Source organism: Actinocorallia sp. A-T 12471, from assembly GCF_033875155.1.
In the GTDB taxonomy this organism is placed as follows: domain Bacteria; phylum Actinomycetota; class Actinomycetes; order Streptosporangiales; family Streptosporangiaceae; genus Actinocorallia.
Window position 1 is genome coordinate 1 of record NZ_JAWZTE010000009.1, and the last position, 57,671, is coordinate 57,671.

42 protein-coding genes (1 of these 42 running past the window's edge) are annotated in these 57,671 nt (G+C 72.5%); 26 read left to right on the top strand and 16 right to left on the bottom strand.

Annotation, left to right across the window (positions count from 1 at the left end):
- Positions 1–464: 464 nt before the first annotated feature.
- Positions 465–1,211: a TetR/AcrR family transcriptional regulator gene (locus R9X44_RS23385; protein ID WP_319816396.1), complete on the bottom strand. Its 747-nt coding sequence runs from the start codon at positions 1,209–1,211 to the stop codon at positions 465–467.
- A 701-nt stretch (positions 1,212–1,912) separates the two neighbouring features.
- Between R9X44_RS23385 and R9X44_RS23390 the strand changes: the two genes are divergently transcribed.
- Positions 1,913–3,172, top strand: a complete 1,260-nt coding sequence (locus R9X44_RS23390) for an MFS transporter (RefSeq protein ID WP_319816397.1) — start codon at positions 1,913–1,915, stop codon at positions 3,170–3,172.
- A 1,525-nt stretch (positions 3,173–4,697) separates the two neighbouring features.
- Here R9X44_RS23390 and R9X44_RS23395 read toward each other — a convergent pair.
- From R9X44_RS23395 to R9X44_RS23410, 4 genes are read right to left on the bottom strand one after another with little or no spacing between them, the layout of a single operon-like run.
- Positions 4,698–5,900 carry a cytochrome P450 gene (locus R9X44_RS23395; RefSeq protein ID WP_319816398.1) on the bottom strand — a complete coding sequence of 401 codons (1,203 nt, stop codon included), beginning with the start codon at positions 5,898–5,900 and terminating at the stop codon, positions 4,698–4,700.
- Positions 5,897–6,517: a DUF6285 domain-containing protein gene (locus R9X44_RS23400; RefSeq protein WP_319816399.1), complete on the bottom strand. Its 621-nt coding sequence runs from the start codon at positions 6,515–6,517 to the stop codon at positions 5,897–5,899. The genes R9X44_RS23395 and R9X44_RS23400 overlap by 4 nt, the downstream gene beginning before the upstream one ends.
- A complete protein-coding gene (locus R9X44_RS23405; protein WP_319816400.1) occupies positions 6,517–7,524 on the bottom strand; it encodes a phosphotransferase family protein in 1,008 nt (335 codons plus the stop codon). The genes R9X44_RS23400 and R9X44_RS23405 overlap by 1 nt, the downstream gene beginning before the upstream one ends.
- On the bottom strand, positions 7,521–9,242 hold the full coding sequence (locus R9X44_RS23410) for a class I adenylate-forming enzyme family protein (protein WP_319816401.1): 1,722 nt from the start codon (positions 9,240–9,242) through the stop codon (positions 7,521–7,523). Before R9X44_RS23410 ends, R9X44_RS23405 begins: the two co-directional genes overlap by 4 nt.
- 185 nt (positions 9,243–9,427) lie before the next feature.
- Between R9X44_RS23410 and R9X44_RS23415 the strand changes: the two genes are divergently transcribed.
- Positions 9,428–10,654: an oxygenase MpaB family protein gene (locus R9X44_RS23415; protein WP_319816402.1), complete on the top strand. Its 1,227-nt coding sequence runs from the start codon at positions 9,428–9,430 to the stop codon at positions 10,652–10,654.
- 2,154 nt (positions 10,655–12,808) lie between these two features.
- Here R9X44_RS23415 and R9X44_RS23420 read toward each other — a convergent pair.
- The 5 genes from R9X44_RS23420 to R9X44_RS23440 are packed head-to-tail and all read right to left on the bottom strand — an operon-like array spanning position 12,809 to position 16,753.
- Positions 12,809–13,348 (bottom strand): GrpB family protein, encoded by a 540-nt coding sequence (locus tag R9X44_RS23420; RefSeq protein WP_319816403.1) that lies wholly within the window; start codon positions 13,346–13,348, stop codon positions 12,809–12,811.
- 31 nt (positions 13,349–13,379) lie between these two features.
- Positions 13,380–14,162 (bottom strand): ABC transporter permease, encoded by a 783-nt coding sequence (locus tag R9X44_RS23425; RefSeq protein WP_319816404.1) that lies wholly within the window; start codon positions 14,160–14,162, stop codon positions 13,380–13,382.
- Complete coding sequence (locus R9X44_RS23430) at positions 14,159–14,929, bottom strand: ABC transporter permease (protein WP_319816405.1); 771 nt, start codon at positions 14,927–14,929, stop codon at positions 14,159–14,161. The genes R9X44_RS23425 and R9X44_RS23430 overlap by 4 nt, the downstream gene beginning before the upstream one ends.
- Complete coding sequence (locus R9X44_RS23435) at positions 14,926–15,696, bottom strand: ABC transporter ATP-binding protein (RefSeq protein WP_319816406.1); 771 nt, start codon at positions 15,694–15,696, stop codon at positions 14,926–14,928. The genes R9X44_RS23430 and R9X44_RS23435 overlap by 4 nt, the downstream gene beginning before the upstream one ends.
- Positions 15,689–16,753: an ABC transporter substrate-binding protein gene (locus tag R9X44_RS23440; protein WP_319816407.1), complete on the bottom strand. Its 1,065-nt coding sequence runs from the start codon at positions 16,751–16,753 to the stop codon at positions 15,689–15,691. Before R9X44_RS23440 ends, R9X44_RS23435 begins: the two co-directional genes overlap by 8 nt.
- A gap of 256 nt (positions 16,754–17,009) precedes the next feature.
- Between R9X44_RS23440 and R9X44_RS23445 the strand changes: the two genes are divergently transcribed.
- Positions 17,010–18,407 carry an FAD-dependent oxidoreductase gene (locus R9X44_RS23445; protein ID WP_319816408.1) on the top strand — a complete coding sequence of 466 codons (1,398 nt, stop codon included), beginning with the start codon at positions 17,010–17,012 and terminating at the stop codon, positions 18,405–18,407.
- On the opposite strand, the gene R9X44_RS23450 is transcribed toward R9X44_RS23445, so the two are convergent.
- The 4 genes from R9X44_RS23450 to R9X44_RS23465 all read right to left on the bottom strand — a co-directional run bounded on the left by R9X44_RS23450 (position 18,394) and on the right by R9X44_RS23465 (position 23,954).
- A complete protein-coding gene (locus tag R9X44_RS23450) occupies positions 18,394–19,215 on the bottom strand; it encodes an NAD(P)-binding domain-containing protein (RefSeq protein ID WP_319816409.1) in 822 nt (273 codons plus the stop codon). The genes R9X44_RS23445 and R9X44_RS23450 overlap by 14 nt on opposite strands.
- Positions 19,216–19,270: 55 nt before the next feature.
- Complete coding sequence (locus R9X44_RS23455) at positions 19,271–20,425, bottom strand: esterase-like activity of phytase family protein (protein WP_319816410.1); 1,155 nt, start codon at positions 20,423–20,425, stop codon at positions 19,271–19,273.
- Between the two features lie 63 nt (positions 20,426–20,488).
- On the bottom strand, positions 20,489–21,280 hold the full coding sequence (locus R9X44_RS23460) for an enoyl-CoA hydratase-related protein (protein ID WP_319816411.1): 792 nt from the start codon (positions 21,278–21,280) through the stop codon (positions 20,489–20,491).
- Positions 21,281–21,374: 94 nt separating this feature from the next.
- Positions 21,375–23,954 (bottom strand): serine/threonine-protein kinase, encoded by a 2,580-nt coding sequence (locus R9X44_RS23465; RefSeq protein ID WP_319816412.1) that lies wholly within the window; start codon positions 23,952–23,954, stop codon positions 21,375–21,377.
- A gap of 616 nt (positions 23,955–24,570) precedes the next feature.
- Here R9X44_RS23465 and R9X44_RS23470 point away from each other — a divergent pair.
- Positions 24,571–25,158, top strand: a complete 588-nt coding sequence (locus R9X44_RS23470) for a hypothetical protein (RefSeq protein WP_319816413.1) — start codon at positions 24,571–24,573, stop codon at positions 25,156–25,158.
- A 144-nt stretch (positions 25,159–25,302) separates the two neighbouring features.
- On the opposite strand, the gene R9X44_RS23475 is transcribed toward R9X44_RS23470, so the two are convergent.
- Both R9X44_RS23475 and R9X44_RS23480 read right to left on the bottom strand, forming a co-directional pair.
- Positions 25,303–26,196 (bottom strand): exonuclease domain-containing protein, encoded by an 894-nt coding sequence (locus tag R9X44_RS23475; RefSeq protein WP_319816414.1) that lies wholly within the window; start codon positions 26,194–26,196, stop codon positions 25,303–25,305.
- Positions 26,197–26,208: 12 nt separating this feature from the next.
- Positions 26,209–27,537: a benzoate/H(+) symporter BenE family transporter gene (locus R9X44_RS23480; protein ID WP_319816415.1), complete on the bottom strand. Its 1,329-nt coding sequence runs from the start codon at positions 27,535–27,537 to the stop codon at positions 26,209–26,211.
- Between the two features lie 75 nt (positions 27,538–27,612).
- On the opposite strand from R9X44_RS23480, the gene R9X44_RS23485 reads away from it, so the two are divergent.
- The 22 genes from R9X44_RS23485 to R9X44_RS23590 form a co-directional block, all read left to right on the top strand.
- Complete coding sequence (locus tag R9X44_RS23485) at positions 27,613–28,170, top strand: helix-turn-helix domain-containing protein (RefSeq protein ID WP_319816416.1); 558 nt, start codon at positions 27,613–27,615, stop codon at positions 28,168–28,170.
- Positions 28,171–28,467: 297 nt separating this feature from the next.
- Positions 28,468–28,758 carry a BMC domain-containing protein gene (locus tag R9X44_RS23490; RefSeq protein ID WP_319816417.1) on the top strand — a complete coding sequence of 97 codons (291 nt, stop codon included), beginning with the start codon at positions 28,468–28,470 and terminating at the stop codon, positions 28,756–28,758.
- Between the two features lie 20 nt (positions 28,759–28,778).
- A complete protein-coding gene (locus tag R9X44_RS23495) occupies positions 28,779–29,090 on the top strand; it encodes a BMC domain-containing protein (protein WP_319816418.1) in 312 nt (103 codons plus the stop codon).
- Between the two features lie 11 nt (positions 29,091–29,101).
- Positions 29,102–29,356: a EutN/CcmL family microcompartment protein gene (locus tag R9X44_RS23500; protein ID WP_319816419.1), complete on the top strand. Its 255-nt coding sequence runs from the start codon at positions 29,102–29,104 to the stop codon at positions 29,354–29,356.
- The gene (locus R9X44_RS23505; protein WP_319816420.1) at positions 29,353–30,837 is read left to right on the top strand and encodes a 2-hydroxymuconic semialdehyde dehydrogenase; all 1,485 of its coding nucleotides are present in this window, start codon (positions 29,353–29,355) and stop codon (positions 30,835–30,837) included. Before R9X44_RS23500 ends, R9X44_RS23505 begins: the two co-directional genes overlap by 4 nt.
- Entirely contained in the window at positions 30,834–31,622 is a 789-nt protein-coding gene (locus tag R9X44_RS23510; protein ID WP_319816421.1) for a 2-keto-4-pentenoate hydratase, read from the top strand. The genes R9X44_RS23505 and R9X44_RS23510 overlap by 4 nt, the downstream gene beginning before the upstream one ends.
- A complete protein-coding gene (locus R9X44_RS23515) occupies positions 31,619–32,041 on the top strand; it encodes a RidA family protein (protein WP_319816422.1) in 423 nt (140 codons plus the stop codon). Before R9X44_RS23510 ends, R9X44_RS23515 begins: the two co-directional genes overlap by 4 nt.
- 50 nt (positions 32,042–32,091) lie before the next feature.
- Positions 32,092–33,459, top strand: coding sequence for a M24 family metallopeptidase (locus tag R9X44_RS23520; protein WP_319816423.1), 1,368 nt, complete (start codon positions 32,092–32,094; stop codon positions 33,457–33,459).
- Positions 33,460–33,478: 19 nt separating this feature from the next.
- A complete protein-coding gene (locus R9X44_RS23525) occupies positions 33,479–35,248 on the top strand; it encodes a hydantoinase B/oxoprolinase family protein (RefSeq protein ID WP_319816424.1) in 1,770 nt (589 codons plus the stop codon).
- On the top strand, positions 35,245–37,353 hold the full coding sequence (locus tag R9X44_RS23530) for a hydantoinase/oxoprolinase family protein (protein ID WP_319816425.1): 2,109 nt from the start codon (positions 35,245–35,247) through the stop codon (positions 37,351–37,353). The genes R9X44_RS23525 and R9X44_RS23530 overlap by 4 nt, the downstream gene beginning before the upstream one ends.
- A gap of 93 nt (positions 37,354–37,446) precedes the next feature.
- Entirely contained in the window at positions 37,447–38,187 is a 741-nt protein-coding gene (locus tag R9X44_RS23535) for an IclR family transcriptional regulator (RefSeq protein WP_319816426.1), read from the top strand.
- Between the two features lie 71 nt (positions 38,188–38,258).
- Complete coding sequence (locus R9X44_RS23540; RefSeq protein ID WP_319816427.1) at positions 38,259–39,242, top strand: hypothetical protein; 984 nt, start codon at positions 38,259–38,261, stop codon at positions 39,240–39,242.
- Entirely contained in the window at positions 39,239–40,075 is an 837-nt protein-coding gene (locus tag R9X44_RS23545) for a hypothetical protein (protein ID WP_319816428.1), read from the top strand. The genes R9X44_RS23540 and R9X44_RS23545 overlap by 4 nt, the downstream gene beginning before the upstream one ends.
- 138 nt (positions 40,076–40,213) lie before the next feature.
- Positions 40,214–41,692: a hypothetical protein gene (locus R9X44_RS23550; RefSeq protein WP_319816429.1), complete on the top strand. Its 1,479-nt coding sequence runs from the start codon at positions 40,214–40,216 to the stop codon at positions 41,690–41,692.
- A gap of 264 nt (positions 41,693–41,956) precedes the next feature.
- Complete coding sequence (locus R9X44_RS23555; protein ID WP_319816430.1) at positions 41,957–42,859, top strand: MEDS domain-containing protein; 903 nt, start codon at positions 41,957–41,959, stop codon at positions 42,857–42,859.
- A 188-nt stretch (positions 42,860–43,047) separates the two neighbouring features.
- A complete protein-coding gene (locus R9X44_RS23560) occupies positions 43,048–43,848 on the top strand; it encodes a class I SAM-dependent methyltransferase (protein ID WP_319816431.1) in 801 nt (266 codons plus the stop codon).
- Positions 43,849–43,942: 94 nt separating this feature from the next.
- A complete protein-coding gene (locus R9X44_RS23565; RefSeq protein ID WP_319816432.1) occupies positions 43,943–44,845 on the top strand; it encodes a DUF5996 family protein in 903 nt (300 codons plus the stop codon).
- Positions 44,846–45,069: 224 nt separating this feature from the next.
- Entirely contained in the window at positions 45,070–45,930 is an 861-nt protein-coding gene (locus R9X44_RS23570) for a DUF4132 domain-containing protein (protein ID WP_319816433.1), read from the top strand.
- Positions 45,927–50,768: a DNA-binding protein gene (locus tag R9X44_RS23575; RefSeq protein ID WP_319816434.1), complete on the top strand. Its 4,842-nt coding sequence runs from the start codon at positions 45,927–45,929 to the stop codon at positions 50,766–50,768. Before R9X44_RS23570 ends, R9X44_RS23575 begins: the two co-directional genes overlap by 4 nt.
- A 193-nt stretch (positions 50,769–50,961) precedes the next feature.
- A complete protein-coding gene (locus R9X44_RS23580; protein WP_319816435.1) occupies positions 50,962–51,822 on the top strand; it encodes a DUF4132 domain-containing protein in 861 nt (286 codons plus the stop codon).
- The gene (locus R9X44_RS23585) at positions 51,819–56,618 is read left to right on the top strand and encodes a DNA-binding protein (RefSeq protein WP_319816436.1); all 4,800 of its coding nucleotides are present in this window, start codon (positions 51,819–51,821) and stop codon (positions 56,616–56,618) included. Before R9X44_RS23580 ends, R9X44_RS23585 begins: the two co-directional genes overlap by 4 nt.
- Positions 56,619–56,643: 25 nt before the next feature.
- Positions 56,644–57,671: the 5' portion of an ATP-binding protein gene (locus R9X44_RS23590; protein ID WP_319816437.1), read on the top strand. The gene runs 115 nt beyond the window's last position; only the first 1,028 of its 1,143 coding nucleotides appear in the window; its start codon is at positions 56,644–56,646; the stop codon falls past the right edge of the window.

A 57,671-nucleotide genomic window follows, 5' to 3' on the forward strand; every position in this document is an offset into this window, starting at 1 on the left:
GTCACGAACTCACCCCGGGCCCGGCTACGTCACAGCCTCGGTGTCTGATCTTTCCCCGGCAGCGCGGACGTGTTCGGTGTTACGTGGTCAGCGCCTCGACGCCTCGCGTCACGAATCACCCGGCCCGGCTACGTCACAGGCTCGGCGGCACGACGTCACGAGCGCGGTGCCTCAGCGTCGTGGCCTGTGCGCGAGGTTCTGAGGACGTACAGAGGGTGTGCCTCGGTGGCCATGTCCACGTCCACGGCTTGGGCTGGGGCCTCGCGGGTGGGCTGGAGGCCGGATGCCGGGCGTGGGGGCGGGAATCACGCGTTCGTGCGGGCGGTCCTGGGTGTTCGTACGTTGCGAAATGGGTGCTGCGCAAGGTGGGGGCTGCGCGGGGTGGGGGCGGGGGCTGCGCAGGGTGCGGGTCTGCAGGTCGTTCGGTGGGGGGTGGGGTGGTGGTCGTGGGGGATTGGGGTGGGTTAGGGGAGGTTTAGGGCCTGGGACCAGAGGGTGGTGAGGAGGGCGGCGGTTTGGGCGGGGGGGATGGGGGTGGCGGGCGGGTCGAAGGCGTAGGTGAGGTAGCAGTGGCGGTCGGCCATCGCGGCGAGGGCGCGGGCGGTCGAGGAGACGTCGGAGATGGGGGGAATGTGGCCCAGGGCGACGCCCTTGGCGAGCTGGCGGGCCATGGTGCCCTCGATGACGCGGGTGAGGCGGCGGCGGGCGTCGGCGAGCGGCGGCTCGATCTGGGAGACCTCCTCCCAGACGCGGGCGAACGCCGCGTTCTCCGCGTAGTCGCCGACGTAACTGTCCAGCAGTCGGGCCAGACCCTCGCGGCCCTCCTCGACGTGCCAGACGAGTTCGCTGTTCTGGAGCAGGCTCACCACATAGGCGTCCACAAGGGCGAGCATGATGTCGCCCCGGTCGCGGAAGTACTGGTAGTAGGTGCCCTGGCTCACCTTGGCGCGCTCGCAGATGTGCGCGACCGAGACCCGGCCGTACCCGTTCTTCTCGAACAGGACGCGCGCGGCCTCCATCAGGCGCAGCCGGGTCGCTGCGCCGCGCGGGCCGAGCTTCACCTCGCGTCCGTCCTGCCGCCGCGCGGGCGCTGACGCCGATCCGGCGAGGTACTGCACGTCCAGCGGCGCGTCCGGATAGTGGACGTCCATAGCGGCGTCGGCCTGCTTGGCGCGGCCGAGCGCCGTGTTCCTGTCGGCTGCTGCTGGCACACCTGCTCCCGTAGTCATCGACGCGCGCCCAGTATAGGTCCGCGCCCCACCCCGCCCCCGCACCCAAAGCCCACCCCAGCGCGCAAACCCCAAGGCCGGGCCTTCCGCCCCGCTCCCAACGGGCGACCCCCAGGCTGGACCTGCCCTTCTCTCCTTCCTCCGGGATACCCCCCGGTCGTCCGGGACGAAGCAGCCCGCGTGGACGCGGCACTCCTCCCCGCCGGGATAGCCCCGGCGGATGCGTCCCCGTGGACCTTGCCTGTTGACCGTGGGCGGATCCGCACTAGCATCTGAGTATGATGTCAGATTAGGATACCAGAACTCATCAGCCGCCAAGTCAAACGACACAGGCCCCAACGACACCGCCGCTGACGTGCCCGGTCACCCACCCCTTCAGGACCCACGGAAAGCACCCAATGCGAACGAACGATCCGGCCATCCCCGCTGAGGAACCCCGTCCCGACCCCGTCCCCTCGGATCCCGCCCCGCCCGACTCAGCCCCTACCTCGCCACCCCTGAACACCTCGTCCAACCCAAAAGCCCCGCCCACTTCGTCCGCTAAATCCTCCTCGGAAGCCTCGGAAGCCTCGGAAGCCTCGGAAGCCTCGGGCGGGCCGGGTAGGCCAGGCGCGCTGGGTAAGCCGGGTAAGCCGGGCGGGAGGGGGCGGCGGTTCGGGGTATGGGGTGCGCGGCCCCTTGTCGTGCTCGCCTCCATCAACGTGGTCGACAACATCGACCGCGCGGCGTTCGTGACGCTCGCCCCCGACATCCGCAGGTCGTTCGGCCTCTCCCAGGCCGCGATGACGGGCATCGCGGGGATCAGCTCGATCCTCGTGGTGCTCGCCGCGCTGCCGATCGCCGTCCTGGCCGACCGGGGGAGCAGGCTCCGGATCGCGGGGCTCGCCGCCGCCTTCTGGTCGGTGCTCACGCTGCTCACCGGCCTCGCCGCGACCGCGGTGCAGCTCACCGCCGCGCGGATCGTGTCGGGCCTCGGGCAGGCGGCGATCGAGCCGGTCCACGGAAGCCTGCTGACCGACTACTACGCGCCGGAGCAGCGCGGCCGCGCGTTCAGCCTGCACCAGTTCGGGCTGCCGCTCGCGGGCATCCTCGGCCCTGCCGTCGCGGGCGCGATCGGGGCCGTCGCCGGCTGGCGGTGGGCGTTCCTCGCGGTCGCTCCGGTCGGCCTTGTGTTCGCGCTGATGGTGCGCGGGCTCCGGGAACCCGCCCGGGGCTCCGCCGGGGCGGCCGTGACGACAGCGCAGGTCCCGGCCGTGCGGGTGCCTTGGCGTGAGGGGATGCGGACCCTGCTGGCGATCCCGTCGCTGCGCAACATCTATCTCGCGATCGGCATGCTCGGGTTCGGACTCGTCGGCGCGCCGGTGATCATCAGCGACCATCTGCAGTCCGCGCTCGGGCTCGACAGTCTCGCGCGGGGCGCGGTCCTGGCGTTCGGCGGCCTCGGCATGCTCGTCGGACTCGTCCTCGGCGGGACCGCGGCCGACCGGCTGTACCGGCGCGACCCGTCGCTGTCGCTGTACGTCGCGGGCGCGGGCCTCGCGGCGTTCACCGTGCTCGGCGCGGTCGCGCTGCACGTGCCCTGGACCTGGCTGGTGCTCGTGCTGCTGACCGCGTCACAGCTCGGCTCGGGCCTCGTCGTCGCCCCGATCCGCCAGGTGGTCGCCGGCGTGAGCCCTGCGCACCTCTCCGCGCTCGCCTTCGCCATGCTCGGCATCTTCATCCTCCTGTTCGGCGGCTTCCTCGGCGGCGTCCTCCTAGGCGCACTTGCCGACGCCTACGGCGCCCCCCTGGCCCTGACCGCCCTGACCCTCCCCGGAACCGCCGCCGCCCTCCTGGTAGCCCGCGCCGCCCACCACACAACCCAAGACCTAACCCCCAACCCCCCACGCCCCCAACCCCCCACGCCCCCAACCCCCCACGCCCCCAACCCCCCACGCCCCTAACCCCCCACGCCCCTGACGCCCCCAGCCCCCGCGCCCCTAACTCCCCACGCCCCTAGCCCCCGCGCCCCGAACTCCCTACGTCCCTGACGCCCCCAGCCGCCGCGCCCCAAACTCCCCGCGCCCCTGACCTTTCCGCGCCCCTAACCCCCCACGCCCCTGACCCCCACGCCTCCGACCCCCACGCCTCCGACCCCCCACGGCCCTGATCCCTCAGCCCCTGACCCTCCCAGCTCCGTAACCCTCCCACCCCAATCCCACTCCATGACGCCTCCCCGTCCGCGCTCACACGCAGCCCACCCCCTCCCCACCTGAGTCCGCGCGTCTCCCGACGGCTTCCCGTCCCAAGCCCGCGCATCCTCCCGACGGCTTCCCACCCCACGCCCGCACAACCTCCTGACCCTTCTCCACCTCGAGCCCGCGCGAAGTCCTGACACTTCCACTCTCATCCCGGCGGTCTCCCAATGCCTTCCCCGCTCCGCACCCACACGGAGCCCCGACCCCTCTCCACTCTCGACCCGCGCGATCTCCTGACCCCTTCCAGCTCCACGCTCACAAGGAGTCCTGAAGCCTCCTCACCCCGAGTCCGCACGGAGCCCTCACATCTCTGACAGCCGCCCCACCGCCCCACCGCCTCACCGCCTCACCGCCTCACCGCCTCACCGCCTCACCGCCTCACCGACCGAGCCTCCCTGACCGCGCCGCCCACCGCCCCACCGACCGCGCCGACCGGCCGACCGGCCGACCGCGCCGCCCACCGCCCCCACCGACTGGCCGACCGCGCCTGCCGCCCCCACCGACCGCGCCACCCCTGCCGCCCCCATCGACCCTGCTGATCCCACCGGACCCTCAGCGCGAACTACCCCAAGACCCACCCGTGCAGGGCGCCGAGCCTGTCTACGTTCCCGACGCCACCTCCTTGAGCACGCGCGGGTTCCGACGCACCCCGCCCAGAGCCTGCCGGCTTCCAGTGCACCCCGCCCTGAGCCCGCCCGGTTCCAACGCGATCCGCCCTGAGCCCACTCGGGTTCCAACGCTTCCTACCCGGAGTGCCCGGGTTCCGACGCAACCCGTTAAGAGCCCCGGGTTTCAACGCGCCCCGCCCAGAGCCCACTCGGGTTCCAACGCTCCCCACCCGGAGTGCCCGGATTCCGACGCAACCCGTTAAGAGCCCGCCCGCGTTTCAACGCGGTCCGCCCTGAGCGCCGCCCAGGTTCCAACGCAACCCGTCCAGAGCCCACACGGGTTCCTGACGTCTCGGCCCTCGAGCCCGCACAAGCTTCCTGCTGCCTCCGCTCGGGTCCGCGCGGGCTTCCTGACGCCGTCCCGACCCGCGCTCGCGCGGGGTCCTGGCGTGCGTCCGCCCCGGACCGATTCGGGGCACCTGGTGCCGTTTTGTTCCGAGTCTGCGTGGCTCGTGATGTTGTGGCGTTTGGGTAGGTGTGGGGGGCTGGTGGTGTTTTGGGCAGGGGTGGGATGGGGATCAGGCCGTGCCCCGGTGGGGACGGCCTGATCGGTGGGGGTGGGGTCAGGGGGTGTGTTGGAGGCGGAGTTCGGTGATGTCGCGGAAGGCGGGGAGGCTCATGCGGTGGGTCGGTGGGTGGGCGGGGTCGAGGGACCAGCGGTCGAGGTGGGGGAGCAGGGCGGTCAGGGCGACGCGCAGTTCGATACGGGCGAGCCAGGCGCCGAGGCAGACGTGCGGGCCGGTGCCGAAGGCCAGGTGGCCTGCGGGGTCGCGGCGGACGTCGAAGCGGTCGGGGTCGGGGAAGGCCGACGGGTCGCGGTTGGCCGAACCGAACAGCAGCATCACCCGGTCGCCCGCGCTGATCCGTACGCCGTGCCGCTCGATGTCCTGGGTCGCGGTGCGACAGAAACCCTGGATTGGGGACTCGAACCGGAGGATCTCCTCGACCGCGGCGGGGATGAGCGACGGGTCCTCAAGCAGCGCGCGCCGCTGGTCGGGGTGGCGCAGCAGCAGCACGACGCTGTGCGCGAGCGCCGACGACGTGGTGATGTTGCCCGCGATCATCAGCAGGCCGCAGAAGTTGATGATCTCGTCGTCGCTGAGCGCGCCGCCCTCGTGCGCGGCCGCCATCCGCCCGATGAGGTCCTCGCGCGGCCTTGCACGGCGTTCGGCGACAGCCTGGGAGAAACAGTCGACGGCCTCGGCGGCGGCCCGCTCGGCGGCGGTGATGAGCTCGGGATCCGGCACGTCGACCCACATGACGGCGTTGAGCACGTTGCTCCACCGCTGGTAGGTCTCCCAGTGGTCGGGGTCGAGCCCGAGGTAGCCCGCGATCACGCGGGTCGGCAGCGGGTCGGCGAACCGGCGGACGAAGTCGAACTCAGGGCGGGTCTCGGTGCGGGCGACAAGGGCCGCGACGAGTTCGCCGACGACTGCGCCTACCTGATCTTCCAACACGGAGATGCCGCGCGGGGTGAACTGGCGGCTGAGGACGCGCCGGAGCCGCCCGTGGTCGGGGTCGTCGGTGCCGACGAGTGAGCCGGTGCCGCCGCCGGGGCTGAACGCGACGCCGTCGGCGGAGGAGAACAGCCGTGGCTCGCGCAGCGCCCAGGCGACGTCCGCGTGCCGGGACAGCAGCCACAGCTTCGGCCGGTCGAGCCGGTGGACCGGCGCTTCCGCCCGCAGCCGCGCGTAGTACGGGTAGGGGTCGCGCTGGAAGGCCGGGTCGAGGATGTCGACGAGGCAGGGGTCGGCGCGCAGGGTCATGGCTTGTCCTCTCGTGGGGTGGGCTCGGGGCGGTCGGCCGCGCTGAGATATCCGGGGTTGGTCAGGGCGAGCCTGCGGACGGTGAAGCCGTGCAAGGCGGCCAACAGCGACGCGTCGGACGCGTCCAGCACGCCGTCCCTGACGCTTCGCGCAAGCGCCCGCACCAGCTCCTCATCGCGCTCATCGGCACTCTCATGGGCAAGGCCGTGGTCGTGGCCGCGCACGCCGTGGCCGCTGTCGTTGTCGGCGTCATGACCGTGACCGCCGAGGCGATCGCGGGTGTGGTCGTGGCAGCGGTCCCCGTTGCCGTCGCAGATCCCGTCGCTGTCGCCGTCGCCGTCGAGGGCGGGGGCGGGGGCCGGGGCCGGGGCGGAGGCGGGGGCGGGGGTGCCGTTGGGGTCGAGGGTGGGGGCTGGGGGTAGCAGCGCGGTGAAGGCCGCGCGGTCCAGGTCGTGGTGGGAGGGACCGGCGCGTAGTTCGCGCTCGACGGAGCGCAGCACGTTGGCGGCGACCCTGGCGTGGAACCTGTCCGCGCCGTCGAGGGCGGCGAGCGCCGGACCCTCGAGCCACTCGGCGACGGCCTGGACGAGCCCGGGGGTGCTCGGGATGTTCTGCATCAGCGGGGTCCTTCCGACGGTGCGGCCGCGCCGAGGTCCTCACGCAGCAGCAGGACGAGGTCGTACTCGGCCTCGCCGAGCCTTCGGCCGATGGCGGCGAGTTCGACGCTGCGCACGTCGCCGCGCAGGTGCACGGCGACCTGGGCGAGGCAGGTGACCGCCCAGCGCAGGGTCGCGAACACCTCCCAGAAACGCAGGTCGGCGGGGTCGACGAGTGCGCCGCCCGCCCTGACGTAGGCGTCGACGAGTGCCGCGCGGTCGCCGAAGCCGCCGGCCGGGCGGTCGTCCGCGCCGAACCGCCAGGCGCGGGCGCAGAACCACCCGAGGTCCTCCAGCGCCTGCCCGGTGTGGGCGAGTTCCCAGTCGAGGACGGCGACGAGGCCCTCGGGCCCGACCATGAGGTTGCCGGTGCGCAGGTCGCCGTGCACGAGGACGGGCGGGGTCGGGGCCGGGAGCCGGTCGGCGAGCCAGCGCAGGGCGAGTTCCAGGACGGGGGAGTCGACGTCGTGGGCGCGCAGCGCGGCGGTGAGGGCGGCGAGGGCCTTGGCGGGTGTTTGCGCCGGACCGAGGAACGCCACGTCGGCTGCTGGCACGGCGTGGGTTCCTGCGAGTGCCGCGCCGACCTGCTCGACAAGCGCCTCCCGCGCGGCGGAGTACGCCTCGTCGCGCAGCAGACGGCGTGGGATGGTCTCGCCTTCGAGGTAGGCCATGACGAGGAAGGGCGGCCCGTCGCCGGTGGACTCGGCGAGCACCTCGGCCACCGGCACCCCGGCGGCGTGGGCCGCGCGCAGCACCCTCGCCTCGACGGCAAGGGAGCTGTGCGAGACGCCAGGTCTGTCACGGCGGACGATGACCCGGGACTTGCCTGACGGGCCGTCTGTCGTGGCAAGCCAGGTCTCCATGGAAGCGCCACCGGAGAGGCGGTGCAGGTCGAGCACCGATACCGGCCCGTCCCACGCGGCGGTGAGGCAGTCGGCGAGCTGGACGCCGAGGGCTTGCGCGCTCATCGGACCCCCTCCTCAACGGGTCCGTGGAGCGCGGAGCGCAGGATGTCCTTGCGGAGCTTGCCCGTGGCGGTGCGGGGCAGCGGCTCGGGGTGCAGCAGCACAACACAGGGCACTTTGAAGGCGGCGAGCCGTGCCGCCGCGTGCTCCCGGACGGACTCGGCGAGCCCGCCCCCCGCGAGCTCGCTCCCGCCCTGCAGTAGCGGCCGGACGAAGGCGGCGACCTCCTCACCGAGCAGCGGATGCGGACGCCCGACGACGGCGGCCTCGACGACCCCGGGATGTTCCGCAAGGACGTGCTCGACCTCGGCGCTGTAGACGTTCTCCCCACCCCGGATGATCATGTCCTTCGTCCGGTCGCTGACGTAGAGCCTGCCCCGGGAATCGAGCCGGCCGATGTCGCCGGTGCGCAGGGAGCCGTCCACGAACGTCTCTGCGGTCTCCTTCGGCCGTCCCCAGTACCCCCGGACGATCCCCGGCCCGGACACGACGATCTCCCCGGTCTCGCCCACGGGCAGCCGCCTTCCCAGCCCGTCCACGACGGAGATCTCGATGACGGGGCTGGGCAGGCCCACGCTGTCCGGCTGGTCCTCGTACTCGCCGGCCATGTTGGCTGTGGCGTTGGCCGAGCTCTCGGTCAGCCCGTAGCCGACCCCGCAGACGGCGTTCGGCATCCGCGCCCGGACCCGCGCGGGAAGGTCGGGTGGCGCGGGTGAGCCGCCGTATCCGACATAGGTGACGCTGGTGAGGTCGTGCCCCTCGGCGGCGTCCAGGACCGCCATGACGGTGGTCGGCACCCCGACGAGCCGGGTCAGCCGCTCACGTTCCAACAGTGCGACGGCTTCGACGGCGTCGAACCGGTTGAGCAGGACGAGCTTGCCGCCCTGGGCCATCGAGGAGACGAGGGTGGCGTGGCATCCCGTCGCGTGGAACAGCGGGACCGTGACGAGCGTGCTCTCCTGGATCCCGGACGGCACGACGGCGGAGGCTCCGGCGAGTCCCGCCGCCCGCGCGCCCCAGAACAGCAGGTTCATCACGTTCGAGGTGATGTTCCGGTGGGTTCCGACGGCTCCCTTCGGCCGTCCGGTGGTGCCCGAGGTGTACAGGATCGTGGCGTCGTCGTCGGTGTCGATCGCGATGTCGGGCAGCGCGAACGGGGCCTCGGGATCGGCGAGCGGGGCGAGTGCGCGCACCTCCGCGGCGGACTCCTCGACCGCGCCCGAGCCGTCTATGACGACGACGCGGACGCCGTGTAGCCGTCCGGCGAGGCGGGCAAGGCGTGGGGCGTCGGCGAACAGCACTGTCGCGCCGCTGTCGCGCAGCGCGTACTGGAGTTCCTCGCCGGAACTCCAGCCGTTCAGCGGCACCACGACTGCACCCGCGCAGGCCGCGCCCCAGAACGCGAGGCTCCATGCCGGCCGGTTGCTCGCCGCGATCGCGACCCGATCGCCCGGCGAGACGACCCCGGCGGCCAGCCAGCGTGCCAAGGATGCCGCCGCCCTGTTGTGGGCGGCGTAGGTCCACCGCTCGTCGCCGTGGACGAGGTAGTCGAGTTCGCCCCAGGCGTTCGCGGTGGCCATGAGGTCGGCGAGGGTGGCCGGGGCGTTCCGCCAGACGCGCGTGGGTCTGCCGCGCACTGTCGCCTCGACCACCTCGAACGGCGCGCCGGGCGCGGTCAGCGCCGCGGTCACCGGATCGGCGGTCGGCGTGCTGCCTGACATCTGATCATCTCCTTCTCGCGCTCGGCGCGTGGGGTGGGAGCGCCGCCGCGTGGCGTTTCCCGCTCTCCGTGTTATAACCTGACGTCAGGCTCAGAAACAAGCTTTGCGCTGGGGATTTCGATTCGACGGACGTCCAGAGCGGACGTTTCGGCGGTAGATCCCCCAGGGCGGGAAAGGCGGGCATCATGACTGTTCACGACAGATCGGGCGGGGCGGGCACGGGGCTTGAGGAGGAGCCGCCGACCCGGTTCCGCGCCGACCCCGAGTGGGCGCGCCGCTCGGCGCGCGCCCTGCGCTCCTTCGTCCCGGATCCCGATCCCACGCCCGAGGAGTTCGCGGCGGTCGCGCGCGGCCTCACCCGCTCCGACGAGGCGGGCGCGGCCCTGGCCGTCGCCATTGGCGAGCGCGAGGTGACCCTCGCCCAGTTCCGCGAGGCGCTCGCGCACGGCGTGCCGCACGACGCGCCCGAGCCGCTGCGCGCGTTCTTCGCCGTGGTCGAGGACCGTCCCGGCTGGGTGGACGAGGCGAGGCTGCGACGCGGGGCGCGGGTGATGCGCCGGGCCGGGACCAACATGGTCGACGTGCTCAACGGCTCACTACTGAGCGGCTACCGCAGCTCCGCCGACACCGCGGCCCTGGTGATGACGGGCGCGCTGTCCGGCGCGCCGACCCGGCGGCTCGGCGAGACCATGAAGTGGGCGGTGGAGTGCGTGCGCGAGGACGGTATGGCGCGTTGGGGCGAGGGCTGGCGGCTCACCGTGCACGTCAGACTGATGCACGCGCTGGTCAACCGCCGCCTCGTACGCCGCGCCGACTGGGACGTGCGCGAGCGCGGCCTCCCGATCAACCAGGCGGACCAGGGCGCGACCCTCGGCCTGCACTGCACGTACTACCTGCTCGGTATCCGGATGCTCGGCTTCCCGGTCGGCAAGGCAGACGCCGACGCCGTCATGCACCTGTGGCGTTACGTGGGCTGGCTCATGGGGGTCGCCGACGAGTGGCTTCCGCTGAGCGAGGCGCACGGCCGCCGGATCTTCTACCGGCTGTCGCTCGCGGCTCCGCCCCCGGACGAGCACTCGCGCGCGCTGGCCGCCGCGTTCGAGGAGTCCCGCCGCCACCTGACGTTCAAGCGGTTCGAGGGGCCGCGCCGGGCCTACGAGCTCGCCAAGTCGCGCAGCCTGGCCCGTGTCCTCGTCGGCGGCGAGGGAATGCGCGAACTCGGCCTACGCGCCGCCCCACCCTGGTACCACCTGCTGAGGATTCCCGCGAACCTCGTGAAGCACGGCCTGCTCCGCCACCTGCCAGGCGGCGAGCGCTGGCTCACCGCCCGCGGCGAACGCGAACTCGACCGCACCCTGCCACGACACTTCGCCAACACCCCCGCCACAATCGGCCCACACCCAACCCCCTGAAACACCAAACCCCCCGAAGGCCACACCCACCTGACAACCGCCCACGACCCCTCAGCACCCCCAGCCCCACCGACACACCCCAACCCAGCAACCCTCCCACCTGAGCGCGGCCTAACACACGCGCGCCCGAAGCTCGGCACCCAGCGCCCAGGCTGGTCACACGAGTCCTCGTGCACGCGCGCGTGCCTGAGCACGGCCCAGAGCGCCCCGCCGCGCGAACGCCCGGCCGGGCCCCAGGTCGGGCACGCAGTGCCTTGTGGGACGGTCGCGCGGGCGAGCCCGCAGGTCGGCGCGCAGCACGCCCAGGGCTGGCCACGCGCGTCCTCGAACGCGCGCGCTTGGTCCGGCACTTAGTGCCCCGCAACGCGAACGCCCGGGCGGCCCCCAGGTCGGTGCGCTTGTGGGGGCGGTGTCGCGGGCCAAAGGGCGGAGCACCGTACGCCCTGGGCTGGTCGCGCGCGTCCTTGAGGACGCGCGCGTGCTTGGGTCCGGTGCGCGACGCGTTGTGGGGCGGGTCGCGGGTCGCGGGCCGAAGGTTGGCGCGTGGTGCGCCCTGGGTTGGTCGCGCGCCCCCGAACCAGCGCGTGCGCCCGAGTCCGGTGCACAGCGCCCAGCGGCATGGACGTGTGGGTCGCGGGCCTCGGTCTGTGCGCGGCGCTCTGCGGGGCGGTTGCGTGGGAGGGTCCAAGGTCGGCGCACTGTGCGCGTGCGCCCTGGGCTTGTCGCGTGTGTCCTCGGATGTGCGCGCATGCCTGGGTCCGGCGCGCAGCGCGCTGTGGCGCGGACGTGTGGAACGCGGGCCCGGTCGGCGCGCAGCGTTTGTGGGAGGTGTTGCGGGTCGCGGGTTGAAGGGCGGCGCACAGTGCCCTGTGGCGTGGACGCAGCGGGTCGCGGGCCCCCCGGTTTGAGGGGCGGTGTCGCGGGTCGAGGGCCGAAGGTCGGCGCGTGGTGCGCCCTAGGTTGGTCGCGCGTGCCCTCGGGTGTGCGCGCGTGCCCGAGTCCGGTGTACAGCGCTCTGCGGCGCGGACGCGCGGCTTCGCGGGTCCTCTGCACGCGACGCGTTGTGGGGTGGTTGAGCGGCCGGGCTTTAGGTTCGCGCGCGGTGCGTTGTGGAGGCGGTGTCGCGGGTCGCGGACCGTTGGTTGGAGTGGGGCCCCTGGGCTTGTCGCGCGTGTCCTTGGGCACGCGCGCGTCTGGGTCCGGTGCGCGACGCGTTGCGGGGCGGTCGTGCGTGTTGGGGGCCGAAGGGCGGTGCGCGGTGCGGCCTGGGCTGGTGCCCTTGGGCGTGCTCGCGTGCCTGGGTCCTGCGCGTAGTGCGCTGCGGCGCGGACGCGCGGCGTCGCGGCGCGGGCCCTCTACACGCAGCGCCTTGTGGGGCACTTGTGCGGGAGGGCCTTAGGTCGGCGCGCAGTGCCTTATGGGGGCGGTGTCGCGGGTCGCGGACCGTTGGTCGGTGCGGGGTGCGGGGTGCGGGGTGCGGGGTGCGGGGTGCGGGGTGCGGGGTGCGGGGTGCGGGGTGCGCCTGCCCTGGGCTGGTCGCGCATGCCCTCGGCCGTGCGCGTGCCTGGGTGCGGTGCGCTGTGGCGCGGGCGCGGGCGTGCGGGGCTCGGTCGGTGCGCGGTGCGCGGTGCGCGGGGTGGGCCTGCCCTGGGCTGGTCGCGCATGCCCTCGGCTGTGCGCGTGCTTGGGTGCGTTGCGCTGTGGCGCGGGTCGCGGGGCTCGGTTGGTGCGCGGTGTGTTGGGGGCGGGTGTGGGGACTGGGGTGTGTGCGGGGCTTGGTGGGGGTGCGGGTGGTGGGTTTGAGGGCGGGGGTCTGTGGCGTGGACGTGCGGGTTGTGGGGCCCGTCGGGGTGCAGTTGCTTGCGGAGTGGGCACGTGGGTGGGGCTCGGGTTGGCGCGCGGCGCTTTGGGGGGCGGTTGGGCGGGTGGCGGCCGGAGGCGCGGGCAGCGGATTGCCGGTCCGCAGGTTGTGGGCTGGGGCGCGGCGGGCGTGGGGTGGGTGTGGGGGTTTCGGGGCGGGGGGCGGGGATGAGGGTTTGCGGTTGTGGGCTGGGGGCGCGGCGGGCGTGGGGTGGGTTGGGTGTGGGGGTTTTGGGGTGGGGTGTGGCGGATGAGGGTTTGTGGTTGTGGGGTTGGGGTGGGTGGGTTTGGGGGTTAGTGGGGGGTGGTTAGGAGGGTGGTTATGAAGGTGGATTTGGCGTTGGTGTAGGCGGTGCGGTTGTTGGTGTGGCGGGTGGCTAGGTCGTGTTTGAGGCGGGAGTAGGCGTCGCGGGCCGCGGGGTTGGATCTGAGGAGGTCGCGGAGTTCGAGGTAGCGGGTCCATTGGGGGTCGCCGGGAGGGATGCCGTGGAGGTGGGCCAGGGCGAGGTCGGGGGTTTCTGCGGGTTCCAGGACGAAGAGGAGGCCGCCCTGGTCCTTGGTGTCGCCGCGGTAGCCGTAGCCGAGGGGCGCCACCGCCTCGGCTACGGCGGCGGGGGCGGCGTCAGGGGCCAGGAGCGCGGCGATGTCGATGATGGGTTTGGCGGGGAGGCCGGGGACGGACGTGGAGCCCACGTGTTCCAGGTCCGAGGCCAGGTCGCCCAGTGCGGCGGTGAGGTCGGCGGCGAGGCGCGCGTAGGTGTGCGGCCAGCGCGGGTCGCTGGGGACGACCTTGACGGTTCCGTGCCGCAGCCCGAGCGGCGGGGTGTCGGTCATGCCCTCAGTGTGACGCCCCCGCCGCGACGGGTCAGGGGTTACGGCCGAAACGGGAGAGGACGACGTTCTCGATCACGCTGATCACCGAGTAGACGGCGAGGGAGACCAGGGTGATGACGACGACGCTCGTCCACAGGTTGTCGGACTCGAAGGTGCTGACGTCCTGCAGCATGCGGTAGCCGATGCCCTTGCCGGTGGCGAGCCATTCGGCCAGGAGCGCGCCGATGATCGCGCCGGGCGCGGAGATGCGCGCGGAGGTGAAGAAGGCGGGCAGCGCGGACGGGATGAGCACCTTGCGCATCGCGGTCCGGGTGCCGCCGCCGTAGGCGTGGACGAGGTCGACGGCCTGGGGGGAGGCCGAGCGCAGTCCGAGCACCATGTTCACCAGGGCGGGGAAGAAAACGACGATCCCCACGATGACGGTCGTCGCGGTCAGTTCCCTGCCGAAGACGAGCGTGAGCACTGGCGTCATCGCGACGAGCGGCACACTGCGCATGATCATGGCGATCGGCATGAACGCCTGCTCGGCGGCGGTGGACAGCACGAACGCGATCGCGATGACCGAGGCGGCCACGAGCCCGACGACGAGGCCGAGCCCCGCGTCGATGAGCGTGATCGAGAGGTCGTCCCACACAAGCGCGCGGTTGGCCGCGGCGTTCTCGGCGGTGAACAGGTACGCCCAGACGTCGTCGGGGCCGCGCACGACCATCGGGTTCATGTCGAACTGGCGGATGAACACGAGCCAGGCGACCACGACGAGCACGAGCGACACGGTGATGGACAGCAGGGTGCCCGCGGTTCTCTTCAGGATCACGACGCACGCTCCCACGGCATGGCGAGCCTGGCGACGAGGGCGACGATCGCGTAGCCGAGCCCGGCGAGCGCGCCGGCGACGATGGCGACGCCCCAGGTCCGCTCGGTGGCCAGCTGGGTCTGTGCGACGACCATCGCCAGGCCGAGGCCCTGGTCGACGCGGCCGAGGAACTCGCCGATGATCGCGCCGAGCACCGCCGACGGCGCGGCGATCTTCAGCGCCGCGAAGCTCGACGGCAGCGCCGCGATGAGCCGCACCTTGACCAGCTGCATCCATCTGCCGCCGCCGTAGGCGCTGACGAGGTCGAGGCTCGCCTTGTCGGCGGCGCGCAGTCCGGCCAGGACGCCGATGAGCGTGGTGAACAGCACCTGGAGCGCGGCCATCGCCACCATCGGCGAGTCGCCTTCGAGCACGATCGTGAGGATCGGGCCGACGGCGATGACGGGCAGGCAGTAGGACGCGACGCCGATCTGGGTGATGACCCGCTCGGTCCACGGGACGAGGATCACCAGCAGGGCGAGGGCGAAGGCGATGGCGTTGCCCCACAGGAAGCCGCGCAGGGCCTCCCACCCGGTCCCTTCGAGGTGCGGCCAGTAGAAGCTCCACCCGTCGTCGGCGAGGGCCTTGGCGGTGCCCCAGGGCGTCGGGACGGCGTCGCCGGGGACGGTCAGGGACGCGATCTGCCAGGCCGCGACGAGGGCGACGAGCCCGGAGAGCCCGGCCGCCCACTTCGGTATGGTGAACCGCTTCTTGCCGGACGCCCTCACTCGTGCGTCCCGGGGCCGAACAGGAGCTCGGAGAGCTTGTCCTGGTAGGCGTGGAACTCCGGCGTGCGCATGACGTCGGGGGTGCGCGGGCGCGGCAGCTCGATCGGCACCTCGGCGGTGACGGTTCCGGGCCGCGGGCTCATGACGGCGACGACGTCGCTGAGGAAGACCGCCTCGGAGATGCTGTGCGTGACCAGGAGGGTCGTGACGGCCCGCTCGGTCCAGATCCGCTGGAGTTCGAGGTTGAGCCGCTGCCTTGTCATGTCGTCGAGCGCGCCGAAGGGCTCGTCGAGCAGCAGCACCTGAGGCTCCACGACAAGCGCGCGCGCTATCGCCACGCGCTGGCGCATGCCGCCCGACAGCTGCGCGGGCCGTGCCTTCTCGAACCCCTCAAGGCCGACGAGCTTGATCAGGTCGGCCAGCTGGTTCTTGGCGGGCTTGATCCCGGCGACCTCGAGCGGCAGCCGGATGTTGGCCGTCACCGAACGCCAGGGCAGCAGCGCCGAGTCCTGGAACGCGATCCCCAGGTGGTGGTTGCCGCGCGCGACCGAAGGAGCCTCCCCGTGCAGCAGGGCCTCCCCGGACGTCGGCTTCTCGAGGCCCGCGAGGATGCGCAGGACCGTCGACTTGCCGCAGCCGGAGGGGCCGAGGAGTGACAGGAAGGCGCCCTGCGGGGTCCGCAGGTCCACGCCCTTGAGGGCGGTGACGGACCTGCGGCCCAGCTTGAACTCCTTCACCAGGCCGGTGAGGGTGATGCCGTCAGACAAGAGAGGGGTCTTCCTTGTAGACCTCTTCGACGATCGACATGTCGAAGAGCTGCTCGGCGGTGATCTCGAGCCCGGCGAACTTCAGCGTGGCGATGTTCTGCTCGATCAGCTCGGGCGTGATGGTGAACAGGCCGTTCTTCTTGGTGTCGTCGTTGAGGATGAGGGTGTTCTCGTCCTTGGACTCGAGGATCTGCTCCTCGAGGTCGAGGCCGAGGTCCTTGCCGTACTTCTCGACCGCGAGCTTCGCGCCGAGCGAGGGGTCCTTCAGGTTCTCCTTCCACCCCTTGGCCTGGGCGCGGATGAACGCCTTCAGGGTGGCGCGGCGCTTCTCGATCGTCTCGGTCTTGACGACGTAGACCTCGCTGACGAGCGGGTAGTTGTTGTCGGCGAACATCATCGTCTCGACCTTGAAGCCCTTCATGCGCAGCGCGTTGGGCTCGTTGGTGATGAACGACATCCAGCCGTCGACGGTGCCGGTGGTCAGCGGCATCGGGTCGAACTGGACGGGCACCTTCTCGACCTCGGACGGGTCGATGTTGTTGGCCTTGAGGAACGCGGCCCAGATTGCCTCGTTCGTCGCCTGGACGCCGATCTTCTTGCCCTTGAGGTCGGCCGCGGTCTTGATGGGGTTGTCGGCCATCGACAGGATGCAGAAGGGGTTCTTCTGGAACTCCGCACCGATGATCTTGATCGGCGCGCCCTTGAGGATCGCCGCCGCGGCGGTGTCGGGGGCGCTGATGCCGATGAGGGCCTTGCCGGTGACGACGTCGGTCTCGGCGGGGGTCGCGGTGGGGCCGCCGCCGATCAGCTCGAAGCTGGTGAACCCCTCCTCCTTGTAGTAGCCGTTGGTGTCGGCGATGTAGGCCCCGGCGAACTCCACGTTCTTCACCCAGGAGAAGCGCAGGCTTCCGGCGCCGATCGCGCCGGCCGCCGCGGTGGCGTCGTCGGCCGGTTCCTCGTCGTCGCCGCAGGCGGCGAGCAGCGGGGCGGCGGCGAAGAGGCCGGTGGCGAACAGGCCGCCGCGCAGCAGTGTGCGGCGGTCGAGGTCATACGTCACTGATGGCTCCGATCAAGGGGGGTGTTGCGGCGACTCGGCCTGACGTTAAGGATGCGCTGTTGCGCCGGATGTCCCCCCGTGATTCACGCTTGTTACGCCAACCTCACAGCTTGTCGGGAAATCCAGCTCTGTCTCGGTCCAAATCCCCCGCGTTGGTGTGATCCGCCGAGGCGAGGGCGGTTCTTGACCCGCGCCCGATAAAAGGGAAACACTGTCTGCACTGGTGGAACATGCTGGGCGGTAGAGGGGCGGCGTCGTGGACGTGATCGTGGTCGGTGCGGGTCCCGCGGGAATCGCCTGCGCGGTGGCGGCGGCCGAGGGCGGCGCGCGCGTCATGCTGCTCGACAAGGCCGACGACGTCGGCGGCGCGCTCCCGTACTCCGGCGGCCACCTGTCGGCCGGAGGGTTCTCCGCGCAGCGCGAAAAGGGCATAACCGACGACGTCGCCGCGCACTGGGCCGACGTGCGGCGGATCAGCCGCGGCCTCGGCCGGGAGGACCTGACCCTGCTGTCCCTGCGCGAGCAGCCCGCCGTCCTGGAGTGGCTGCTCGACGCGGGCCTGCGGCTCGACCCCGAGACGCCGAGGATCGTGCACGGCCACGAGCAGTACCGGACGCCGCGCACGGTCCACGCGCCCGAGACGCCGGGCGGCCCGGAGATCCTGCGGGTGCTGCGGCTGCTGCTCGCCCCGCACACGGCGAGCGGCGCGGTCGAGGTCAGGTGCGGGACGCCGGTGCGCGAGCTGCTCGTGCGCGACGGCGTCGTCGTGGGGGTCGTCACCGAGGACGGCGCGGCGCTTGAGGCGTCAGCGGTCGTCCTGGCCACCGGAGGGTTCGGCCACCACCCCGAGCTGTTCAGCGCGCTTGAGGGCGCGCCGCTGACGACGTCGGCCGCGCCCACCTCCACCGGCGACGGCCTGGAGATGGCACGCGGGATCGGCGCGGGCCTCCAGGGGCTCGGCAAGTACATCCCGACCTTCGGCGGACTTCCCCCGGAACCCGGCGACCCGCGCGTCGATTGGATCCACCGGCCCCAGCTCGTCGCGCCCGAGCGGCCGCCGTGGGAGGTCTACGTCGACCGGCACGGAGCGCGCTGGGTGGCCGAGGACGACCCGAGCATCGACCGCAAGGAACGCGCGCTCACCGGGATCGACAGGATGACGTTCTGGATGGTCTTCGACTCCTCGGCGCTCGCGGTGTCAAGGCCCATGGTCCACGGCTGGACCCCCGACGAGCTCGACGCCCAGTGCGGCGTCCGCCGGGGCGTCCACAAGGCCGACACCCTTGACGCCCTCGCCCTGCGCGCGGGCATCGACCCCCAAGGGCTCGTCGCCGGTATAGCCCGCTACAACGGCTTCGTAGCCGAAGGCAAGGACCCGGACTTCGGACGCACCCACCTACCGGCCCCCATCCTTCAGCCGCCCTTCTACGCGATCGAGAACCACCCGGTAACGCTCATCACCTTCGCCGGCGTGGACGTCGACGAAGACTCCCGGGTGAGGCGGGAGGACGGGAGCGTCATCGAGGGGCTGTACGCGGTGGGTGAGGTCATCGGATCGGCCGCGGTGAACGGCAACGCGTTCTGCTCCGGGATGTGCCTCACCCCCGCGATGGCCTTCGGGCGGCTCGTGGGCCGCGCCCTCACCCGTGGGTGAAGACGAACCCGGCGGCGCGTAGCTTCGCCGACGAAACCGGCATCTCCGGGGTCCTGATCTCGCCGCGGAACGACAGCGCCGGCCAGCCGTGCTCGGCGCAGATCGCGCCGAAGGCCGCCTCGTTCGTCGGCGGGACGACGGCGTCGGGAACCGCGTTGTACAGGCCGGTCAGGCCGTTCTCCACGACGAAGGCGAGCGCGGCCGCGGCGTCGCGGTAGTCGATCCGGTACAGCAGCGAGGCCGCCGAGAACGGGACGCTGCCGCCGAGCATCTCGTGGGCCATCTTGACCCGGCTCGGGTAGTCGATGTCGCGGGGGTGGCCGAACACGTCGGGGATGCGGACCGCCGTGCCGCCGGGGGTCGCCAGGACGGCCTGCTCGCCGTTGGCGAACTCGCGCGGGGACGCGTCGTCGTCGGAGGTCACGGGGGTGTCCTCGGTGACGACGTCGCCGGTGCCCGCGCCGTAGACCGACACCGAACTCGTGAACACCACGCGCGGGTGGACCGCCGCGGCCGTCGCGGCGCTCGCGGTGAGGGTGTCGGCGTACTCGGCGACCCGCTGGGCGGCGTCGAACGAGCGGGAGAGGCGCGGGCTCACGGTGAGGACGACCGCGTCCGCGCCCTGCACGGCGCGCTCGACGGCCGGTCTGTCGCTGCCGCGCAGCACCGCGACGTCCGAGCACACCGGCGCGAGCTCGGGCACTCTCGCCTCGGTGGTGGTGGTCCCGACGACGGAGTGCCCGGCGGCGGTCCACCGCCGGGCCAGCTCCATGCCGACGTTGCCGCAACCGATGATCACATAGCGCATGGGGGAGACCTTCAGATGGGAAACAGTGTTTCCATTCTGTCGGTTCCCGGGCGTGTCAGTCGAGGGTGCGCGGGCAGCCCTTCACCGCGAGCGCGACGAACACCGTCCGCTCGGGCGCGTAGAAGTTGTCGTCGGAGCCCGCGACTAGGCTGCACTCGCCCGTCGCCAGCTTCGGCCCCCACGCCAGGCCCTCGAAGTTCTCGACGTTCCCCTTGAACTCGTACACGAGCCGCTTGGACACCGGCGTATGCGGCCGCTTGAGGTCGATGCGGTCGAGCACGTTGGAGGCGGCCGACAGATCGAACTCGTAGATCCGCGCCTTGTAGCCGACCCCCTCCAGCCACGTACGCTCCAGCGCAAGGAACCGCGTCCTGGACACCGCGAGCAGCTCCGAGACGCCAGTGTCGCTCAGGCCGTCGGCGGGGCTCGGGGCCTGCGGCAGCCGGTCGAGCGGGTACACGTACTGCCCGACCGGACGGCCCGTCGCCCTGCTCCACACGGTGATCCGCGCGGGCGCGCCGCGCTGGACCGTCGGAGGCGCGCCGTCCTCGTAACGCGGGCCCTCGACCGCGGCGACGATGTGGCGGCGGGTCGTCGCGAGCCCCTCGATGCCGAAGTTGCGGCGCGGACCCGAGTCCCCGTCGGTCATCCGCAGCGTCCTCGGCAGCCGCAGCCTGCCCGTCTCGGTGCCCTTGGTGTCGGCCCAGCGCAGCGACATCTGCGCGACGGGGACCGTCGGGTTCGCCTTGTCCGGACGGTCGCCCTCACTCGACCACAGCAGCCTGCGCGACCACGGGTCGAACCTGAGCGACTCAGGGTCCACCGAGTACGGGAGGCCGAACTCCGGATAAGCCGAACCGTCGGGACGGTGGAACGTACGCGCCGCCGTCAACTCGACGCCTTGGAAGACTCCGCTACGCGGATCGAACGTCAGCCGCCCTACGTAGAACCTGGCCGAACCGTAACGGCCCCGGTCGTCGGAGATGAAGTACCACCTTCCCGACACCGGGTCGCGGTCGAACCCGGAGATACCGCCGAACGTGGTCCCGTCGACCTCGAGCTTGTGCGGCACGACGTACTCGCCGAGCTCCCGCACGATCTCCACCTCGCGCACCGGGCGGCGGTGGTCGGCCGCCGCCGCGGGCGCGACCGTCACGCCGAGCGTTCCCGCGGCCGCCGCCGCGACCAGGCACTTCAGCCCCTGTCTCATACAACCCCCCGTAGGTCAGTCGACCGGTCGGAGGCATGATGACGGGGGCCGGGCCCCAGCGCGCTAGGGACGCGCCGGAGGGGGCGTGAAGACGGGTTTGCGCTTCTCGCCCCGCGCGCGCAGCGCCTCGGCGAGATCCGGGCCGCCGAACGAGGCGTTCATCAGGTCGAGCGTCAGGGCAAGGGCCTCGGGCTCGGCGCGGTCGAGGTCGCCGTAGACCTGCCGCTTGATCGTCGCGAGGGACGACGGCGCGCAGTTCTCCGCCATGTCGGCGGCGTACGCGATCGCGGCCGGGAGCAGCTCCTCGGGCTCGACGACCCGGTTCACCAGGCCGAGTGAGAGCGCCTCGGCGGCGTCGATCGTACGGCCGGACAGCAGCAGGTCCGTTGCGTGCGCGAGCCCGATCAAGCGCGGCAACTGGTACGACAACCCGTACTCGGCGACGAGTCCGAGCCGGGAGAACGCGGTAGCCAGCTTCGCGCCCTTCGCGGCGAACCTCACGTCGCTGCCCAGGGCGTAAGCGAAGCCGATGCCTACCGCGTGCCCGTTGATCGCCGCTACGACCGGCTTGGAGAGGGCGAAGGCGAGCCTCGGCATGTCCTCGGCGGGCGGCAGGAACGAACGGATCGCCTCAGCGCCCTGTTCGAGCACCGCGAGGTCCGCGCCCGCGCAGAAACCGCGCCCCGCGCCGGTGACCACGATCGCGCGGACGTCGGGGTCGGCGTCGGCCGCGCGCAACGCCTGGGCGTAAGCCGTCGACATCTCGTACGTCATCGCGTTGAGCTGCTGCGGCCGGTTCAGCGTGACGACCGCGACCCCCCGCTCGACCTCCACAAGCACCACAGGCTCACCCAACGCGTCCACACCCTTCCGATTCACCCATCACTCCCGGCCAAGCTACCGAGCCGCCCGCGCGCGACGCTGCGCGGGGGCGGCCCGGGGGTCGCGGTCAGCCCTCGGACGTCGACGTGGACGGCTGGGGCTCGGGCGAGGTCGGCTTCGCCGGGGGAGTGGCGGGCGGCGTGGACTGGGGCTCGGGCTGCGGCTCGGGGGTCGGCTCCGGCTCCTCATCCGGGACGTCGGGGGCGGTCTGGTTCACCACGATCTGGGTGGGTTCGAGGTCGGTTTCTGCGGTCTGGGTGGGCTGCGGCTTCGTCGGTTCTGGCTTGGGTTCCTGGGGCGGCGGGGCGGGCGCGTCGGAGCCCTTGGGGGACTGGTCGGGGACGGGGTCCGTCGTGGGCGTGCCGTCGGACGGGTCCGTCGGGGCCGGGGCCTTGACGACCTCGCCGTCGGAGGTGCCGCCGCCGTTGGACGCCGCCGTCACCTGCACCGAGACCGCGATCCTGACGGTCTCGGAACGGCCCGCGTCGTCGGGGATGACGACGGTCGCGGTGTGCGTGCCGACCCTCGTCTCCTTCGTCGCGGTGAACGTCACGTAGATCGTGCAGTACGCGCCCTGGTCGTTCGGCTCGCACTCGCCGAACCGCGCGGAGAAGCCGGGGTCGCCCTCGACGGTCAGCCCCTCCTCGTTGTCACACGGCAGCCACGGGTAGCGGATGCCGACGGTCCTCTCTCCGCCGCCCTGCGCGACCGAACCGAGCCGGTAACTGGCGGTGTAAGGCTGGCAGGTGAAGGAGGCGCTTCCGGAGAGCGCGAAGGTGAGGCCGTCGGAGCCGTCGTCGGCGGCGACCACAAGGGTCGCGGTGTGCTCCCCGAGCGTCGCGGGCGCGAACCTTACGGTCGCCGTGCAGTCGCCGCCTTCCGTCGGGCACTCCACGGCGGTAACGCTGTAGGCGGGCGAGGCGTCCTTGAGCGTCACCGACGGTGCCGTGGGGTCCCCGGCGTAGCAGTCACGCCACGGGAACGTGACCGTCGTCGTCTCCACCTGCCCGACCCCGACCTCCCCGAAGGCGAACCCGGGCAGCGCCACCACGGCGCACTCCACGGGCTCAGGCTCCCCGGGCCCGGGATCGACCGGCCCGGGTCCCGTGCCGGGGTCGACGGGCCCGGGATCCACGGGTCCAGGACCGGGATCGACGGGGCCCGGATCAACGGGTCCCGGGTCTACCGGGCCCGGATCGACGGGGCCGGGGTCAACGGGTCCGGGACCGGGTCCGGCCGGGCCGGGGCCTGCGGGACCGGGGCCGGGAGCTGCGGGGCCAGGGTCGACAGGGTCGGGGTCGGGGTCCACCAGGTCGGGGTCGCCGGGGTCCGGATCGCCCGGGTTCGGGTTCCCCGGGTCGGGGTTTCCCGGGGCGGGGGCGGAGGGGCCGGGCGCGGGGGTCGGCACCTGGGCCGGGCCGCCGGCCGGGGCGGGCGGCTCGGATGAGGGTGGGTCGGAGGGCGACGGCGTCGGGTCGCCGCCCGGCTCGGCGGACGGCGCGGCGGGCACGAACGTCACGACGTCCTGGGTCGGCTGCGCGTTCGGCACGGGGTCGCCGTCGGTGGCGAGCACGACGACCACGGTCGCCGCCGCCGCGACCGCCGCGACGCTCGCGATCGCGATGGCCTTGCCGCCGCCGCCCATCAGCGCCTTGACGCCGCCGCGCACCCCCGCCCCGACCGTGCTGAACGCCGTCGAGCCGACCGACGTGCCGCCGCCCGCGCCCCCCGCGACGAGCGCGCTGGTGGCGGTGCCGCCCGCGAGCCCGGTGAGCGCGAGCGGGAACAGCCCGGCGAACGTCGCGGCGACGCCGCCGAGCAGCAGCGCGCCGCGTTTGCGCCAATCCTTCCCGTACGCCCCGAGCGCCGCGGCCTCAAGTTCGGCGAGGAACGCGGCGGCGCTCGGCGGCCGTTCGTAGACGCCCTTGGCGAGCCCGTGCGCGACAAGCGGCCGCAGCCCCTCGGGCAGCTCGTACAGCGGCGGGTAGGCGTTCAGGTGCTGGTCCATCAGCGCGAGCCGGTTCGGCCCGGCGAACGGGCGGCGTCCCGTCACGCACTCGAAGAACGTGACGGTCGCGGCGTACACGTCGGTCGGGGGCAGCGCCTCGTCACCGCGCCACTGCTCCGGGGCCATGTACGCGGGCGTGCCCGCCAGCGACCTGCGTCCGGCGTGGGTGGCGATGCCGAAGTCGATGAGCTTGCTGACGCCGTCCTGGCGCACGATGACGTTCGCCGGCTTGTAGTCGCGGTGGACGACCCCCGCCGCGTGCGCGGCCTCCAGGCCGAGGAGCGAGCCGCGCAGCACCACGAGCGCGGCCTCGGGCGGCAGCGCCCCGTGCTCGGCGAGGATCACCTTCAGCGCGACGCCGTCGACCGCCTCCATCACCATCGCGACGCCGTGCGGGCTCTCCACGACGTCGTAGAGGCGCGCGACGTGCTCGTCGCTCACCTCGACGAGCATGCGGGCCTCGTGCCGCAGCAGCGTGCGCTCGTCGGCGTCCTCGGGCATGGCGTGCCCGGCGTCCATGTACTTGATGGCGACGAAGTCGTCGGATCCCGCGCGCCGGGCGAGGACGACGCGCCCCTGCTGGCCCGCGCCAAGCTCGCCCTGCTCGTCGTATCCGTCGAGTCGCCAGTTCCCGCTCATCCTCGGCCCCACAAGTCCCCGTCCCCGTGCACCACGGGGGAATCGGCGCTATTCGACCCCCGCGCACGCTTCCGGGTCAACCCGATGAACCGTAACGCGATAGGTCATTGTGCGCGCGCCGGGTTAGGGCCCGACTTTTACCCCGCGTGACGACCCCGCCCCCCGAAGCCCCCGACACCCTTCGCATTTGTGTCACCCGACGCGTTCCCCCCGGCTCCCCACCCACCCCACCCGTCCCCCGGACCTCCCCCCGACCCCCGCGGTCCCCACCCCACCCACCCCCACCAGCCAAAACCCGCAACGTTCCGACCCGCTCCGCCTGCTTCCCCCGCCGACCCCCCTCCCCGTCGCTCTCCGCCCGGACTCCTCCGCCCTCCCGCCATTACGGCCGAACTCCGCCCCGTCTCCCTGACCGCGGTCGGCCACCGCTCCCTAACGCGAACCCCCTCCCACTAAGCCCCCGCCACACACCGCACGCATCCCACCCCGAACGGACCTGCCGCGATCGCCCGGGTTTCCGGGGGTTCGCTGGGGTGCTTGACGTGTTGCCCGGTGCGTGGGTTCTGATGGGTGTATGGACGCGGTGCGGGGAGTTGCGGAGATCTGGAATCGGTTTGTGCCTGAGAAGGCGCGGCGCGCGCTGGGGTTCGACGTGAAGGGAACCGTCAGCCTCGGCCTGTGGCTCGCCCGCAGGAAGCACGGCGTGCCGCGCGGCGCGCTGCCGGTCCCGTACGCCTCGGGCGGGAGCGCAGTCTTCTACGTCGTGCTCTTCTCGATCGTCGTGGAGACCGTCGCCGTCGAGGCGCTGATCCGGGGGATGGACGTCTCGCCCACGGCGAGCGCGATCTCCCTCGCCCTGCACGCGTGGGCAGTGGTCGCCGCCGTCATCGTCGCGGCGTCCTACGCGACACGTCCGCACGTCGTCACCTCCGACCATGTACGCGTTCGGCAGGGCGCGTTCTTCGACCTGCGCGTCCCGCGCGCCCAGATCGCCGACGTCCGCCTGTCCCGCGTCTACGACGCCCCCGACGGCGTCACAGTCTCCGACGCGACCCTGACCGTGGCCGTCGCGTCCCAGACGAACGTCGTCCTCACCCTCACCGCCCCCATCGAGGTCACCCGCCCCCTGGGCGCACGAGCCCACGCCTCAACGATCCACCTCTACGCCGACGACCCCACCCCCCTCCTCACCCCCAACCCCTAACGGCCGGGGACGGTCGAGCGTCGACCCCAGTCCCTAACTGCCGCTGGGCGGGCGGGGCAGGCGTCGGCCCCAGTCCCTAACTGCTCGGTAGGCGGCCGGGAGCAGGCGTTGCCCCCGCTTTCGCGCTGCCGCTCGGCGGGAGGGTCAGGGGGTCTGGAGTTGGCCGGGGTGGATTGTGGTGAGGAGGGCGAGGAAGGTGGGTTCGTCAATGAAGGGGACGCCCTGGGTGCGGGCGCGCAGGGCCTTCGTGGAGGTCGAGCGCGGGTTGTTGGCGACGATGAGGCTCGTGTAGCGGCTCACGTTGTTCATGACGTTGAGGCCCGCGGCGGCCGAGCGCGCGATCAGCACGTCGCGTGACACGCGCGTCTCGCCGGTGAAGGCGACCTTCATGCCCTGGACGAGGGGCTGGCCGTCGCGCCAGCGGCCTGGGCTCTCGTAGGGGCAGCGCTGCTTGGGCACGCTCGGCGGGAACCCGCCGCGCCACATCTGGTTGCCCGTCAGGATCGGCGGCTCGATCCCGCGCGCCTTCGCCTCCGCGAGCGAGCCGCGCAGGATCCCCGCGAGCACGCGCGCGTCGTCGAGCGCGTCGTGCGCCTGCCGCTGCTCGACGCCGTAGTGCGCGGCGAGGGTGCCGAGCTTGAAGTCCGCGGTGGGCGGCCGCAGCTTCCGGTTCAGCCGCAGCGTGCACAGCGTGCGCTCGACCGGCATCTCCCTCCCTATCGCCCCGAATTCACGGCTGAGAAACCCGTGGTCGAACTGCGCATTATGCGCGACCATCACTTTCCCCGACAAAAGCTCCGCAGTTCGCTCCGCGACCTCCTCGAACCGCGGCGCGCCCGCCAACTTCTCCCGCGTAAGCCCGTGCACATGCACCGGCCCGGGGTCGCACCCGGGGTTCAACAGCGTCGAGTACTCCTCGACCGGAGCCCCTTCGCCGTCGAGCACGATGACCGCCAGCGAAAGCACACGGTGCCTGTTGCGGTCGATCCCCGACGTCTCCACGTCAACTGCCGCCCACGGCCCCAGGAACCCACTCATAAACCCTCAACCCTAAAACCCACCCCTCCCAAACCCCCGTCTCCCGACAATCCCGGAGTGTCGCCCGGGACGCGTGACGGAGGTGCTGCGTCGGGTCGCCCGTAATGCGCGAGGTAGTGGGTGCTCTGGCTTGGGGGAGAGTTCTGTCGGTGCGTCGGGGGTGGCGGGCGGGGGTGGGGTGGGTGGGGTTTTGGCGGGGCGGGTGAGGAGGGTGTAGGTGAGGCCGGACAGGAGACCCCAGAAGGGGGCGCCGATGCCCAGGAGGGTGATGCCGGAGGCGGTGACGGCGAAGGTGATGACCGCGGCGTCGCGTGAGGTGGGGGACAGGACCGAGGCGTGCAGGGCTGAGGCGAGGGAGGCGAGCAGGGCCAGGCCCGCGACGGTTTCGATGAGGAGCGGGGGTGAGGTGGCGATGAGGGAGACCGCCACGCCGGAGGCCAGGCCGAGGAAGAGGTACACCACGCCGCTGGTGACCGAGGCGATCCAGCGGCGGTCCGGGTCGGGATGCGCGTCGGGGCCCGCAGCGAGCTGCGCGGTGATGGCGGCGAGGTTGACGGCGTGGCCGCCGAACGGTGCGCCCACGGCCGTCGCCGTGCCCGTCGAGACGAGGATCGGACGCAGGTCCGGCCGGTAGCCGTTGGCGGCGAGCACGCCCATGCCCGGCAGGTTCTGCGACGCCATCGTCACCACGAACAGCGGCAGCGCCACCCCGACCAGGGCCTGCGCGGACAGCGCGGGCACCTCCCAGGTCAGCACCGGCAGCAGCCCTGACGACGCCTGGCCGGGCTCGCGCAGCAGCAGCACCGCGACGACGCTCACCGCGAGCGCCGCGGGGACCGCCCAGCGCTTGGTCACGGCGAAGCGGCCGAGCACGAGCCAGGTCAGCACGATCGGGACCGCCGCGCGCGGCAGCTCCGCGACGGCGTGCACCGGCGCGAGGCACAGCGGCAGCAGCACCCCGGCGAGCATCGCCGACGCGAGCGGCACAGGGATCCGCGCGATCATCCGCCCGAGTCCCTTCGACAGTCCCGCGAGCACGATCAGGCAGCCCGTCACGGCGAACGCGCCGAGCGCCTCCCGGTAGCCGACGCCGCCGGCGCCCGAGGTGGCGAGCAGCGCCGCGCCCGGCGTGGACCAGGCTGTGCTGATCGGCATCCGGTAGCGCAGGCCGAGCCCGATCGCGACGATCCCCATCGTGACGCAGAGGATCAGCAGGCCGGAGGCGGCCTGGCGTTCGTCCGCGCCGACCGCGCGCAGCCCGGCGAGCACCACCGCGAACGAGCTCGCGAACCCCACGACGGGCGCGACGATCCCCGCCATCACCGGCTGCAGAAACCGCATGGCCCACCCTCCGTTCCGTTTACGGAACAGTGTAGGAGGCGTGTTCCGTAAACGGAACAGTGGCATCCTTGAGCCGTGACCGACCCTTCCTCGGCCGGCGCGGCCTTCGCCGCGGGGATAGGCCGCCGTATCCGCGACCTGCGCACCGCGCGCGGGATCTCGCTCTCGGAGCTCGCGCAGCGCGCGAGAGTCGGCAAGGCGACACTCTCGGCGCTCGAGGCGGGCACCCGCAACCCGACGGTCGAGACCCTCTACGCGATCACCGCACAGCTCGGCGTGCCGCTCGGCGCGCTCCTGCCCGACCCGGCCGCGCGCCCGGCGATGCCGCCGCTGCACGGCGAGGCGGTCTCCGGCGAACTGCTCGAGACCTTCCATGACGGCTCCTGGACGACCGAGCTGTACCGCCTGCGCATCAGGCCGGGCCGCCGCCAGATCTCCCCGGCCCACCCCTCGGGCGTCACCGAGTACCTGACGGTCTTCCAGGGCACCGCGCTGGTCGGCCCGCCCGACGCCCCCCTCGTGATCCCCGCCGGCTCCCATCTGTCCTGGACCTCCGACACCCCGCACCTCTACGCCACGGCCACCCCCGAAGAGGTCCACGCCACCCTGCTCATCCGCCACCCACATCACTGACCACCCGCCTCTCACACAGGTCACACCCGCATCGCTTTCCGTCACTCCACCCGACCGATTCGGCGCGTCGCAATGCACCCCAGGGTGACGAGAACGGCACCTGAAGTGACTCCCTCCTCGCTATTCGGTTAGGTAACAACTCCGGTTTCGGACACGTCGGATTTGCCCGTGTGGGTGGTGTCCGGTGGTGCCGGACGTGGGGGGTGGGCGGGGGGTGGGCCGGGGCTAGGTTTCAGCGCACCACAGGTAGGCGGGGTGGGCGGGTGGCCGTCCTGGACCGCCGGGAAGGCGCAGGGGATGAGTAAGGCAGTTGCGTTCATCGAGGCCGACGGGATGGTGGCCATCTTCGACGCCGTCGACGCGATGGTGAAGGCCACCGAGGTCACCGTGGAGGGCACGATGCGGCTCGGCGGAGGCGTCGTTGCGGTCTCGCTGAGCGGCGACCTCGCGACGGTCGAGGAGGCCGCCGAGGTCGGCGTCGCCGCCGCCAAGGCGGTCTCCGGCAGCAAGGTCAACTCGGTGATCTTCGCGTCGCCGAGCGTCCCGGTGGCCGCGGTGGCGGCGAACCCCTCCCTCATCGACGGCTGACGACGGCTAGGAGCAAGCTGATGGCACCCTCACAGAACGCGATCGGTCTGATCGAGACCCGCGGGATCGTCGCCCTCATGGCGGGCATCGAGGCGATGATGAAGACCGCCGACGTGCAGACCGTGAGCATCGAGCGGATCGGCTCGGGCTACTTCTCCGCCGCCGTCAAGGGCGGCATCGCCGCGGTCCGCCAGGCGCTGGACTCGGGCGCGGCTGCTGTGCGGCAGTACGGCGAGCTGCGGTCGGCGCAGCTGTACCCCAGGCCCGACGAGGTCTCCGCGGCCCTGCTGGACAACGGCACCCGCGAGGTGCTCTCCGGCGGCGCGTCGTGATCCTGGCACGGGTGACCGGCCGGGTGTGGAACGAGCGCTCGGTGGCGGGCCTCGACAAGCAGCGCCTCGTGACGGTCCGTCCGGAGGGCACGCAAGACGTCCTCGTCGCCGTGGACCTCGTGCACGTCGCCGCCCCGAGCCTCGTGCTCCTGGCCGCTGACGAGGCCGCGCAGAAGGCCGTCGGAGCCGACCACGCGGGGATCGACCTCGCGGTGGTGGCGCTGGTGGCCGGGGCGGACGAGATCCCCGAGGCGGACGTGCCGTGACTGTCCTGCGCAACCACGTCGGAGGGCGGTTCGTCGAGAGCGGCCGCACCTTCGACAAGACGAGCCCGGTCGACGGGACCACGGTCGCGGTGGTGCACGAGGCCGACGCGGTCATCGTGGACGCCGCGGTGGCCGCCGCCCGGCGCGCGCTCAACGGCCGCTGGGGAACGAGCTCGGTGGCCGATCGCGCGGCGCTGCTGCGCAGGATCGCCGACGGTATCGAGGCGAGGTTCGAGGACCTGCTCGCCGCCGAGGTGGGCGACACAGGCAAGCCGGTGGAGCTGGCCAGAAGGCTCGACGTCGCTCGCGCGGCGCAGAACTTCCGCTCCTTCGCCGACACGATCTCGGCCAAGGGACTCGACGCGTTCCTCACCGACACCCCCGACGGCGGCAGGGCGCTGAACTACGCCGTCCGCAAGCCGCTCGGCGTGGTGGCGGTGATCGTGCCGTGGAACCTTCCGCTGCTGTTGCTGACGTGGAAGGTGGCCCCCGCGCTCGCCTGCGGCAACGCGGTCGTGGTGAAGCCGTCAGAGGAGACCCCCTCTTCGGCGACGGTCCTCGCGGAGATCATCGCCGAGGCCGGTGCGCCGGACGGCGTGTTCAACCTCGTGCACGGTTTCGGCGCGGGTTCGGCCGGCGAGCTGCTGACCAGCCACGCGGGCATCGACGGCGTCACCTTCACCGGCGAGTCCCGGACGGGTTCGGCGATCATGAAGGCGGTCGCGCCGCGGGTCCGCCCCGTCTCGTTCGAGCTCGGCGGCAAGAACGCCGCGCTGGTGTTCGACGACTGCGACCTCGACCGTACGATCGAGGGCCTGAGCCGGTCGGTGTTCACCAACACCGGCCAGGTGTGCCTGTGCACCGAGCGGGTGTACGTGCAGCGCGGCGTGTACGACGAGGTCGTCTCCGGCCTCGTGGAGGCCGCCGAGCGGCTGCGTCCGGGCCGTCCGGAGGACCCCGCGGCGAACTTCGGCCCGCTGATCTCCCAGACGCACCGCCGCAAGGTGATGTCGTACCAGGCGCTGGCCGTCGAGCAGGGCGCGAAGGTCGTGACGGGCGGCGGAGCACCCGCCCTCGACGGCGACCTCGCGGCGGGTGCGTGGATCGAGCCCACCCTGTGGACGGGTCTGGACAACGCCGCCGCCGTCATGCGCGAGGAGGTCTTCGGGCCGGTCGCCGGAATCGTCCCCTTCGACGGGGAGGAGGAGGCGATCGCGCTGGCCAACGACACCGAGTACGGCCTGGCCGCCGCGGTGTGGACCAGCGATCTCGACCGCGGCCACCGGGTGGCGCAGCGCATGGACGTGGGCATGGCCTGGGTGAACGCCTGGTACCTGCGTGACCTGAGGTCGCCGTTCGGCGGGTTCGGGCTGTCGGGCGTCGGGCGGGAGGGCGGCGAGCACTCGCTGCACTTCTACACCTCGCCGACGAACGTCTGCGTGGGCCTGACCGGGCCCTGGAGCGCCGAGGAGGCGTCATGACCGGCACCACGGACGGGCTCGCGGGCGTCCTCGCCAAAGCGGAGCGTGACGGCGTCGCCGTCTCGCGGCCGGAGGGCCTCGACGTGGACGGCGCGTATGCCGTCCAGTCGGCTCTGCTCGCCGCACGCGTCGCGCAGGGCGAGCGGCTCGTGGGCGTCAAGCTGGGGTTCACGAGCCTCGCCAAGATGGCGCAGATGGGCGTCGACGAGATCATCGTCGGCTTCCTGACCGACGCCCACGAGGTCGCCGACGGGGGAGAGCTCTTCACGTCCGGCCTTATCCACCCCCGGGTGGAGCCGGAGGTGGCGTTCCGCCTTGACCGCGACGTGGACGCCGCCAAGGAGGGTCCGGAAGGGCTCCTCGCGGCGGTCGGCGCGGTGGCGCCCGCCCTTGAGGTGATCGACTCCCGGTACGCGAACTTCAGGTTCAGCCTCCCGGACGTCATCGCCGACAACACCTCGGCGTGCCGCTTCGCCGTGGGTCCGTGGTCCCCGATCCCCGACGGCCTCGCCGCCCTCGACGTCGCGCTCCTGCTCGATGACGAGGTCGTGGCCTCCGGCTCGACGGGCGCGATCCTGGGCGACCCGCTCGAGGCGCTGCGAAGGCTGCCCGCATTGGCGGCCCGCTATGGGCACCCGCTCAAGGCCGGGACCGTGATCCTCGCCGGAGCGGCCACGGAAGCCGTCCCGCTGCCTACGGGCACCCGCGTGACGGTCAAGGTGGCAGGTCTCGGCGAAGCCTCCTTGCACACGGCCCCCTCAAACGCGGAAGGGGTGTCCGCATGACCGACCGTCAAGGCGCGGTCCTGGTGGAGGGCGCTCCCGTCCCGCGTGGCAGGTTCCCGCACGTCAAGGTGGTCGGGGACTTCGTCTACGTGTCGGGCACGAGCAGCCGGGCCGCCGACAACACGATCGTGGGGGCCGAGGTCGACGCGCTCGGCACGACGACGCTCGACATCCGGGTCCAGACCCGCGCCGTGATCGAGGCGATCGGCAGGCTGCTGCGCGAGGTCGGCGCGGACCTTGCCGACCTGGTCCAGGTGACGACGTACCTGGTGAACATGAACGACTTCGGCGGCTACAACGAGGTCTACGGGCAGTACTTCGACGAGCACGGCCCGACCCGGACGACGGTCGCGGTCCACCAGCTCCCGCATCCGCACCTGCTGCTGGAGATCCAGGCGGTCGCCTACCGCGGGCGCTAGCGCGCTGGAGCCAGGCGGTAGCCCGCCACAGGAAAGAGAGAAGGACACAGATGGCAGGCGTCTTCCGGGTGCCTCTCGGAAACCAGACAGGCGGGGCCGCGCGGCCGCCCGCCGCGCCGCGCGCGCATGTGCCGCCCGTCCGGCGCGCTCCCGCGCCGCCGCAGCGGCAGCCTCAGCCGCAGGTCAAGGCCGCGGCCCCGCAGCGCGACTGCAAGACCCTCGCGCCGCATCCGCAGGTCGCCGAGGCGCGCGGCAAGGGCGAGACGGGCGGGCTCGCCGAGCGCGACCGCCGCTGGAGCGCCCTGCACCGGGAGATGGAGCGGGCCGGGTACGACGCGCTGCTCTTCGCGGGCGCGGACTACCGGGGCCACAAGGGGAGCCTGCGTTACCTCGCGGACTACAACCTCGCCCACCGGTACGGGTACGCGGTCCTGTTCGCGGGGGAAGCGCCGGTCCTCGTACTTCCGCAGAACCTGTCGTCGGGCCGCCGCCCGCACACGGGCTGGGTGTCGGACTACCGCTACCCCTACAACCTCGGCGAGGGCCTCGTGGAGGTCCTGGGCAGCCGTGGCAAGACGCCGCGTGTGGGCGTCGTCGGGCTGGGCCAGGTCATGAAGGTCGAGGACTACCTCGCGCTGACCCAGGGCCTGCCGGGCGCGCGGATCGAGGACGCCCAGGCGTTGTTCGACCGTGTACGCGCGATCAAGAGTCCCGCAGAACAGCGCGCGGTACGCGAGAGCGCCTACATCCTCGACCGCTGCTTCGACCGGCTGCTGGAGATCGCCCGTCCGGGCCTCACCGAGCGGGCGATAGCCGCGGAGATGTACCAGATCGCGGCGGCGCTGGGCGGCGAGGACCCGCTGTTCCTCACGATGTACGTGGACAGCGAGCCCGCGGGCCCCGTGCCGACGTTCGGCGCTCCCCGCGAGCGCGAACTGCGTGTGAACGACGTCCTGACCTTCTCCTACGAGCTGGTCGGCCCGGCCGGGTACTGGGTGGAGTTCTCCCGGATGATCACGTTCGCCGAGCCGTCGGAGCCTGTCGCGCGGATCGCCAGGGCGGTCGGCGCGGGCATGGAGGCGGCGAGGGCGGCGCTGCGGCCCGGGACGTCGATGGGCGACGTGCAGCGCGAGCTGATCGCCGCCGTGGAGGCCGAGGGCGCGAAGTCGTCGTACTGGTCGGGCCACGGCATGGGCCTCGACGTCCTCGAGGAGCCCTGGGTGGGCCTCGACGTCGTCCAGGACAGCGGGAGCGCGGGCGCGGTGACCGAGACCGCCGACGGCCTCGTCCTCGCCGTGCACCCGACCCTCTGGGAGGAGGAGTCCCAAGTAATGGGCTATATGTCCGATTCTTATGTGGTGGCGGACGGCTCGTGCAGGGCCCTCTCCCGGCACCCCGTCCAGCTCTACCGCGTGTGACGCGCGAGAAGGAGTGACCATGAGCCAGACCACCGGCGTGGACCCGATCCTCGCCTCAGTGCTCCAGCGCCGCGTCGACGCCATCGCCAAGGAGATGGCCACGCTGCTGATGCGCTCGTCCCGCTCGCCGATCTTCAACGAGATCGGCGACCTGGTGACGGTGCTGTTCGACGCCAAGGGCCGCGCCCTCGCCCAGGCGGAGTTCGCCGCGATCATCGCCTTCGGCGCGCAGCCTCCGCTGGAGTACATCATCGACTACTACGGCGACGACATCGCCGACGGTGACGTCATCATGCACAACGACGTCTACACCGGCGGCAACCAGAACGCCGACACCGGCGTGTACGTGCCGATCTTCCATGACGGAGAGCTCGTCGCGTGGGCGGCGGCCAAGGGCCATCTCGCCGACATCGGCGGGATGACGGCCGGAGGGTACGACCCCGCCGCGCGCGAGGTGTGGCAGGAGGCGCTGCGCATCCCGCCGGTCAAGATCTACGAGGCGGGCAGGCTCCGCAAGGACGTCTGGGACTTCGTCGCGGCCAACATCCGCCTCGACTACGTCATGGAGGACGTCAAGTCCATGTACGGGGCCTGCACGGTCGGCAAGCGCCGGCTCGGCGAGGTGCTCGACAGGTACGGCCGCGACGTCTTCGACCGCCACATGGAGTACGTGCTCAGCGCGTCGGAGCGCCAGGTGCGCGCGGAGATAGCGCGCTGGCCCGACGGCGTCTACCACGGCGAGACCGAGATGGTCTCCGACGGCATCGACACCGCCAAGCGTTACAAGATCGCGTGCGACATCACGATCGCGGGCGAGGAGATCACCTTCGACTTCTCCGCCAGCGACGACCAGGCCCCCGGCTTCACCAACATGCCTCCGGCCTCGGCGGCGGGCGCGGTGCGGATCGCGTTCCTGATGCTGGTCGCGGCGGGCGGCGTCGTCGTGCCGACCAACCAGGGCCTGTTCGCGCCGGTCCACACGGTGTTCCGCGAGGGCTCGCTGTTCAACCCGCGCTTCCCCGCCGCGACGGTCTTCGGCAACCAGATGTGCGACGAGATCGTCGAGTGCGTCATGAGCGCGCTCGCCGACGCGCTGCCCGACCGGGTGACGGCGGGGTGGACGAAGTTCATCTCCTCGATCCTGCACGGCGACGACCCCCGCACGGGCGACCCGTTCGTGATCCTCACGGTCTTCCAGCGCAACGGGCCCGGCGCGATGCTCGGCCACGACGGCTGGGACGCGCTCGGCTTCACCGGCACGGCGGGCCAGATGCGCTCTCCCGACCCGGAGATGTTCGAGCTGTCCTCGCCGCACTTCTTCGAGTACCACGAGTACCTGCCGGACTCGGCGGGCGCGGGCCGCTGGCGTGGCGGCCTCGGCACCCGCTCGGCGTGGCGCTGCTACGGCGAGCACGAGATCGGCGTGACCAACGGCGAGGCGGTCGAGGCCGAGAACCCGGTTCCGGCCAAGGGCCTGTTCGGCGGGCACGACGCGGGCGTCAACAAGATGGTCGTGGAGCTGCCGGACGGCACCGAGCGGATCTGGGGCTCCAAGGAGCTCGTGGAGCTCCCGCCGGGCTCGCTGGTGCGGGCGCAGAGCTGGGGCGGCGCGGGCTACGGCGACCCGTTCGAGCGGCCCGCAGAGCTCGTCCTCGCAGAGGTGCGCGACGGGCTGCTGTCGGCGGAGAACGCGCTGGCGCATTACGGGGTCGCGGTGGACGCCGCGACCTGGACGGTTGATCAGGAGCGCACCGCTGCGCTCCGCGGGGCCGAGGAGGGCCGGGCATGAGCATCCGCGTGGGCGTGGACGTGGGCGGCACGTTCACCGACTTCCTCGTCGTGGAGTCCGACGGCTCCCGGCTGATCCACAAGACGAGTTCGATCCCGTCGGACCCGGCGCGCGCGGTCACCAAGGGGCTGCGCGAGGTCGCCGAGCGCAGGGGCGAGTCACTCGACGCGTTCCTCGCGCAGGTCGAGACGATCGTGCACGGCACCACCGTGACGACCAACGCGCTGCTCACCCGTAACGGCGCAAAGACCGGCCTGCTTACGACCGACGGCTTCCGCGACGCCCTGGCGATGCGTGACGGCACCCGTGAGGACGCCTATGACAACCGGCTGGCTCAGCCCGTCCCGTTGGTGCCCCGGCATCTGCGGCTTCCGGTCGCCGGACGGCTGGACCACACAGGCAAGGAGCTGACCCCCCTCGACGTAGAAGGGGTCCGCAAGGCCGCCGCCGAGCTGAAGGCCGCTGACGTGGAGTCGGTGGCGATCTGCTTCATGCACTCGCACGCCAACCCCGACCACGAGCGGCGTGCCGCCGAGGTGCTGGCCGAGGAACTCCCCGACGTCTACGTGACGACGTCGGCCGACCTGCTGTCGCAGGCCCGCTACTACGACAGGACGAGCACGGCCGTCCTGAACTCCTACGCGGGCCCGATCATCAGCGCGTACCTGCGGGTGCTGACCGAGACCCTGAACGAGGTCGGTTTCGCCGGAATCCTGCTGATCATGCAGTCGAACGGCGGCGTCGCGACCCCGGCCGAGCTGCGCCGCAGGGCAGCGCTGTCGCTGCTGTCCGGCCCGGCCTCCGGCCCCACGGCGGGCCTGCTGGAGGTGGCCCCGCACGGCTGGGACTCGTGCCTGACCGTGGACATGGGCGGCACGAGCTTCGACGCCGCCGTCGTCAAGGACGGCCGTCCGCTCGTCATGACCGACGGGATCATCGACCGCTGGCGGATCGCGCTGCCGATGGTCGACATCCACACGATCGGCGCGGGCGGCGGCAGCATCGCCGCCGTCGACGAGGGCGGCATCCTGCGGGTCGGCCCGCAGAGCGCGGGCGCGGTGCCCGGCCCTGCGTGCTACGGGCGCGGCGGCGACCGGCCGACCACGACCGACGCCGACGTCGTCCTGGGCTACCTCGACCCCGCCGCGTTCAACGAGGGCGTCGGCATGGACGTCGAGGCGGCGCGCGCGGCGATCAAGCGCGACGTGGCCGACCCGCTCGGCCTCGACGTGGTGACCGCCGCGGCGGGCATCTACGACATCGTCAACGTGTCCATGGCGACGGGCGTCCGGGAGATCACGGTCCGCCGGGGCCTCGACCCGCGCGACTTCCCGATCGTGGTCGCGGGCGGCGCGGGACCCGTGCACGCGGCGGCGATCGCCCGTGAACTCGACATCCCGGTCCTCGTGGTGCCGCGCGAGTCGTCGATCTTCTGCGCGGCGGGCATGCTGGTCTGCGACTTCAAGCACGACTACGTCAGGGCGCACAAGCACCGGCTCGCCGAGCTCGACGGCACCGGCCTCGCGGCGATCTGGACCGAGATGGCCGCCGAGGGCAGGCGCACCCTGCACGACGAGGGCGTCGCCGACGAGGCGGTGGGCTTCCTCCCGTCGCTCGACATGCGTTACAAGGGCCAGTGGTTCGAGATCAACGTGCCGCTGCCCGAGTCGGTCCTCGCGGGAACCGATCTCGACGCCGTCGCCGAGGCGTTCCACGCGCTGCACGACGAGCTGTTCGGCTACCGCTCCGAGGGCATGCCGATCGAGGTGATCAACGTCAGGCTGACCGCTCTGGGCGCGGCCCCCAAGGCCGCTTCCAGCGCGCTTGCCACGGACGGCTCCGGCGACGCCCGCACGGGCAGCCGCGCGATGTGGTCGCCGCTGCGCCGTCAGATGGTCGAGGCCGACGTCTACGCGGGCCTGCGGATGTCCCCCGGCGACGAGGTCTCCGGACCCGCCCTGATCGAACTGGGGACGACAACGGTCGTGGTCCTCGACGAGTACGACGTCGTCGTGGACGAGGCGGGGTCGTTCGTCCTGTACCTGCGCGATCGTGCCGCGGAGATCAGGCCGCGGCTCGCGACGGGCGCGGCCGCGTCCGCCTGACCCCAGCAGACCGGACAAAACGGTCGAAAGCTCCCCGGCCTGCGGTAGTGTGGCGGCACATTGCCGCAGGTCAGGGGCGCGATCGGAGGACGGATGGCCGAGTACGTCGAGTCCGTGCTCAAGGCCGCGCGGATCATGCGCGCGTTCGACCCGCAGCACCGCGTCATGACGGTCCGGGAGATCTCCGCCCGCACCGAGATCCCCCGCAGCACCTGCCACGCGCTGTGCGCGACCCTCGTAGAAGCGCGCTTCCTCGAGGCCATGCCCGACGCCGGATACCGGCTCGGCCCCGCCGTCGCGTGGCTCGGCGCGCAGGTCTTCGAGCGGATCGGCCTCGTGGAGGCCGCGACCCGGACCATGGAGAACCTCTCGCGCCACCACCAGGGCGACGTACAGCTCGGCCAGTACGTCGCCAAAGGGTGGATCGTCTACCTGCACCACGTCGAGTACGAGGGCGGGTTGCTGCGCTACCGGCTCGGCACCCGTGTGCCCGCCCACCTCACCGCGTCCGGAAGGGCCGCGATGTCGCGGTTCGAGCAGGTGGAGGTCGCCGAGATCATGCGGCTGCACGCCGGGGCCGACCTCGACGCCCTGCTGCGCGACCTCACCCGCACCCGCGACCGCGGCTACGCCGTCACCGACGGCACGGGCCCGCAGGTGCGGTCGGTCGCCGCGCCGATCCTCGACGCCGAGGGCGACGTCGTCGGCGCGGTCTCGCTCACCCAGCGCAGGAGCGTCATGAACGAGCGGCGCACCCTCGCCTCGGCCAGCGCGGTCCGCTCGGCCGCGCAGGAGATCTCCCAGCGCCTCGCCACCCGGGGTCTGCGGCCCTAGAAAGCCGTCCTGTCCGGCATCCCCGGACAAGGGCGCTGATCCGGGCGCGGGCGCGCACTAGCGTCCGGCCCATGTCGAGTGTCTTCCAAGTGCCGGTGGGCGACCGGACCTGGCGGAGCTGCGGCGGCCAGGTGCGGCCGTCGCTCGCCCCGCCCGCCCCAGAAAGGCCCCCAGCGGGCATCGTCGCGGGCGTCCTCGCCCCCCATCCGCCGCATCTGCTGTACGCGGAGAACCCGCCGCAGAACGAGCCGGAGTCCCGGGGCGGCTGGGAGGTGCTGCGCTGGGCCTACGAGGACCTGAGGGCCCGCGTGAAGGCGATGGACGTCGACGTGATCGTGCTGCACGCGCCGCACTGGATCACCATGGTCGGCCACCACGTCAACTGCGTGCCGAACCCCTCGGGCTTCTCCGTCGAGCCGATCTTCCCGCACCTGCTGCGTTACAAGTACGACTTCCACACCGACGTGGAGCTCGCCGAGGCGATCGCCGACCAGGCCCATGACGACGGGCTCGTCACCCGCAAGATGCGCAATCCGGGCGTCCGGGTGGACTACGCGACGATCACCGCGCTCCACCTGCTGAACCCCGACTGGGACATTCCGGTCGTGTCGCTCTCGGCCAACAACAACCCGTACTTCTACTCCACCTCCTCACTCGACCAGATGGAGGTGCTCGGAGAGTCCACCCGCAAGGCCATCGAAGGGCTCGGCCGGCGCGCGCTCGTCGCGGGCTCCAACTCGCTGTCCCACCTGCACTGGGACCGCGAACAGGGCGACTACCCCGAGGACATGACCTACGAGCACGCCTACAACGACCACCAGTACCGCTGGGACATGCGGCTTCTGGAGCTCGTAAGGGCCGGGCGTACGCGCGAGCTGAGGGAGATGATCCCCGAGCACATCGCGCAGACCGAGTCCGAGACCAAGGCCGGAAGCCTGAGCTGGATGCTGTCCGCGCTCGGCTGGCCGGAGGGCGTCGGCGAGGTCCTGACCTACGGAACGATCATCGGCACGGGCAACGCGCTGTGCCTGTGGGACATGCGGGAGCAGCGGTGAGCACCATTCCGGAGACCGACGCGTTCGCCGGGGCGGTCCTGCTGCCCGGCATGCCGCAGCTCGCGGCCGAGACCCCCGCGCCCGTCTGGGCGGAGCTCGCCGCCGAGGCCGGGGCCGTGGGCGAGGCCCTGCGCGCCTCGGGGGCCGAGACCCTCGTGGTGCTGTCCACCCAGTGGTTCACGGTGCTCGGCCACCAGGTGCAGCTCGACGCGCGGCTGCGCGGCACCCGCGTGGACGAGAACTGGTACGACTTCGACTACGGCACGCTGCCTTACGACCTGCGCACCGACGTCGACCTCGCCGAACAGTGGGCGGTGGAGATCGAACGGACCGGCCTCGAAGCCCGCCGGACGAGCTACGAGCACTTCCCGATCGACACCGGCATGATCGTCGCGACCCGGCTGCTCGACCCGGCCGGGACCCTGCCCGTCGCGCAGGTCTCCTGCAACCTCTACGCGGGCGTGGACGCCATCGGACGGCTCGGCCGCGCCGTCATGGCCGCGGCGGCCCAGGTCGGCCGCAGGGTCGCGCTGGTGGCCGTCTCTGGGCTGTCGTCCGGGCTCACCCAGCGGTGGATCGAACCGGACGAGGACCGGCTTGAGACGCCCGAGCACGAGGCGTGGGACCGCAGGGTGCTCGGACTGCTCGCCGAAGGCCGCCTGGATGAGGTGATGGCCCTGCGCGAGCAGTACGCACGGGAGGCACAGGCCGACAGCCAACTGCGCGCCCTTGCGTTCCTCGAAGGCTCGGGCACGATCGGCGGCCCCGCCGACGTCCGCGCCTACGGGCCGCTGTGGGGGACCGGTGGCGCGGTCGTCCACTGGGCCGGGTGACATGCGGGAAGCAGGCGCGCAAACCGCGTCCGGGACAGCCGGACGGCGCAGGTCTGCGGGTCGGCGCGGCTGTGATTGCGTGTGCCCACCTCAGAGCCCGCCCTCATGACGGCGGGACCGCACGCAAGGGAAACCCTCATGCACACTCCCCCGGCCTCCCCTTCCCAACCCCCCGCCCACGGTCTCCGCGAGACCATCGAGGACAACGTCCTCAACCCCGTCGCCGAGGCAGACCGGCGTAGCGGGTGGGCGCTGCTGTCCAACTCCGCGGGGGTCGGCACGACCCTCGCGATGCTGCTGGTCGGCGGCGGCGCGAGCTACCTCGTCGGCGTCTGGTGGACCATCGCGATGGCCGCGGTGTCCGCCGCGTTCGGCGCGGTGATCGGCACCCTCACCGGACGCGTCAGCCAGAGCACGGGCACCTCCTCGACCGTCACCAGCCGGTTCCACGGGCTCGGCGCGTCCGGGTCGGCGCTGGCGTCGCTGATGTTCGCGGCGATCATCGTCTGCTTCCTCGCGCTGGAGAACGCGCTGCTGTACCACGGCACGCTGTTCATGCTGGACATGGCGCCGAGCACCACGAACGCCGTCGTCATCTACGGCGTCCTCACCCTCGTGTGGATCGGGCTCGCGCTGTTCGGCGTCCGGCTCGTCCAGCGGGTGTCGCTCGCGCTGACGGTCCTTGCCTCCGTGCTGATGATCGTCGTGACGGTGCTGGCGTTCCGCGAGTCGCCGCTGGACGTCGGCGGGGTGCTGGGGTTCACGCCCGAGCACATCGGCGGCACCGAGGTCATGGCGACGCTCGCGTCGATGATGGGCATGGTCGGCGCGCTCACCCTCACGAACGCCGACTTCACCCGCTACGCCAGGACCGCGAAGGACGTCCGGATCATGGCGGTCGGCGGGGCGCTCATCGTCAACTTCGGCGTCGTCGTCCTCGGCGCGCTGCTCTACCAGGCCGGTGACGCCGTCGTCGCGGCCTACCTCGAGGAGCCGGGCCGCGCTGACTTCGCCGCCGCGCAGCCGGGCGGGACGACCGCGGAGAAGGTGCAGGCGCTGGCCCACTCCAACGCCGGCGCGTACTTCGTGGTGCTCGCCGGGTTCGTCGGCTTCCTGGTGATGTACGCCGCGCAGGTCAAGGCACAGGTCATCAACGCCTACACTAGCTCGCTGTCCCTCACCAACCTCGTCGACGCGCTCACCGGCCGCGCCCCCAGCCGGGTGCTGATGCTGCTCGTGGCCAACGCGCTCGCCCTCGTCGCCGTCTGGGCCGACATCCTCAGCCTGCTCGGCGAGCTGCTCGGCGCGCTCGGCATCGCGACGTGCTCGCTCGCCGCGCTGCTCATCGCCGACTTCCGGCTCGCCAAGGGGCGCTCGGCGGCCCGCGTCGAACGCGTCAACTGGGCGGGCGTCGTCGCGCTCGTCGTCGGCTTCGGCGTCTCCTACGCGCTGTTCGTCACCGACACCTTCCAGCTCGCCTTCCTCGTGACGCTGGTGCTCACCCCGCTGCTGTACACGGTGCTGCGCACGACGGTGCTCACCCCGGGCACCGGCACCGGCTACGTCGAGGCGACCGCCGCGCTGCGCGAGCACGACGGCGAGGAGGCCACCGCCTGACGGTTCCCGAACGAACCGGCTTGAACCATGACAAACCGAAGGCCCCCGCCGCGCGCGGGGGCCTTTCGTTTGCGGGAATCTCATTCGAAGGACCTTGGGCCCTTTTCACAGCGTGTGGTCGTGGTCACAATTGGTTCGAATGGTTGGTTGTTCGGCTCGGGAGTACAGTCTTCGCGGGACGCCCGGGGCATCGGCGTCCCGGGGGGCAGGGGAGTGCGGTTGGGGGCAGGCGTTGGGGGCAGGAGCGAGCATCGCGGGTCGGTCGTGACCGCGCAGGGGCTCAGGGAACGCCAGGTCTCCGACCTGCGCCACGGCGACCATCTGTGCCTTGCGTTCGCCGACGAGTCCGAACGCAGAGACGTCCTCACCAGCTATCTGTCTACCGGCCTTGAGCGCGGTGAGCGGCTGCTCTACTACGCCGAGCGCAGCGCGCCGGAGACCGTCACCGGGTGGCTGCGCGACGCGGGCGTCGACCCCGCCCCCGTCGTCGCCGACGGACGGCTCAAGATCGTCCCGGTCGCCGCGTCGCTGCTCGCGGCGGGCCGCTTCGACCCCGACGCCACCGTCGCCACGATCGAGCGCGAGGTCGCCGACAGCCTCGCCGCGGGCCACGCGGGCCTGCGGCTGACCGGCGAGATGGACTGGGCGCTGCGCGACGTGCCGGGCGCGGACGGCCTTCCCGACTTCGAGGAGCGGGTCGGCGCGCTCGTCGCGGGACGCCGCGCGACCGCGCTGTGCCAGTACGACGTGCGCAGGTTCGACGCCGACCGGCTGACCGTCGCCGACCGCGTCCACCCCGCCGCCGCGACGGTGCCCGCGCTGCACGAGGACGCGGTGCTCCAGCTCCACCCCGTGCTGCGCGACGGACGCCGTGAGCTGCGGGTCGCCGGGACCGTCGACTACCGCAACGTCGTGGTCCTCGCCGACGCGCTCTACAAGGCGGCGGGCTGGCCCGGCGACGTACGCCTCGACATGAGCGCGCTTGAGTTCATCGACCTCGCCGGGGTCCGCGCGATCGCGCAGTTCGCGTCATGGCTGGAGCCGGGACGCAAGCTGCGCGTCAACGACCTCGCGCCGCGGCTCTGCCACATGGTCCGGCTCGTCGGCTGGGACGAGGAGCCCTCCATCGTCGTACGGCCGAGCGGAGAGCGCCCCGCGCAGGAGTGACCGCGCAAGAGAGATCGCGCAAGAGACCCGCGCGAAGGGGACGACATAGCGGGGGAGAAGGCCCCGACACGGCTGAGTGGGGTTTGTGGTGACGAAGCCGCCAGCCCCGCGGCGCGGCGCGTCGCCCCTGGTAGAACCCCGGATGGGCCCGGTGAGCCGCCGGTCCCGTCGGCGGCTCGGGGGGCTTCGTGGAGTTCAAGAACAGGGCGTCTCTCGCCCACAAGGTCAGGTACGCGGTGAGCCATCCGCATCGGATCTCCGCCTACGCGCAGCGCTGGGCACGCGACTCCTGGCTGCGGATGACGACCGACGACCACGTCAGCTACTACCGGGCGGTGATGCGCTCGGATTCGGCGAAGAGCCCTGAGCAGGCCGTGGGGAGCGCGTCCCATGAGAGATGGCTTGCGCTCGGCGCCATGCAGTTCGACTACCTACTCGGCCACGGGCTCAGGCCCGAGCACCGGCTACTGGAGATCGGTTGCGGCAACCTGCGGGCGGGCTGGCGGTTCATCGAGTACCTGAACGAGGGCAACTACTACGGGATCGACATCTCCCCGGACATCCTGTTCGCCGCCCAGAAGGTGCTCGCCGCGCAGAAGCTGCAGGACAAGCTGCCGCGCCTGACGCCGGTCAGGTCGCTGGACTTCGCCTTCCTGCCGGACGGCCACTTCGACGTCGTCCACGCGCACAGCGTGTTCTCGCACTCGCCGCTGCCGGTCATCGACGAGTGCCTGGCGAACGTCGGACGGATCCTCGCCCCGGACGGCTTCTTCGACTTCACCTTCGACCGCACGACCGGCCCCGAGCACCAGGTGCTGCGTGAGGACTTCTACTACCGCACCGAGACCCTGACGGCCCTGGCCCGCCGGCACGGTCTCAGCGCGGTGTTCATGGACGACTGGGAGGCGCTCCCGCACAAGCAGTCGAAACTGCGCGTCTTCGTGTCCGCCGCCCGGGAGCACACACCCGACAGGTCGGGCGCTCGTTAGCGAATGGGCATGAAGGCTGCGAAGCCTGAGAAGTCTGTGAAGGCTGCGAAGTCCGTGAAGTTCGAGTCAGTCCGTGCAAGCAGAAGGAGGACCCATGGCGTCCGTCTGGCCGTCGCTGCCGATGGCCGAGTTCGAGCCGACCAAGAACGCGCTGATCCTGTGGACGCAGGTCGTCGGCAAGGTCCGCATCGCCCGCACGCCGCTGGTGAACCACTGGTGGAACGCGCCGCTGTACCTGACGCCGCGCGGTCTCACCACGTCGCTCATCCCCGGTGCGCCCGGCCGGAGCTTCGCGATCGACTTCGACTTCATGTCGGGGTCGCTGGACATCGCCGTCACCGACGGCTCGGGCCGCAGGATCGACCTCTCGGAGCAGCGTACGGTCGAGCAGTTCCACGCGCTGCTCATGGAGCTGCTCGACGAACTCGGCCTGCACACCGAGATCTGGCCCGTGCCTGTCGAGCTGGAGGTGGCCGTCCCGTTCCCCGACGATGACGAGCCGCGTGCCTACGACCCCGATCTCGCGCTGCGTTTCTGGCGGCTGCTTGTCGAGGTGCATCGGGTCTTCGTGGACTTCAGGTCGAGGTTCATCGGCAAGAACAGCCCCGTACACCTGTTCTGGGGCGCGCTCGACCTCGCGACGACAAGGTTCTCCGGCCGTACCGCGCCCCCGCACCCGGGCGGCGCGCCGAACTGCGGTCCGCACGTGATGCTCGAGGCGTACTCGCACGAGGTGAGCAGCGCCGGCTACTGGCCGGGCGGCGACGGCGAAGGCTTCTTCTACTCTTACGCCTACCCGGAGCCGGACGGCTATCGCGAGATGCCTGCGGGCGTTCCCGAGGCGCACTACGACGCGGAGCTCGGCGAGTTCGTCCTTCCGTACGAGGCGGTCCGCACGGCGGACGATCCCGACGCCAAGCTGCTGAGCTTCCTGCAGGCGACGTACGAGGCGGCGGCCATCCGCGCGGACTGGCCGCGCGCGGAACTGGAACGCTGACCCGCGCACCGTCACCCGAGCACAGGCAAGGCCCTCGCCGTCCGGCGGGGGCCTTCCGCATTATTCGCCGGGGCGACTTCTGGGTTCCGGCTGGTTTGTCACCCATGCCCGCTAAGTTCTGAACACCACAAACGGGAAGCCGCAGAGCTCCCGTTCTCTCCGGCGTCTCCCCCTGCCCGTGCGCGCGCGGGCGACGCCGTCACATGCATCAGGAGGTACCCCGCGTGGGTTGGGTGTCAGCGGGCGAGGGCTACGAGATAGCCCTCGTGGAGGGCAAGGTGGCCGTGCGCGCCACCACCGGGCGTTCGGCGGGTCGGCAGCTCAAGACGCTGCCGAAGGCGCTGCGCGACCACCCCGAGGTGGAGCGGCTGCGCGGCTTCGCCGAATGGCTCGACCGGCACGCCGCCGCGTGCGTCGCGCAGGTCGACGCCTGGATGGTGTCCTCCCTGCCGGTCCCGACCGCGCTCATCGGGCGGGTCTGGGCGGACGAGGCGTGGCGCGTCGCGCTGCGCGACCTCGCGGTGCTCGGCGACGACCCCGACGAGGTCGGCTTCCTGCGCGACGCGACCCCCGACGGCGAGCTGCGCGTGGTGAACCTCGACGGCGAGACCGTCAGGCTCGCGCCGGAGACCGTCACGCTGCCGCACCCGGTGCTGCTGCCCGACCTCGACGACCTGCGCGAGTTCGCCGCCGAGCTCGAGCTGACGCAGCGGGTCGAGCAGATCTACCGGACGACCTTCGCCAAGCCGGGGGACCTCGCCCCCGACGCCGTCGAGGAGAAGCGGTTCTCGGGCGGCAGTTACGGCTCACGGTTCCGGCTCGCGGCACGGGCGACTTCGCTGGGCTACAAGGTGTCGGGCGGATTCGCCTCGTGCGGCGCGCGCGACGGCGCCCAGACCCTGGACGCCACGATGTGGATCGGCGAGCCCTACTGGGACGGCGACGCCGAGACCGGCGCGCTCACCTTCCGCAACGCGGACGGCCGTGCCGTCAAGCTCGTGGAGGTCGGCCCGGTCGCGTGGTCTGAGGGAATGCGGATGGCTTCCGCGCTGTACGCGGGCCGGAACGTGGAGGAGAAGGCGTGAGCGCGGACAAGAACACGAGCACGGCGGAGCAGCTGCTGGCGGCGGGCGCGGTCCTGCCGCCCGGGGTCGAGGCGGAGGGCGCGGTGCCGATCGCGGCGCGCTCCTACGTCCACCCCGCCCTTGACGACCGGGTCGTCGTCCGCCTCGCCCCCGCCGACCTCGGCGCGGCCGAGGACCTCGCGGCGGGGTTCCTCGGGCTGGTGCTCGACGGCGAGCCCGCGATCGTCGGCGCGGGACCCCGGCAGACGCTCGGCTTCCCCGAGTGGGTCCTGGCGAACCACCCCGAAGACGGACACGCCGCCCTCGCCGTCGTGCCCGAGCTCGACCGCCTGTCCAAGCAGGCCAAGAACAAGCCGAAGGCGGCCATGGACGGCCTCGTGGCGCTCGGACAGCGCCTCGCGTCGTCGGTCCCGCACCTGCTGCCGACCTACTTCGAACGGGCCGGACGCGCCTTCCTGGCCGTCGAGAACGCCCAGTACGCGGGCCAGCTGTTCAGCCGCGCGCGCAGGGCCGAGGTCGAGCACGGCCTGGAGATCGACGAGGACCGCCTTGACGAGGTGTTCCTCGAGTACGCGCTGGCGGGCGCGCTCCCGGTGAAGACCCTTTCCGGCTACGCCAAGGAGCTGAGCGCGCGGGTCGAGCCGGCGGAGGCGCTGAGCCGTTACACGCGGCTGTGCGTGCGCCGCGCGTCCGGCGGGATGCCGCCGTCGGCGCAGATGGGCAACGACCTGCGCAGGCTGGCCCGCGAGGCGGGCGGCGACGCGCTGGAGACCGAGCTGGCGTACGTCGTGGAGATGCTCGAACTGCCCGCGACCGGCCGCGCGGGCGCTGGCTGGTGGAAGGCGCACCGGGCCGCGCTTGTCGAGCTGGCCCGGCGCGAGCCCGACGCGCGCCGCAGGCTGCTCGACCTGATGCCCGCCGCCGACGACGGAACCCTGTCGCGGCTGTGGCTCGACATCCTCGTGGAGTCCGGCGCGGCTGAGGGCCTGTACGCCGACGCGCCTGACGCGCCGCGTCCGAGCGACGGCTCCGCGGGTTGGCTACGCCGCTTCCTGGCCTTCCGCAGGCAGGGCTACCGGCAGCCGTCGCGCTACCTTGAGCTCGAGGAGCTCGTCACGCGGATGGCCGACCGGCTGCGCGCCGAACTCGCCGCCGACGGGACCGCCCTGCCGATCCCCGCCAGCCTCGACCTGCTCGATCTCATGCTGGAACTCGGCCTTCCGGTCACGGACCCCGGCCACCACCACACCCTCGCCATCGAGTCCTGGGCGGCCTCGGAGGACCGGCGCGACCTTCGCGCGCTCGGCGCGGACGAGCGCTTCCACCTTCCGGTGAAGGACTCCGCCGACGGGGTCGGCCCGGGCGAGGCCGCGACGCTCAAGGCGCTCGCGGCGGCCCCCGGCACCCGCGACCTGACCGCCGAGTGGGTCCGCGACGTCGCCGCGCGCTCGACCGCGACGGGCCTGCCGGGCCTCCCCTCCGCCCTGCACAGGCTGTCCTGGCTGCCCGGCGAGATCATGACCCTCGCCGAGGACGCCGTGCGCGCCGCCACGAAGGCCGACCTCGGGGACATCCTTGCGCGCACCCTGCGCGCCGGACTCTTCGACGAGCTGTCCTGGCCCGCGTTCGAGGACGCCGTCAATGAACTCGGCACGCGCGACAGCGCGCGGCACCTCACGATCGCCGAGGAGTGGCCCTACCTCGTCATCGCCAACAAGGCCAAGGCCATCGTCGTCGGCCTTGAGGGACGCGTCCTCGAACACGACCTGCGCACCCCGCCTGAGGCGACGGAGACGGGCTTCCACTATGTGGACGGCGACCTCCTCGTCTTCTGGGAGTCCAGCGGCACCGACGCCGTGCGCGGCTACTGGCTGAGCGACCCCGGCCGCGTCCTGCGCGTCGAGGGCGCGAGCGTGAACGAGCTGACCCTGAACTGGCACCGGGGCTATGAGCCGGTCACGTTCCCGCTGCCCGGGGGCGGGCGGGTCACCGCCAAGGGCGTGTTCCGCGCCGGCGACTCCGTGCTGCCCGGCGCAGCCGCCGAGATCGTCACGGACGGCCGCAACTACTGGATCGGGACCTACCGGAACGGCCCACGGCAGTGGGTCGAGTACGACCCGCAGAGCGGCGAGACGGGCCGTGACAGCGTCCCGGCCTTCCTCGCCGAGCACGCGGGCGGCCCGGACGACGGCGAGCCCGCCCGCGACGGGTGGCTGCTGCCGTTCCCCGGCCGGGGGCACACCCCGGTCGGCCCGGTCGTGGACGGCCTCATCGGCGTCCGCCTCATCCGCAAGGGCGGCGAGGTCAGGGCCGAGGACCTGTCCGGGAACACGTCGCTGTACTGCGGTTCGAGCTACCGTCCCGGCGTCCTGTACTTCCCGGGCGACGACAAGCCCCGGACCTTCGTACGCCAGTCGTGGCGGGTCGACCTGCACGACGCCGAAGGCGTCCACACCGCCCACGTCATCACCGACGGGCCCGCGGGCGACTACGCGCTCGGCACCGTCATCCTGCCGCCGCTGCGGTACTGGGCCCACCTGTCGGCCCGTGACGAGCGCGGGTCGGCGGCGCTGCGCCGGATCGACGCGGCGACGGCGTCGGCGCTGATCGAGGCGGTCGCCAAGGGCGGCGACGCGGCCGAGGCCGTACGGACCTTCCTGCCGGACGTCACCCACGAGGGCCTGATCACGGGCATCTGCGGCGTCACGCAGAAGGCGTCCGAACAGCGGGTCGTCCTTGACCAGACCGTACGGCGGCTGGAGCAGACCCTCAGCGGGGAGGCCGAGGACGAGTTCGAGGGGCCGACCGACCGGCCCATCCAGGAGGCGCTGAGCGGCCTCATCGACACCGGCCGCTACTGGAACGACGAGCAGCACGGCGTCACAGCCATCCTGCACAGGTACGCGTTCCTGGCGAACGGCAAGGAACCCGCCGTCGACGCGGGCGGCCTGCACCTCGACCAGAAGGCGCTTCCTCCCAGCCGCATAGAGGTCGCCACCCTCGTGGGGGCGAGGCGGGCCGCGACCTACCGCGCCCTGCTGTGGGCCACGGACGACGCCGCCCGCGGGACGCTGAGGTTCCTCAGCGAAGCGCTCGACAACGCGGGGCTCACCTTCGACGCCGCAGACCGGTGGCGTCAGGTCGCGTTCCGCCTGCCCAAGCCGTACACGCGGCTGCCCAACGGCGCGGTCCGCTCCGGCCACCGGCGCGGCGTCCTCCCGCTCGAAGGCGGTGCGTTCCTCGCCTTCGAGGACTGGGACAGCCAGGACTCCGGCGACGTCTTCAACGGCCTCTTCCACGACCCGCAGGGCCGCTTCGCGCCGCCCGCCCCGTACGAGGCGGTGTCGAGCGCCGAGCTGAAGGGCTGGTGGAACGGTCAGGCGCCGCCCGCCGCCTACTTCACGGAGCTCGACGCGCGGGGCCCGGCCCCCTGGTTCGCCGGGGCCGCCGAGGAGTTCGCCAGGCTCACCGGCACGACGTCGACCGTGGCCGCGCTCGTCGTCGCGGGCCTGCCGGGCCTCGACGACTACGAGCGCTCGTTCCTGCCCGCCGACGTCCGCAAGACCCTCGGCGTCAAGGTCGCCGAGGCCGCCGTGGCGCGCAACGAACTGCGGCAGCTGAAGCGTGAGGCGCGCGGCGCGCTCATCGGCGCGCTGCTGCCCGCCGACCCCGCCGCGCTGTGGACGAGCGGCCCCGACGTCGTCGCCGCGGCCGAGGTGTGGAACCGTCTGGTCGGCCGCAAGGTCGCGCTGCCCGAGGCGCTGCTGGCCGAGGCCGTCAAGGCCGTGCGTTACGGCTGGGACGCCGCGAAGGCCATGCGCGCCGTGCTCGACCCGGCGGCCTCCCCGCACCTGACGCGCGACCTCGAGTGGAAGATCGACGGCGACAAGGTCGCCCAGGCCGACAGCGGCGCGGAGGGCTTCACCAGCGCGGTGCTCAACGGGACCGTCGTCATGGCCGCGTGGCTCGCGCACCGGCTCCCTGCGGGCGACCCCTTGCGGGCCTCCCTCCCGGCGGCCCTTGAGGCGGTACACGCGCGGCTCGCCCACCCCGGGCTGATGCTCAGCTTCAGCAACTACTTCGACGTGACGGGCTTCCGCAAGGCGGCAGGCGCGCCCACCGAGGAGGGCGAAGGCTTCGTCCGGTACGGCGCGATCGTGCTGCCCACCCACGACTCGATGCCTTACCCGTCGATCAGGGTCGCGCTCCTCGACGAGGAGGGGGGAGACCCCTTCCTTCCGGCGCTCAGGTCGGCCGCGGGGAACCCGTTCCCCGTCGAACTCGCCCTGCGGCTCGCCAGGAGCGACGCGTTCGCCGCGCTGCTCGCCGACCCGGGAGACCCGGTGGAAGGCGAGCGGCTGAAGGACGGGACCTGGTACCCGCAGGACCCGTCGCGGTCGGTGCCCGACCTCGTCGCGGAGGTGTCCGAGGCGTACGGGCTGTCGGCCGACGCGGCGACCGTCTACCTGATGCTGCTGGCGATGCCCGACCCGACGGACCGCGACACCGCGCGCTGGACGGGCTGGAAGCCGGCGCGCATCAAGGCGGCGCGCGCCGAACTCGCCGCCACCGACCACGTCGTGGAGGCGCGCAGGGCGCGCGCGGGACGGACCCTGTTCCTGCCGGGCCCGTGGGTGGACGCCCGCGCCAAGCCGTCGCTCGAGGGCTGGAAGCAAGACCTGTACGAGATGGCGGCGGGCGGCGGCGCGCCGCTGAACGTCGTCGTGCCGACCGAGCCCGTCGCCGACCTCTACCGGCGCGCCTGGCGCAGGGTCGCCGACGGCGACGGTCCGCGCTTCGCCGACCTGAAGGTGCGCAAGGGCGGTCGCCGCAGGTGAGGCCGCACGCCGCCCGTCCGGTCCCGGCCGGGCGGGCGGCGTCGCGCGCGGTTTCGGTCGACCGCCGCGAACTGTCGGTGCCGACCGCTAGGTTCTGATCATGGCCGGGGGACGCCGGATTCGTCCCCCGGCCGCACCCCCCCTGGCCCGTCCCCCCCCGACGGGCCGAACGGCGAGAAGAGGTGAGGCGCGCGTGAGCTGGACGCCCGCGGGAGAGGACTACGAGGTCGCGCTCGTCGACGGCAGGATCGCCGCGCGCCGCGCCTCGGGAGGCACGCCGGGAAGGCCGCTGAAGACGCTGCCGAAGGCGCTGCGCGAGCACCCGGAGGTCGAGCGGCTGCGCGCGTTCGCCGACTGGCTTGAGCGGCACGACGCCGAGTGCGTCGCGAAGGTCGACGCCTGGATGATCTCCTCGCTCCCGGTCCCCGCGCCGCTGCTCGGCAGGGTCTGGGCCGACGAGTCCTGGCGCGCCGCCCTGCGCGACATGGCGGTGGTCGGCGACGATCCCGAGGACGTCGGGTTCCTGCGGGACGTCTCGGAATCGGGCGAACTGCGGGTGGTGAACCTTGACGGCGACACCGTCCGGCTCAGCGCCCGCGAGATCCGCGTGCCGCACCCCGTCCTGCTGCCCGACCTCGCCGAACTGCGCGCCTTCGCCGCCGAACTCGGCGTCACCCAGCGCGTCGAGCAGATCTACCGGGCGACGTGGACGCGCCCGGAAGACGAGCGGACGGGCACCGGCCTCCGGCTGTTCGCCGGGGCGCGCTACCGCTCGCGCTTCCGGCTCGCCGCGCGCGCCGCGAGCCTCGGCTACCGGGTGTCGGGCGGGTACGCGGCGTGCACGATCCGCGAGGGCGGCCGCACCCTTGAGGCCGCCCTGTGGATCGGCGCGCCCGGCTGGGACGTTCAGGAGGTCGAGACCGGCGCGCTGAGCTGGCGCGACGGAGGCGGCGGCGCGGTGCGGTTCGCCGAGGTCGGCCCGGTCGCCTGGTCGGAGGGCATGCGGATGGCTTCCGCGCTGTTCGCGGGCCGCGTCGTTGAGGAGGACAAGTGACCGACAAGGCGACGGAACCGCTCGAAGCCGGCGGATACCTGCATCCCGACACCGACGACCCCGGTGAGGGCGTGCCCGTCACGGCCCGCGTGTACCGCAGGCCGGGGCTTGCCGACCGCACGATCGTCAGGCTCGTCCCGGAGGAGACCGGGGAGGCCGAGGACGCGGCGGCCGCCTACCTCGGCATGGAACGCGTGGGCGAAGCCGAGGTCGTCGCTTACGGCGCGCGGGAACGGCTCGCCTTCCCCGAGTGGGTTCTCGTGCACCACCCTGAGGACGGCCACCACGCGCTCGCCCTGCTCCCGGAGATGGACCGGCTGTCCCGGCTCGCCCGCGCCAAGGCCAAGGTCGCGCTCGAAGGGTTCACCGCGCTCGGCGCGCGCATGGCGTCGTCGGTGCCGCACCTGCTGCCGACGTTCTTCGAGCGCGCCGCGCGCGAGTTCCTCGCCGCCGAGAAGCCCGATTTCGCCGCGCGGATGTTCGCCGCCGCGCGCAAGGCCGAGAGCGAACACGGCCTGCCCGTCGACCAGGACCGCGTGGACGACGTCTTCCTCGAGTTCGCCCTGGCCGGGGCGCTCCCGGCGCGGACCCTTTCCGAGTTCTCCAAAGAACTCGCCTTGCGTCTGCCCGCCGACGAGGCCCTTGCGCGGTTCGTCAGGCTCGCCACGCGGCGCGCGTCGGGCGGGCTGCCCCCGTCGTCGCCGATGGCCGCCGACCTCCGCCGCCTGGCCAAGGCCGCGTCCGGAGACGGCGCGGCGATCGAGCGCGACTACCTCGCCCAGATGCTGACGTACCCGGCCACCGGCCTGGCGTCGGAGGCGTGGTGGAAGGCGCACCTGCCCGCCCTCGTCGCGCTCGCGAAGGAGCGCCCCGAGACCCGTCGGGTGCTGCTCGGGCTCGTGCCGCACGAGCCCGACCTCGGCTTCCTGGAGTTCTGGCTCGACCTGCTCGTCCGGACGGGCGCGGCGGACCTGCTGCGCGACGGCTGCGCCGAGCCCGGCCCGGAAGACGGCGTCGTCGGATGGCTCGAACGCCTGCTCGCGGCACGGGGGACCGGCCACTGGGCGGTTCGGCGGGTCGCCGCGCTGGAAGACCTCCTCACGACGATGAGCGGCGGGCTGAAGGCCGAACTCGCCGAGCGCGGCGTCCCGCTCGCCGTCCCCTTGAGCGCCGACCTGCTCGATCTGCTGCTCGACCTCGGCGTGCCCGTCGCCGACCCCGGCCCGCGGTGGCGGATCAGCCTCAGCGGCTGGGCGGCGGGGCAGGACCGCCGCGACCTCGCCGCGCTGTCCGCCGATCCCCGCTTCGGCCCCGCCCTGCGCGGCGGCATGGCCGACCTGCTGATCGGCGGCAGGGCGGGGCATGAGGTCGTCGCCTCGGCCGAGGCACTGCGCTCCCACATACAGGACCATGTCCGGCATATCGCCTCCGACGTCGCGGCCGCGGGGCTTCCCCAGCTGAGGGCCGCGGTCGGCGAACTCGACAGGCTGCCCGCGGAGTTCAAACTGACCGCCGAGGACGAGGTGCGCGCCGCCCTCGCCACGGATGTCGTTGACCTCCTTGCCAGGACCCTGCGCGGCGGTGTCTTCGACGAGCTGTCCTGGCCCGCGTACGAGGACGCGCTGAACGAGCTGTACCCGTCCGGGCAACGCGGCGCGGCCACGGTCGCCGAGGAGTGGCCCTACCTCGTGGTGGCGAGCGGCCAGCGTGCCCTCGTCATCGACGGCTCCGGCGTCGTCCTCGACCACGACCTGCGCGTTCCGCGGCCGGTGCACCAGCTCGGGTTCCGGTACGTGGACGGCGCGCTGCTCGTCCAGTGGCGCACCGAGAGCGGCGGGCCGATCAGCGGGTACTGGCACACCAGGCCCGACCACGTCCTGCGGCTGGAGGGCGACTGGCTCAACGGCACGCCGCTGACGGAGCGTGCCACCTGGCAGCGGATCAGCCTCGAGGTGTCCGGCGGCGGGCGCGTCACCGGGGCCGGGGCGATCCACCGGGGCGACGCGCTCGCGCCCCGGAGCGCCGAGACCGCCTCGGACGGACGCGCGTACTGGGTGCGCCGTTACGTCGACAAACGCTTCGTCTGGCACGCACTCGACCCGCGCACGGGTGAGCCCGGCCAACCCGACATGCCGGCTTTCTTCGCCGAGCCCGGCGCGGCGTTCCGCTCGGGCTTCCTCGCGCCGTTCCCCGGCACCGGCACGACCCCGGTGGGCGCGGTGGTGAACGGGCTGCTCGGCCAGCGGACCGTCACCCTGCCCGACGGCACCGAACGCGGCGAGGACCTCGCGGGCAACGCCACCCCGGCCGTCAACGGGCACGGGTCACTGTGGCCGCTGTTCCTGCCCGGCGACCCAGCGCCGCGCGCCCTCGCCCGCGCGGTCAGCGTCTCCCGGACCAGCTACCGGCTCATCGGCCCGGACGGGCTGCTGCTCGCCGACACCGCGATGTCCGCGCTGTTCCGGGCCGGGAGCCAGGCGCTGCCCGTGCCGCACTACTGGGCGTACGCGCGGCCGCGTGATCCACGCGGTTCCGCCGCGTTGCGCCGGGTCGACCGCGCCCTCGCCGCAGGGCTGATCGACGGGGTCACCACCGTGGAGGACGTCGTCCGGAGGGTGACCGCCGCCCTGCCGGAGATCACACACGAGGGGCTGCACGCGGGCGTCGTCGGCGTCGTCAGGGCCGCCGTGGCGGGCCGTGACTTGCTCGCCGAGGCGCGCGAGCGGCTTGCGGCGAGCCGGAAGCGCGAGCCCGTCGTCGCGGCGGCCGCGGATCCGCCGGACTCGCCGAAGGACGACGCGGTGTTCCGGGCCGTCGACGGGCTGCTGGACAACACGCGCGTCCACTGGGGCAGCTCACAGAGCCTCGGTACCACGAGCCTGCTGTGGCACCTTGCCTGGCTGCGCGCGGGCGCGCCGACGCCCGACGGGCCCGTGCGGCAGGTCGAGCTGCATCAGCAGTTCCTCGACCTGTCCACCGCCGTCGAGGCGCACGCCGCGCTCGTGCTGCGCGCCGCGTCCGGGATCACGCCCGAGCCCATGCGGACGGCCCTGCACGAACTGCTCGGCCTGCTGGATCGGGCGGGTCTCGCGGAACCGGAGCCCGACGCCTGGCGCTACCTGCGGCTGCGCCTGCACGACAGGCCGGACAGGGCGACCAACCACTGCCGGGGGATCGTGCTCGAAGGCGGCGCGTTCCTCGCGATCGTGGCGCAGGGCGGCATCTACTACCAGCGCCCGATCGAGCTCACGGCGCTGTATTACGACCCGTCCGGGCGGTTCGTCGTGCCCGCGCCCTACGAGGTCGCCGAGGAACGTCCCCTTGCCGCCGAATCCTGTGGTGTGCCCGTCAGCGGGGCCCTTGCGCTGCTGGAAGCCAACGGGCCGGTCCCGTGGAACCCCGCGCACGTCGAGGAGTTCGCCCGGCTCACCGGGGCCACCCCGACGACGTCGGCGCTCGTGGTGTCGGGGCTGCTCGACCTGTCCGACGGTCGCCGCTCGGAGCTGCCGGAGGAGGTGCGCAAGACCCTCCGCGTCAAGATCGCCGAGGTGCGGGCGGCGCAGGAGCAGCTGCGCAGGCTGCCGGGAAAGGCGCGGCGCGAGCTCGTCGGCGCGCTGCTGCCCGCCGACCCCGCGCGGCTGTGGACCGACGGCCTTGACGTCGCGAAGGCCGCCGAGGTGTGGAACCGCGCGGTACCGCGCCGGGCGGCGGTCCCCGAGGCGCTGATCGCCGAGGCCGTCAAGGAGTCGGCGGTCCACAACGTCCAGGAACGGCTGCGGGGACTGCTCGACGCCGCCGACTATCCGCCGCTTTCGCTCGACAGCGAGTTCCGGCCTGGCACCCAATCGTTCGAGCCGTTCGAGTTCGAGGCGTTCACCGCGAGCGTGCTGAACTCCGTGGTCCCGCTGATCGCGTGGACGGCGCACCGGCTGCCCGTGGGAGACCCGCTCAGGGCGCGGCTGCCCGCCGCGCTCGAGGCCGTCCGCGCCCGCCTCGCCAACCCCGGGCTCGTCCTCAGCGCCCCCGGCTCGGTGTGGAGGGACGAGTTCCGGGAGGCCGCGGGGACGCCGCAGGAGGAGGGCGACGGCTGGGAACGGTACGGCGCGGTCCTCCTCCTCACCGGCAGCAGCTTCAACCGGCCCGGCGTGAAGGTCGCGCTGCTCGACGAGAACGGCGACGAACCCCACCTGGCGCTGCTGCGCGACGCGCTGGGCCTTCCGCTCGCCTTGGAGGTCGCCTTGCGCGTCGCACGCGACCCCCGCTTCGCCGCGCTGCTCACCGACCCGGGGGACCCGGTGGAGGGCGAGCGGCTCAAGGACGGGACCTGGTACCCGCAGGACCCCTCACGGTCCGTCCCTGACCTCGTCAGGGAGGTCGCCAAGGCACACGGGCTGTCGGAGGACGCGGCGGCCGTCTACCTGATGCTGCTCGCCATGCCGGACCCGACCGACCGCAACACCGCGCGCTGGACGGGCTGGAAGCCCGCCCGGATCAAGGCCGCGCGCGCCGAGCTCGCCGCCACCGAGCTCGTCACCGAGGCCCGCAGGACCAAGGCGGGGAGGACCCTCTTCCTGCCCGGCCCGTGGACCGCGGGGCGCGGCCCCAAGGTCCCCATGGAGTCATGGAAGCACCCCCTGTACCCCCTGTCCGACGACGGCACGGCCCCGCTCACCACGGTCGTCCCGACCGAGCCCGTCGCCGACCTGTACCGGCGCGCGTGGCGGCGGATCGCCGAAGGCGACGTGCCGCGCTACGGCGACCTCGAGCTCCCGCGCCAGCCGCGCCGCCGCCGCTGAACCCCCTACCCCCGAGAGGAAACCCATGACGACCCAAGCGCCCGCCCGGCAGATCCTGCCGGCCGAGGAGCGGTACGCCGAGGAACTCGCCTTCCTCGCCGCCTACGACACCGGGGCGCGCCCGCCTGGCTGGGCCCTCACGCCCCGCGCCGTCGTCACGTTCGTGTGCGGCAGCGGCGAGCCGCTGGTGCTTTCGTCGGCCTCGCCCGGCCTGCCCGACAAGCTGGAGATCGCCCCGAAGTTCGTCGGCGAGCGCGCCCTCGTGGAGCGCTGCGTCGTCACCCTCGCCGGGGAACGCGGCCTGCTGCTCGTCGGCGAGCCGGGCACCGCCAAGTCGATGCTGTCGGAGCTGCTCGCGGCGGCCGTCAGCGGCACGAGCGCCCTCACCGTCCAGGGCACCGCGGGCACCACCGAGGACGCCTTCCGGTACGGCTGGAACTACGCGCTTCTGCTCGCGCAGGGCCCGTCGCGCAACGCCCTCGTGGACTCGCCGGTGCTCACCGCCATGCGCAGCGGCAGGGTGGCCCGCGTCGAGGAGGTCACCCGCTGCCTTCCCGAGGTCCAGGACGCGCTCGTGTCGATCCTTTCGGACCGCCGGGTGAGCGTGCCCGAACTCGCCGGAACCGACGACGCCATCGTCGCGGCCGCCCAGGGCTTCACCGTCATCGGCACCGCCAACCTGCGCGACAGGGGCGTGTCGGAGATGTCGGCCGCGCTCAAGCGGCGGTTCAACTTCGAGACGGTCGAGCCCATCGGCGACCCGGCCGCCGAGACCGCGCTCGTCCGCCGTCAGGCGACCGGTGCCGTCGAGCGGGCCGGGGCCTCCTTCGGGGTCGACGCCTCGGTCCTCGACGCGCTCGTCACCGTCTTCCGCGACCTGCGCGCCGGACGGTCGGCCGAGGGCTGGGACGTGGAGCGGCCGGGCACCGTCATGTCCACGGCCGAGGCGGTCCAGGTGGCCGCGTCCCTGGCGATCGCGACCGCCTACCTGCCCGCCGGCGACGTCGTCGACCTGCTGCCGGGCCACCTGCTCGGCGTCGTGCGCAAGGACGA

Excerpts from the sequence above, each read along its gene's own strand:
- R9X44_RS23535 (WP_319816426.1), top strand. The coding sequence starts at position 37,447 with ATGGCCGAGTACGTCGAGTCCGTGCTCAAGGCCGCGCGGATCATGCGC.
- R9X44_RS23465 (WP_319816412.1), bottom strand. The coding sequence starts at position 23,954 with ATGAGCGGGAACTGGCGACTCGACGGATACGACGAGCAGGGCGAGCTT.
- R9X44_RS23495 (WP_319816418.1), top strand. The coding sequence starts at position 28,779 with ATGGCACCCTCACAGAACGCGATCGGTCTGATCGAGACCCGCGGGATC.
- R9X44_RS23475 (WP_319816414.1), bottom strand. The coding sequence starts at position 26,196 with ATGAGTGGGTTCCTGGGGCCGTGGGCGGCAGTTGACGTGGAGACGTCG.
- R9X44_RS23565 (WP_319816432.1), top strand. The coding sequence starts at position 43,943 with ATGGCGTCCGTCTGGCCGTCGCTGCCGATGGCCGAGTTCGAGCCGACC.
- R9X44_RS23420 (WP_319816403.1), bottom strand. The coding sequence starts at position 13,348 with ATGACCGACACCCCGCCGCTCGGGCTGCGGCACGGAACCGTCAAGGTC.
- R9X44_RS23405 (WP_319816400.1), bottom strand. The coding sequence starts at position 7,524 with ATGAGCGCGCAAGCCCTCGGCGTCCAGCTCGCCGACTGCCTCACCGCC.
- R9X44_RS23530 (WP_319816425.1), top strand. The coding sequence starts at position 35,245 with ATGAGCATCCGCGTGGGCGTGGACGTGGGCGGCACGTTCACCGACTTC.
- R9X44_RS23510 (WP_319816421.1), top strand. The coding sequence starts at position 30,834 with ATGACCGGCACCACGGACGGGCTCGCGGGCGTCCTCGCCAAAGCGGAG.
- R9X44_RS23520 (WP_319816423.1), top strand. The coding sequence starts at position 32,092 with ATGGCAGGCGTCTTCCGGGTGCCTCTCGGAAACCAGACAGGCGGGGCC.
- R9X44_RS23550 (WP_319816429.1), top strand. The coding sequence starts at position 40,214 with ATGCACACTCCCCCGGCCTCCCCTTCCCAACCCCCCGCCCACGGTCTC.
- R9X44_RS23410 (WP_319816401.1), bottom strand. The coding sequence starts at position 9,242 with ATGTCAGGCAGCACGCCGACCGCCGATCCGGTGACCGCGGCGCTGACC.
- R9X44_RS23415 (WP_319816402.1), top strand. The coding sequence starts at position 9,428 with ATGACTGTTCACGACAGATCGGGCGGGGCGGGCACGGGGCTTGAGGAG.
- R9X44_RS23490 (WP_319816417.1), top strand. The coding sequence starts at position 28,468 with ATGAGTAAGGCAGTTGCGTTCATCGAGGCCGACGGGATGGTGGCCATC.
- R9X44_RS23395 (WP_319816398.1), bottom strand. The coding sequence starts at position 5,900 with ATGACCCTGCGCGCCGACCCCTGCCTCGTCGACATCCTCGACCCGGCC.
- R9X44_RS23515 (WP_319816422.1), top strand. The coding sequence starts at position 31,619 with ATGACCGACCGTCAAGGCGCGGTCCTGGTGGAGGGCGCTCCCGTCCCG.
- R9X44_RS23455 (WP_319816410.1), bottom strand. The coding sequence starts at position 20,425 with ATGAGACAGGGGCTGAAGTGCCTGGTCGCGGCGGCGGCCGCGGGAACG.
- R9X44_RS23400 (WP_319816399.1), bottom strand. The coding sequence starts at position 6,517 with ATGCAGAACATCCCGAGCACCCCCGGGCTCGTCCAGGCCGTCGCCGAG.
- R9X44_RS23450 (WP_319816409.1), bottom strand. The coding sequence starts at position 19,215 with ATGCGCTATGTGATCATCGGTTGCGGCAACGTCGGCATGGAGCTGGCC.
- R9X44_RS23540 (WP_319816427.1), top strand. The coding sequence starts at position 38,259 with ATGTCGAGTGTCTTCCAAGTGCCGGTGGGCGACCGGACCTGGCGGAGC.
- R9X44_RS23525 (WP_319816424.1), top strand. The coding sequence starts at position 33,479 with ATGAGCCAGACCACCGGCGTGGACCCGATCCTCGCCTCAGTGCTCCAG.
- R9X44_RS23480 (WP_319816415.1), bottom strand. The coding sequence starts at position 27,537 with ATGCGGTTTCTGCAGCCGGTGATGGCGGGGATCGTCGCGCCCGTCGTG.